Source organism: Bacillus sp. EKM501B, assembly GCF_011800505.1.
Taxonomy (GTDB): Bacteria; Bacillota; Bacilli; order Bacillales; family Bacillaceae_G; genus Bacillus_A; species Bacillus_A cereus.
The window spans coordinates 1-46,292 of sequence record NZ_JAALFZ010000032.1; the positions used below are offsets into that span (position 1 = coordinate 1).

Sequence of the window (46,292 nt, forward strand, 5' to 3'; positions counted from 1 at the left end):
AACTTCGTAACCGCTATTTAGTAATTCTACACATGTATGACTACCAATATATCCTGCTCCACCTGTTACAAGTATTGCCATAATTATAGTCCTCCATATTTCATTCATTATAAACTTCTCAAAGTATATCACATATTTCTTATCCTATGTTTAACATGCGAACACAGAAACTTACATTTTATCCCATAATAATTTTATAACATATACGATTCTAATCAGGTAATAAAAAAATGCCACATAATAAAAATTATGTGACGTTTTTTTATTAAATTACGTAACAATATACACTTAGAAAATGCGCAAGACTACCTAATAATACAAAAACATGAAAAATTTCATGATGCCCCATGTATTTAAACTCTAACCATTTTGGCTTTGTTCCATAAATAAATCCACCAATTGTATAAAAAATGCCCCCAAGTACTAAGAAAATAATGCCTCCTGTACTTAAATTCTCAGCTAACGGTGCAAAGAATAAAACAATTAACCAACCCATCGTAATATAAATTGCTGTCGATAACCACCTTGGACAATTAAACCAAAACATTTTAAATACAATGCCACAAATCGCAGTTGCATAGACTAAACAAAATAATAGCAAACCACTTGCTGAATTTAATGTAATTAAGCAAAAGGGTGCATATGTACCTGCAATTAATATAAAAATCATAGAATGATCTAGCTTCCTAAAGAAGTATATAACACGTTCATTGGCCACAACACTATGATATACAGCTGACGCCGTATAAAGGACCATCATTCCAATACCAAACAAAATAACAGCTGTAATTGCAGCAAATGATGGCATCTTGATAGAAACTTTCACAAGCATAGCTAATAACGCAATAAATGATAATATCGCTCCACCTAAGTGAGTAAATGCATTAACTGGTTCCCTTACATAAGCATTCATAATAACACCCCTCATATAATTACATGTAGTTTTGATAACTACATGTAATTATATACACATTTCTTTTTAAGGTCAACATTTACAATTCATTTGTTTCGTAATACCATATTTAAAGATATATTAAACATTAAGTTCCACTAAGTTATAAAAGTGAGGGATTCTACGTGGAAAATATAAATGAATTACTTAAGACATTACATTTAGAAAAAAACATTAAACTTGAGGATATTCCAAATGTTGACTTATATGTAGACCAAGTTGTCCAACTATTTGAGAATACTTATGCAGATACAACGAGAACTGATGATGAAAAAGTATTAACAAAAACGATGATTAATAATTACGCAAAAGGGAAACTATTCATCCCTATCAAAAATAAAAAGTATTCAAAAGAGCATATGATTTTAATTAGCCTAATTTATCAATTAAAGGGAGCTCTCTCCATTAATGACATAAAAAGTTCATTAGAAACTATAAATGACTCCTTATTAAATGATGATTCATTCGAATTAAATACGTTATACAAAAATTATCTTGCTCTTACTGAAAGCAATGTCGAAAGCTTTAAACAAGACGTAAATAACCGTGTTACAGAAGTAAATGAGATTTCTTCCTTAGAAGATACAAAGCTAGAAAAATTTCTACTACTAACATCCTTCGTGACTATGAGTAATATGTATAGACGTTTAGCTGAGCAACTAGTGGATGATTTAAAAGAATCATAAATAAAAAACTATCCACCTATTAAAGTGGATAGTTTTTTATTTACTTAATTGCTTCATGAACTTTTAGTTGTTTCCCTTTAATCGTTGTAGTCTTCATGACTTTCAAGACAAGTGGTCCTTTTCCATTTAATATTTCAACGTAAGAAACATTATCTTGTATCGTAATAATACCTATATCTTCTGCTGTAACACCTTTAATTTTAGCAATTGTACCGACGAAATCTACCGCCCTAATTTTCTTTTTCTTCCCGCCATTAAAGTACAGCTTCATAATGCCTTTGTTGATATCTGCATTTTTATCTTTCTTTATAATTGGTTTAGCATGTATCTTTTCTTCAAATGCAGCTTTCTCTTTCATAACTTCTTCTTTTGAAGGTCCAATTGCCTTTGGAATTTCAAATCCAATATACTCCTCAATCTCTTCTAAAAATCTATTTTCATATGGTGTTATAAATGTAATAGCTTTTCCACTATTTCCAGCTCGTCCCGTTCTTCCAGTACGATGTACATAGCTTTCTTTTTCAAGTGGAATATCATAATTAATAACATGTGTAATATTATCAATATCAATTCCTCTCGCAGCTACATCTGTGGCTACTAAATAACGGAATTTTCCTTTTCTAAAATCATCCATGACTTCAAAACGATCTTCTTGTACCATACCACCATGTATTTTGTCACAAGGATAGTTAGCTCGTTTTAATTGTCTATATACATGATCTACATTTTCTTGTGTACGACAGAAAATAATACAGCTATCAGGATTCTCAATCGTTGTTACATCTTTAAGTAGTGAAAGCTTCTCGTCTTCTATCACCTCAAAAAGAGTATGTTCAATTTTATCCGTCGTAATCCCAGCTGCTTTAATTTCAATATGAATTGGTGAATTCATATATGTACGAGACAATTTCTCAACATCTTCTGGAAGTGTTGCTGAAAATAACATCGTCATTCTTTTTGTAGGTAATTCATCAATAATTGCCTCTACTTGATCGATAAAGCCCATATTTAGCATCTCATCTGCTTCATCAATAACTAAATACTTCAAACACTCTAAAGAAAGGGTACCCTTCTCAATATGATCCAACACACGACCAGGAGTACCAACTACAATATGTGTCTTTTGCTTTAATTCTAATTTTTGACGTGCAAATGGAGATTTCCCATAAACTGCCGCAGCCTTAATCCTTTTGAATCGACCTATATTTGTAATATCTTCTTTTACCTGTACCGCAAGCTCTCTCGTTGGTGTTAAAACTAATGCTTGTGGTTTATTCTCTTCCCACTCCACCATTTCACAAAGTGGAATACCAAATGAAGCTGTTTTTCCACTTCCAGTCTGGGACTTCACAACAAGATCCTTCTTTTGTAATGCAACTGGAATAACCTCACCTTGTACTTCTGTTGGATGATCATACCCTAACCCAGTAAGTGCCCTTACAATTTCCTTACTTAATTTATAATCAGAAAAACTTTTTTTACTCATATATTAACCTCATTTTATTCTGTATTATTTTCTTTTTTATCTTTTGTATACGTTACTATCACCCTACTTATTATACTTGAAACCTCACATAAAAAGGTGAATCATGCCAGATTCATCTTTTTATATAGAAACAAACCTTTTCATTTCATATATTGTTCAACTACTTGATAACATCTTTTGCTTGCATTGTTAGCATTAACCTTTTCATAGTATCCTACATCCACTCCAAAAAAATAAAAAGAATACATACAACCTTGTGTAATTATCTTAATTTTTCAACCTTTTTCATAAACGAACAATAAAAATAAAAAAACGTTTTAAATTCGTTTTTAACGTTGTTTTTCAGGTATAAAATCTACTTTTTCAAAAAATGTTAAGAAATTCTTTGACTTCTTAATAAAAATAATGTAAATTATCCTATGGACGAACATTTTTAATTAATAAAAATAAAATATTCGTATTTTAGGGGTGTAAATGATGGAAAACGTATTCGACTATGAAGATATTCAATTAATTCCTGCAAAATGTATTGTAAATAGCCGCTCTGAATGTGATACAACTGTCACTTTAGGAAAACATAAATTTAAATTACCTGTCGTACCTGCAAATATGCAAACGATTATTGATGAAAGAATTGCAACTTATTTAGCTGAGAATAACTACTTTTATATCATGCATCGTTTCCAACCAGAGAAACGAATCTCATTCATTAGAGATATGCAATCACGTGGATTAATCGCTTCTATCAGCGTTGGTGTAAAAGAGGACGAATATGAATTCGTACAACAATTAGCTGCTGAGCAACTGACACCTGAATATATCACGATTGATATCGCACACGGTCATTCTAATGCTGTGATCAACATGATTCAACATATTAAAAAACATTTACCAGAGAGCTTCGTTATCGCTGGAAACGTTGGAACTCCAGAAGCGGTAAGAGAATTAGAAAATGCTGGTGCCGATGCAACAAAAGTTGGTATTGGACCTGGTAAAGTTTGTATTACTAAAATTAAAACAGGCTTCGGAACTGGTGGTTGGCAGCTAGCTGCACTTCGCTGGTGTGCAAAAGCTGCAAGTAAGCCAATTATCGCTGATGGTGGTATTCGTACACACGGCGACGTAGCTAAATCTATTCGATTTGGGGCAACTATGGTCATGATCGGTTCTCTATTCGCTGGTCACGAAGAGTCTCCAGGGGAAACAATTGAAAGAGATGGCAAACTTTATAAAGAATACTTCGGTTCTGCTTCTGAATTCCAAAAGGGTGAGAAGAAAAACGTTGAAGGTAAGAAAATGTTCGTTGAGCATAAAGGTTCTTTAGAAGATACGTTAATCGAAATGGAACAAGATCTTCAATCTTCTATCTCTTACGCTGGTGGAACAAAATTAGATGCTATTCGTACTGTAGATTATGTTGTCGTGAAAAACTCGATTTTCAATGGTGACAAAGTATATTAATTCTTAAATTAACTTGAAGGACAAGTATTTTCATGCTTGTCCTTCTTTTTTGTATATAAAAATGAAAAAAATTTTAATTTAACTGAATTTTTTATCATTATATTTTTAGATAGTCTTAAGAAGGAGTATATACGACTTGAAAAATGTAATAGAAAATCGTCTTAATTGCGCAGAGGTACCTGCTGAACTAACATGGGATTTATCCGATTTGTATAATTCTGATGCCGAATAGCATACTGCATTAAACGCATTGGAAAATGATATACAGAAACTTGATTCATTTAAAGGGCATTTACATACTAGCTCCCACACTTTATTAAATTGCCTACTTTTAGAAGAAGAACTTTTAATGACGTTAACAAAACTGTACTCATATGCAAATTTAAAAGAATCTACTGATCGTACAAATCCAAGTATTCAAGCGAACTCTTCCAAAATTGCTGCTTTATGGACGAAAGTACATACTGCACTATCCTTTATTCATAATGAAATCCTCTCATTCGGCGAAGGAACAATTGAAAAATATTTAACTGAAGAAACAAAACTTGAACCTTTCCGTAAATCGTTACTAGAAATACTACAAAAAAGGCAGCACACACTGCATCCACTGCAGTAGCTCAAATGATTAAAGAGGAAGGACAACCTGCTATTGATCGCTGGTAGTACAATGAAACATGCCTGAGTAGATATGTCAAAACCAGATGCAATCCGTAAAGCTGTTTCTTACGTTGGTTCATTAATTGATAAATTAGAGCATTCTTATCAAGTATAAAAAATAAACCCTCGCTTTATGAGGGCTTATTTCATATTTACTTCCCAAACCGTTTGCGATATCCACATTTCCTGCAAAGTTCTTCAACCGCAACTCTTTTCGAAAATCCATCGACAATGTTTGTTGCTCTTTCACCTTCGATAATGTTAGAAAATGAATCATTATTAATATTCCCAAGGTTAATAATCCCTTCACCATCTAAACAACAAGGAATAACTGTTCCATTCGCTAAAATACCCGCTTGATTACGAAGTCCATGACAGAACCCTTTCCCATCATCCTCTTCTTCATGTAATGCTGGCCACTGGAATTCATAGTCTTGATTAATAAAGACACGTTCTGCAATTTTTATACCTTTTCCTGGTGTAAGCTTCTCTTCAATTTGATAAGATAGATCAAATTCATTTTCAATTATAGATAATAACTCTCTATTTTTCTGGATTTCAGCATTCGTTTTATTATCCTGAGTTAAATTCCATAACCTTAACGATACAATTAAATCTGATTGACTTGTCGCTTCCCTAATGAAGGAAAGTATACTCCTTACATAGCCCTCTTTATCTTGCGAACCTGGATGTCCATCAAAACTATGCAGTGAAAAATTCATTTGTCTTAACGCAGGCTTATTTAACAGCCTATGTCTTCTCTTATTAATTAACGTTCCGTTCGTTGTAATATTAACTTTAAACCCTTTTTCATGACTTAAGTCTAATAGTTGATCTATTTTCGGGTGGAGCAACGGCTCACCCTTCACGTGCAAATAAATGTAGTCTGTGTGAGGTTTAATTTGGTCTAATCTTTTAGCAAAATCCTCCACAGAAATGAATTGCTTCTGCCTTTCCGTCGGCGGACAAAAGCTACACGCAAGATTACATACACTCGTAATCTCCAAGTAAAACTTCTTAAACTTCTTCACCTTTAATTCCTCACTTCTCTAACTACTTATACTTTTTCCTCTTCATATTACAGCATATTTTTATGGAAATAGAAACATACTTATTTTAGGAAATCTACATACCATCTAATAATATTTAAAAGACCATCGGTAATTTTTGTCCAATGGTCTTTTTATCCTTTTATATGCAAAGAATAAATTTATTTATGATACGGTTCATCGTAACTATTCTAAATAAGGTTATTTTTTATTATTTTCATAATTAAATTTAACAAAAAAGGTAGTGCCTTCCGATCCTGTTTGAATTTCTATTTTTGCATTATGGCGGGCAGCAATGGCATAACATACACCTAACCCCAATCCAGTTCCATTATCTTTGGTCGTGTAAAACGGCGTACCCAGTTTCTCTAATACTTCAGGCCTGATACCTTTTCCTTGATCCCGCACTGCAAGCACCACACAATTTTGACCTTCCTTGTAAGTGCTAATGGTTAGAACTTTCCCTGTATTCATCGCTTCTAAGCCATTACGATATAGATTCATTAATAATTGCCGTATTTCATTACGATTTAAAAGTAATTCTGGAATGTCATTTGTATCGACTTGAATATATTTATTTTGATTGTACGTATCAATCTTTATTAAAGGAATAATATCGCGGATAATTGAATTTAAATCTAACATCTGCAAATCCGATTTCCTTGTATTACCCATTGAGAGAAATTCAGTAATAATAGAATTGGCACGGTTAAGTTCTTCAATCATTAAATGAAAGTACTTATTATGTTTCTCATAGGTATTCTCTTCTTTTAATAACTGTAAAAATCCTAGTACTGTTGTCATTGGATTTCTAATTTCATGGCTGATACCTGCTGCCATTTGCCCTATTAAATCTATGTTGGATAATCTTTTCAATTCCTGTTCATATTTCTTTTTTTCCGTTATGTTTTTAAAAATACAACAAATACCATCATCATACGGGTATGCAATAACTTCGTGCCAATATTCATCTGCAGTAGAAAAAAATTCGAAATGAACTGTAGTTCGCTCTGACATCGCACGATGAAATTCCTTATACATAACTGTGTCGATTTCACTCGGGAAAACATCCCATATATTCTTTCCTAATACATCTTTTGCTGTTTTTCTTTGCGGAAAATATTGGTGCTTATTTACGTACGTAAATTCCCATTTATTATTTAAAATAAAAAATCCATCCGTAATACATTCAATCACACTTGTAACTTTTTCATTAGCAGCAGCTAGCTCTCTCGTTCGCTCTTCCACTATGCTTTCTAGTTGATCCATATATGACAAATTCGAAAACGTAGGGGCTGTGGCATCAACGATAGATTTTGCTAGTTGAAGTTGAGAATGATCAAAATTGTGAGCTTTTCCTTCTTTGCCAACGACGATTACCCCTAATACTTCTCCAATTGAAACCAATGGAATCATCAATAGACCCTTACTATCTATATTTTTTGTTTGAATAACTTCTTGAATCTTGGCTTCATAGCTTTTCTCTGTCCAATCCGCTTCTGTCCAATGACAGCCCTTACTTAATTTCGTTGTTTTAATTGTTGTTTTATCTAGCGGATCTAGAAGATGGGCAGTCATATTTTTACTCTCTAAAATCTGTTCTAGGTAAAAAAAGCATTTATCAAAACTCTCCTGTATCGAGGAACACATTGATAAATCACGTGTAACATTTAGTAACAGCTGCTTCTCAGCAATAAGGTTTTCCTTTTGTTTTAAATTATTTGTGTTTTGAATTGCAACCGCAGCCATATTTACATAAGCTTCAACACTTTGAATTTCTGAATCTGTTAAGTTCATCGGAATTCCATAATCAAATAAAAAAACTAGACCAAATAACTCTTGCCCAAATGAGATAGGCAAAGCTAATAAGGACTTAATTTTGAATGCATTAACCGGTCTCGGATCTGGTCGATGATCCTTTGAGGTATCAGGAATATAGATGGTTTTTTTCGTTTCAATAACCTCTTTTGCCAGTAAGTCTATTTCAGGATCAATTACTTGAGTATCGAGCGTTACGCCATTTATAGTCTCTGGTTTTCCTGCAAACCCTCTAAATGTTCCATCTTCCTGGGGTAAATAAATTCCAACAGCATCGCACCTAACAATTTCCTCTGATATCGCCATTGTCACACGCTGCAATACGTCACGTAGTTCTAATTTCGTATTTATTATTTTTGTTATATTTGCGAGTCTAGAATATCTCGTCTGATCACTTACCATTCACATAGCCTCCAATTATAGGCATAATAAAATAAATATGATAATATCAGTGTTTTACATAGAATACATTACTTATGATACGGTTCTCCACGATTAATCCGAAACGCTCTATACACTTGCTCAAGCAACACTAATCGCATTAATTGGTGTGGTAATGTCATCTTTGAAAAAGAAAGTGATTCATTTGAACGCTTCATCACTTCTGAGCTTAGTCCAAGTGATCCACCAATTACAAATGCGACTTTACTCTTTCCGTATGTAGCAAGGCGATCTAGACTTACCGCAAATTCTTCTGATGACTTTTGCTTTCCTTCTATAGCTAATGCAATCACATGCGTGTCATCAGAAATTTTATCGAGTATACGTATACCTTCTTTTTCCTTTACAATTAACATTTCTGCTTCACTTAAATTTTCTGGCGCCTTTTCATCAGGTAATTCAATTACTTCTACTTTTGCGTATGCAGATAATCGTTTTAAGTATTCTGCTATACCTTGTTTCAAATATTTTTCTTTTAATTTCCCAATTGAAATAATCGAGATATTCACACGTATCCTCCACCTTACAAACATGTTATCCACAAAACTTATCCACATATCCACAAATACTACCCACATATTGTGTGAGAATCTGTGTTCGATACAACATATGTCGCCTCATTTTGACAAAATTCACATGTTTTTTTCTCTTTTCCCGAGTTATCCACATTGTTGATAACTGGTGCAACTTCACACTCATCCACAATAATATCTAACGCTAATTCAACATGTTCTAAACAACAAGGTAAATTCATTTTCTACACCTCACTTTTCTACAATAGAAAACAGGAGGTAGGCCCTCCTGTTTTTAATACTTTTGAATGCCTAATTTCACTGTTGTTGTTACTCTTTTTGTACCACGATAAAACGTAAGAGTCATTTTATCATTAATTTCCTTATCATATAAGGCCGTACGGAATCCAATAATATCGCGAATCGGTTTTCCATCTACTGCCACAATAACATCATGTTCTCTTAAACCAGCATCCGCACCTGGCGAAGGACTTTTCACATCCAAAATACAAACGCCCTCTGTTACAGTACCTGGTAAATGTAATGTTTTTGACCAATAATAGTTTGGGATTTCATTTAATGACCTAAGTTCAATCCCAACATACGGTCTTCTTACTTTTCCATACTTCTCAAGTTCATTCATAATCGGAACAGCTCTAGTCACCGGAATAGCAAGGCCGATTCCTTCTACTTCTTTTGCAGCAATTTTCATTGAATTAATACCAATTAATTGTCCTGCTGCATTTACAAGCGCACCACCACTATTCCCCGGATTAATCGCTGCATCTGTTTGTAACACTTCTACTTGCCAATCATAATGTCCATCTTGATCTAAATCTACAGGGACAATACGTTCATTAGCTGAAATAATACCTTGTGTAACTGTTCCAGAAAATTGCAGTCCAAGTGGGTTTCCAATCGCAATGACTGGTTCTCCTCTGCGAACAGTATTAGAATCGCCAATTTCAATTATTTTTTTCACATGTTTTGCATCTATTTCTAATACAGCTAAATCTGTGACTACATCGGTTCCTAATACTTTTCCAGGAACCTTCTTACCATCACTTAGACTTACTTCAATACGATTCGCTCCAGCTACAACATGATTATTCGTTACAATATAAGCTTGACCATCTGTCTTTTTATAAATTACTCCTGATCCTGTACCGGCCTCTGAATCTGCCTCTGAAAAATTATCTCGTTGAATGTTAATAACACCCACAACAGCTTCAGATGCACGATCAACAGCATCTACAAAGCTAATCTGTTTAATCCCTTGAGCTTCAGCCATATTACTTCCGCTTGCTTCAGCTTGCGGAAGCGTATCAGCAGAATTCGAAAATAAAGGCGCTCCAAACGCAAATAAAGAAGCTCCTACAATTGTTCCCGCTATACTCGAAAGAACTATACCTTTGTGCTTCTTTTTTCCTGCACGTTTCATACGATAACTTTCTTCATCAATAAAGGACATATTTGTTCACCTATCTTCCTGAAAACAACTATATTCACCTTTATTGTTTACTAAAATGAAGAATTATACGTATTGAATTTTTGTAGGCATTTTTGGATCTGTATCGTGAATTTCAAAGGATTCACCCACTCCAAATCCTTTTTCCTCTAGTACTTGTGATACTGACATACGTGCTAGTTCTTTCATGTTATTATCTAAGCTTAAATGGGCTAAATAAATATGCTTTGTCTCATCTGTAATTACATCTGCCATCGCTAATGCAGCATCCTCATTACAAACATGCCCAACGTCACTTAAAATACGTCGTTTAATGCTCCATGGATAACGTCCCATACGAAGCATTTCTACATCATGATTACTTTCAAATACAAAAGCATTAGCTCCCTTAATAACGCCCTTCATACGGTCACTTACGTATCCCGTATCTGTAATAAGCGCTAATTTCCTATTATTGTTATGGAAAGCATAAAACATCGGTTCTGCCGCATCATGAGAAACTCCAAATGACTCGACTTCAATATCACCAAATGTTTTCACATCACCAACTGAGAAAATAAACTTTTGTTCAGTTGGGATATTTCCTATTAAATGTTCCATTGCATTCCATGTTTTCTCATTCGCATAAACAGGTAAATCATATTTACGTGCCAATACACCTAATCCTTTAATATGATCACTATGCTCATGCGTTACAAGAATACCTGATACATCATTTATATTTAGTTCTGCTTGTTTAAATAAAGCCTCTGTTGCTTTACCACTTAAACCTGCGTCGACTAGTAATTTTTTTTCATCGGTTCCTACGTATAGCATATTTCCTGTACTTCCACTTGCAAGTACGCTAAAATGCAACCCCATTCTTTCTCACTCCAGTATGTTCATCAACCACTTGATTTTCCTTTTCTCCTAATTCCATAACTTGTCCTTCAATTGCATTCACAAAGAAGTCCTGCTTCTGCTCCGTTTTTAAATTCCACGTTGGAGCAAGTACTTGGTTATTAGAAGTAGATGCGGTAAGAGTGGCATAACCAATTTGCGCTTCTTTAACATGCGTATTTCCATGAATTTTATTTTTTAAATACAAATTTTCTAAAGCTGTTTGAGCCGTAATAATTTCTTGCTCTTTCGTTTTTTCACCTTCGCCCATTTCTTTTAAATCAGTTAGCATTGTCTGCGTATATGAAACAAGTTCATTTTTTTCATTTAATTCCACAACAATCATCGCCTGATTATTATAGAAAATAGGCTTATCTTTATATTTTTGGAAGAAATAAATTTTAGAGTCTTTCACCGCTCCAAATTCATACTTTTGTCCATCCAATACATAGTTCTTCAAAAATTCATTATACTTATCTTTTGATAATGATTTCGTATTTAAAAAAGGCTCTTTTAGCTTACTTTCTATCTTGTACATATTTTGTATATGCACCGTTTGATTTTTCAAAGACTGTATATCTTCTTCTTTAAAGGCTTTATTTTCCGCTCTAATAAATGACTCTTTTTTCGGTTCTTTAGGGATATTTCCCATCGTAATTTTATTTGCTTTTAATTCTTGATCTATCTTTGTTTCTGCAATAAGCTCCAATTGATTACTATCTTGCTTTTGAATGAATTGGAAAATGAGAAAGAGGTCCAAAACAAAAAAGGTCACAATAAATATGGTTTTAATCCGATCCCAATCCATTTAGTCCTCCCTCACTCCACTCATAGATTTTCTGTTTACCTGTTTCATCTTCAACAAGCTTTACATACCAAATTGGTTGTAGTCGAACCACTTGCCCATCTAGTGATAACTTGTATCCAATGCCAATATCCTTAATTAATTGTTTCTTTATCTCTGGGTTATTTTCTAGGGATGCTATTACAACATGCCCTGACGGAAGAGTAACCTTCTGTTCTATACCTTTAGTATTTAAAGACAGCAACGGTCTTTCATATTCCATTACTTCTTCTGATCCCCATACTTGTCTTAATTCCGCTAATCCATCTGCATTGAATACTGGATATCCATCTTCATTTAAGCGAAATACTGTCTCTCCTTTATTCATATAGTCCAAACGATATGAATCCAAACTCCCACTGTGACCACTTACAAATTCAAAGCTTTTTTGTAAAAGCATTAAATTATCTATCGTTTTCTCAGTTAAAACAGAAGAGTTTTTATACTTTAGCATGTGACGATCGTTTTCAATTTCCATGGATCTAATACCATCTGTAAATGTTTCTTTCGACATCTCGTTAATCGGACTTAAATAACGAGGATCACTAAACAGAGTATTCTTAAACGTATCAACTGCTAAATTAGATGAAATATATGTTATATTGCTTAACTCTGTCGTTCCATCTGGTAAAAATAATTTTTTCATATCATTAAGTTGATAATCAAAATAAGGTTTTGCTGATACTATAAATTGATTTTGGGCATTTACAATATCTTTTAAATACAAGCCACTTAATTTTGCCTCGTATATTTTAAAGTTATCACCATCAGAAACAAAGTTAATTTTAATTTCTTGATCCTTACTTCTAGAAGGATCAAGGAGAATACGATTAAAATGTTTAGGCTTATCTGTACTTTTCTCTTTCATGTTGAACATGGATTTAACTGCATCAAATGGGATATCGGTAGGGAAAACAAGTTCAACTTTCCCTTCACCATGCACATATGAAAGGAAATCCCCCTTAGTGATTGATATCTCTCTAAAACCATGTAGTTCCCCTACTTCTAGAGGCTTATAGATTGATTCTATATCTGCCTCTCTTCTGCTCCCATAATGATTTTTATCTTTATGCACGATGATAGAAGTAGGACGGACAACATCGGAAATTTTAGTTTGGTTCATTCCTTCATTCCCCTGTACAAATTTCGCGTTTTGCATGGATGTAGAATCTGGCACATACGTCCATAGATTAAAAGTAAGAAATAGGCTAATTACAACTAGGTTAATTAAAACTATTGTTTTAAAGTTTTCCATACTCATTCCCAATCGTCCTCTTCATCTGCTGCCATTGGTAACGTGAAATAAATAGTTGTCCCTTTTCCTTCTTCACTCTTCGCCCAAATAGAGCCACCATGTGCCTCAATCATTTCTTTTGCAATTGCTAATCCAAGTCCCGTACCACCCATTTGTCTTGAACGAGCTTTATCTACGCGATAAAAACGTTCAAAGATTTTATCAACGTTTTCTTTTGGAATACCCATTCCTTGGTCACTTACACTAATTTCTAATAAATCACCGCGATCACGTAAACGATATGTTACTGTTCCACCTTCTGGTGAATACTTTAATGCGTTAGAAATAATGTTATACAGCACCTGAGTAATTTTGTCAGTATCCATATCAATAAATCTAGATTTCTTAGAGAAAGATCGTTTGAAACTTACATTTTGCTCTTTAGACATTTCAAAGCGATCAATAATATTATTAAAGAAATCAGTAAAGTCGACCCATTCTTTCATTAAACGATGCTCTGTACTATCCAGTTTAGATAGCTGTAACAACGCATTTACAAGTCTAATCATTCTTTCTGTTTCTTCTTGTGTAACCGTTAAAAATTGTGGTGCAATATTTGGATCCTGCCATGCTCCATCTGTAAGTGCCTCTAAATAACTGCGCATCGTCGTTAATGGCGTCCTTAATTCATGAGAGACATTTGCCACAAACTCACGGCGTTCCCGTTCTATACGTTCCTGCTCTGTTACATCATATAGTACAGCAATTAAGCCGTTTGCCTTCCCTGTTTCTTTTTGAATAACAGAGAAACTAGCACGTAAAATATATGGTTCATTTCTCGTACTAAAATCTAATAAAACAGAATCTGGCTCTTCATATAAATGATCGAGCGTAAATTCTTCCTGTATCCCTAATACCTCTAAAACAGATTGATCGAGCGCTGTTTCACGAGAAACATTTAACATCTTTTCCGCAGGGTCATTTAGTAAAATAATATCCCCTTTTCGATCAGTAGCAATTACTCCATCTGTCATATGTGATAAAACAGATGATAATTTACGCCTTTCACTTTCTGTAGAAGAACGAGCTTGTTGTAATTTTTTCGATAAATTATTGAAGGATAATGCCAGTTGTCCAATTTCATCATGGCTATGCACTTTTACTTTTCTGGAATAATTTCCTTTTGCCATTTCAATTGCTTGTCTCCGCATATCTGAAATTGGTCTTGTAATTGTTTGAGCCAATAAAATCCCAAGTACGGCCGTTACTAATAAAGCAATTACTGTTCCCGTAGCAAAAATTTGATTTATATCCTTCATTTGTTTATATACATCTTCCATAGATGCCACAATGTAAATAACACCAAGCGCATCCTTACCGTTATCATCTAGAATCGGAGTAAGCATAACTTGAACACGATGACCTGTACTACCATCCTTCTCAATTTTCACTTCTGGCTTTTTTTGTACTAACACTCGCTGAACAGCTATATCAGTTGATGTTCGATTCACCTTATTCTGCTTTGATTCATCTGAAATAGCCAGTAACTTTCTGTGCGAATCAAATACACTTACCTCTTGTATAACTTTCTTCTGATCAGAGGCAAATTTTCGAATTGACGTTTTAATCGTTTCATCTGTTGACTCTGTTTCTGCTTTTGTATAACTTTTTTTAAACTCTTGCTTCAAATTATATGATAATAAGTTTGTTTGCTGCGTTAAAGAATCCCTAAAACCTTGTACTAAGCTCTTCTCTAATTCCCTTACGAAATATACTCCAATAACTTGCATCGCTATTAATATTAATAGCATATATATAAGCACAAATTTTAAATGAATAGATTGAAAAAAACCAACTTTCTTCATATACTATTCCTGCTCTGGGTCACGCAAGTAATACCCTACTCCACGTCTAGTTACAATTAAAGTAGGATGGCTTGGATTATCTTCAATTTTTTCACGCAAACGACGTACTGTAACGTCTACTGTGCGCACATCTCCAAAATAGTCATAACCCCAAACTGTTTGTAATAAATGTTCGCGTGTCATAACTTGTCCTAAATGTTTCGCTAAATAATGTAGCAACTCAAATTCACGATGTGTAAGCTCGATATTTTCCTCGCGCTTCGTTACACTATATGCATTTGGATTAATCACAATTGGTCCAATAACCATTTCTGTATTTTCTTCTTTTTCCGCAGCACCACCTTGTTGATGGCGGCGTAAATTCGCCTTCACACGAGCAAGTAATTCCCTTGTACTAAATGGCTTCGTTACATAATCATCTGCCCCAAGCTCAAGCCCTAATACTTTATCAATCTCAGAGTCCTTTGCTGTAAGCATAATAATCGGCATTTCTGAGCTTTTACGTATTTCACGGCAAACCTCTAAGCCGTCTTTACCTGGTAGCATAATATCTAATAAAACCATATCTGGTTGCTCTTCATTAGCCTTTTCAATTGCTTCATCACCATCATGTGCCATTACTATTTCAAAACCTTCTTTTTCTAAGTTAAACTTCAAAATATCTGCAATCGGCTTTTCATCATCAACTACTAAAATTTTCTTTCCCATCATCGTCTATTTCCTCCTTATAAAAATATGGTCAATAATCCCTAAACATATTGATGTTTACATAGTATGTCCTATATGATCGCATCCTTTGTTTAAGTATTTTCTCCTCTATTCTCATAGACTCATGTATGATCCACTTTTACACGGCATCTTATACGATCTATAGAAAAACCTCTAGCTTCAACTGCTAGAGGCTCCTCGTTCTATTTTAAAATAACTACTCAGTTTTGTAAAATTACATAAATAAAAAGGATATTAAGTGGGCCCACTTAATATCCTGAGAGTGGCTCGGGACGGAATCGAACCGCCGACACGAGGATTTTCAGTCCTCTGCTCTACCGACTGAGCTACCGAGCCAAAACTATATATAAAACCACTAATGGTGGTATAAACAAAAGTGGCGGTCCCGACCGGGGTCGAACCGGCGATCTCCTGCGTGACAGGCAGGCATGTTAACCACTACACCACGGGACCAAAAATAAGCAAAAAAAAACATGACCCGTACGGGATTCGAACCCGTGTTACCGCCGTGAAAGGGCGGTGTCTTAACCACTTGACCAACGGGCCACGAAAAATAAAATGGTGAGCCATGAAGGACTCGAACCTTCGACCCTCTGATTAAAAGTCAGATGCTCTACCAACTGAGCTAATGGCTCATACTCACCAACGTCATATTTTCGTGACGACAAGATGTATCATAACATGTATTCTGTATTTATTGCAATACTTTTTTTGTTTTTTTATAAAAGAATAAGAAAAAACTCATGCGGACATGAGTTTTTTCTAAATACTATTAATTAAGCTTCGTATACGTTACGAACAATATTTGTTTGGTTACGATCTGGTCCAACTGAGAACATAGATATTTGAATTCCTGTTAACTCAGAAACACGTTCTACGTATTTTCGTGCATTTTCAGGAAGTTCATCTAATGATTTTACACCAGTAATATCTTCTTCCCAACCTGGAAGCTCTTCATATACAGGCTCACATTTTGCTAAAATGTTTAAGTTAGCTGGAACTTCATCAATAACTTCACCATTGTATTTGTAAGCAACACAAATTTTAAGAGTTGGAATACCTGTTAAAACGTCGATAGAATTTAATGATAGATCCGTTAAACCACTAACACGACGTGCATGTCTTACAACAACGCTATCGAACCAACCTACGCGGCGTGGACGACCAGTTGTCGTTCCATACTCGCGACCAACTTCACGAATTTGATGACCAATTTCATCATGAAGCTCAGTAGGGAATGGACCATCACCAACGCGGCTTGTATATGCTTTACATACACCTACAACGCGAGTAACTTTCGCAGGACCAACTCCAGTTCCAACTGTTACACCACCAGCAATTGGGTTAGAAGATGTAACGAACGGGTACGTACCGTGGTCAATATCAAGCATAACACCTTGCGCACCTTCAAATAATACACGGTGATTATTATCTAATGCATCATTTAATACAACAGATGTATCACATACATATTGCGCGATTTGTTGCCCGTACTCGAAGTACTCTTCGAAAATTTCTTCTACAGTGAAACCTTCTGTATCGTACATTTTTTCAAATAAACGATTTTTTTCTACTAAATTGCGCTCAAGCTTCTCTTTAAATGCTTCACGGTCTAAAAGATCAGCCATACGAATACCAATACGAGCAGCTTTATCCATATATGCAGGACCGATACCTTTTTTCGTTGTACCGATTTTGTTATCACCTTTACTTGCTTCTTCTAACTCATCTTGCTTTAAGTGGTAAGGTAAAATAACATGTGCACGGTTACTTACACGTAAATTATCAGTACTTACACCACGATCGTGTAAGTATTTTAACTCTTCAAGTAATGCTTTTGGATCTACTACTAATCCGTTTCCGATTACACAAATTTTCTCTTTATAGAAAATACCAGATGGAATTAAGTGTAATTTATATTTAACTCCGCCGAAAACAATTGTATGTCCCGCGTTATTTCCACCTTGATATCTTGCAACTACTTCCGCATGCTCAGAAAGAAAATCAGTGATTTTACCTTTTCCTTCATCGCCCCATTGTGTTCCTACAACTACTACTGAAGACATTATTAAAGCACCTCCGCAATTTTCAAACGATCTATTCAAACAATATAATTGTACCAAAACCGAAAGAGAAGTCAACCGAAAAGCGAACATTTTTTCACAAAAAAACATTTTCGTTCGTAAGAATTATATATTTAACTTATGAAAGCCTTATCTTTCTTATAAAAAAAAAGAAACACATCTTATTATAAGAAATGTGTTTCTTTTTTATACTGCCTTTATGCCGGTGGAGCATGTCCATCCTCAAAACGACGTTCTAAGTTAACGAACTTATTGAACTCTTTGACGAATGCAAGTTCCACTGAACCTACTGGACCGTTACGTTGTTTTGCAATAATAATTTCAATTGTATTTTTGTTTTCCGTTTCTCGATCATAGTAGTCTTCACGATATAGGAAAGCTACAATATCAGCATCCTGCTCAATACTTCCAGATTCACGAATATCAGACATCATCGGGCGTTTATCTTGACGAGATTCTACACCACGAGATAACTGTGATAAAGCAATAACAGGCACTTGCAATTCACGTGCAATCCCTTTTAAGGTACGAGAAATCTCAGATACTTCCTGCTGACGGTTTTCTCCTGATTTCCCACTTCCTTGAATAAGCTGCAAATAGTCAATCAAAATCATACCAAGACCTTGTTCTTGCTTTAATCTACGACATTTTGCTCGAATCTCATTTACTTTAATACCTGGCGTATCATCAATATATATACCAGCATTTGAGAGACTCCCCATTGCCATTGTTAATTTTGCCCAATCATCGGAAGTTAATGAACCAGTACGAAGTCTTTGTGCATCAATATTCCCTTCTGCACAAAGCATACGCATAACAAGCTGATCAGCACCCATCTCCAAACTAAAAATCGCTACATTTTCATCCGTTTTCGTCGCTACGTTTTGTGCAATATTTAATGAAAATGCCGTTTTCCCTACTGATGGACGTGCTGCCACGATAATTAAATCATTTCGTTGGAAACCTGCTGTCATCTTATCTAATTCAGTAAACCCAGTTGGTATCCCAGTAACTTCACCCTTTTGATTATGCAAAAGTTCAATTTTGTCATAAGCATCTACAAGAACATCTTTAATGTTTTGGAATGCTTTTGCATTCGTTTGATGGGATACTTCTAATATTTTTTTCTCAGCCTCATTTAAAAGACCATCCACATCATCTTCTCTCTCGTATCCATCCGATACAATATGAGTCGCCGTGCGAATTAAACGACGTAAAAGCGCCTTTTCAGCGATGATGCGTGCGTAATATTCTACGTTAGCTGCAGTTGGCACAACTTCTGCTAACTCTGCTAAGTAAGAAACCCCACCAACTTCTTCTAGTAATCCTTGATCAGCCATTGCTGATGTCATCATTACTAAGTCGATCGGCTCTCCCTTATCAGATAGCCCAAGCATGACTTCAAAAATCTTTTGATGTTTCGTTCGATAGAACGAATCAGGTACCAATAACTCTGATGCTGAAGTTAACGCATCTTGATCAATCAATATGGCCCCTAAAACCGCCTGCTCAGCCTCTATATTATGCGGAGGGGTACGATCAGCAAGTACATCACTCATACGCAATCCTCCTTGCTTAATTTATTTTTATTGTTCACTAACATGAACTTTTACTGTTGCTGTTACTTGTGGATGCAATTTCACAGTAACGTTTGTATAACCTAACGCGCGGATTGCATCGTCCATTTCAAATTTACGTTTATCAAGCTTAATCTTGTGTGATTTTTGCATTGCATCTACGATTTGTTTGCTTGTGATAGAACCAAATAAACGGCCACCTTCTCCAGATTTCGCCTTTAATTCTACAGTTAATTTCTCTAAAGTCTCTTTTAACTCTTTTGCATTTTCAAGCTCTGCTGCTGCATCTTTTTCTTCTTTACGCTTTTGAGCTTCTAAAGTTTTCATACTGCTATTTGTTGCTTCAGCAGCTAATCCTTGTTTTAATAAGAAGTTATTTGCATAGCCATCTGGTACGTTTTTTACTTCTCCTTTTTTACCTTTACCTTTTACGTCTTTTAGAAAAATTACTTTCATGATTGTGTGCCTCCCTGTAAATAGTCATCAATAACAAATCGAAGCTTCTCCTCAGCTTCATCTACTGTAACATTTTTCATCTGTGTGGCTGCATTCGTCAAATGCCCGCCACCGCCTAAGTTTTCCATAATTAGCTGCACATTCACTTCACCTAAAGACCTGCTGCTAATTCCAATGAGATTCTCGCCACGTTTCGCAACAACAAATGATGCAATAATCCCTGTCATCGTTAATAACGTGTCTGCCGATTGCGCAATAAGCACTTGATCGTAGTAATCATCACTATCAACTTTAGCAATCGCAATTCCATTTTTATAAATGTACGCATTTTTTATAGCTTTTGCAACCCGTAAATACTGATCCATATCTTCCTTTAAAAGTTCTTGTACAAGTACAGTATCTGCACCATGTGAGCGTAAATAAGAAGCAGCATCAAATGTACGAGCCCCTGTCCGGAATGTGAAACTTTTCGTGTCGACAATAATACCCGCTAACAATGCCGTCGCTTCTAACATTGTCATCTTTAAATTTTTAGGTTGATACTCAAGTAATTCTGTAACCAATTCTGCTGTTGAAGAAGCATATGGTTCCATATAAACTAGCAATGGATCTTCAATAAAATCTTCTCCACGGCGATGATGATCAATAACTACTACATTTTCAATTTTATGTAACAGTTTTTGCTCCATCACCATAGAAGGTTTATGCGTATCGACAACAACAAGTAACGACTCATCATTTGCAAATTCCATCGCTTGCTCTGGAGTAATAAAACGAGACCATAACTCCTCATTTTGTTTCACTTTGTCCATCAAACGCTTAATTCCTTTATCGGAATCATTTTCATCTAACACAATATATCCTTTACGCTCATTTAATTGAGCCACTTTTAAAATACCAATCGCAGCACCAATTGCGTCCATATCGGGAGCCCTATGCCCCATAATAATGACATTACTACTTTCTAATACTAAATCCTTTAACGCATGCGAAATGACCCTAGCGCGTACACGGGTACGTTTTTCAACCGGATTTGTCTTACCTCCATAGAACTTAACTTTACCTGTCGCTTGTTTAATAGCTACTTGGTCTCCCCCACGCCCAAGCGCAAGATCTAAACCAGATTGAGCCATTGCTCCAAGCTCTGATAAAGGTAAATCACCTGATCCGACACCCACACTTAATGTAAGTGGTATATTCCTTTTAGATGTTTCTTCACGCACCTGATCTAAAATGCTAAATTTCCCTTTTTCCATCTGCGTCAAAATACTTTCATTTAGCACAACGAAGAATCTTTCTGAAGATGCACGTTTTAAATACGCCCCATACTTAAGTGCCCATTCATTTAGTCGCGATGTCACAAGACTTGTTATATTCGTACGTAATTGATCATCTAATCCTTGTGTAACTTCATCATAATTATCCAAATAGATGACAGCTAAAACAGTCCTTTGATCCTCGTACATCTTTTCGATTTCTGTTTGTTCCGTTACATCAAAGAAATAAATTAACTTTTCTTCTTTCCTTACAAAAACGCGAAACTTTCGATTATTTAAAGAGACTATATCATCAGAAGTTTCTCCTTTAATGAAAAGAAGTAATGTTTCTGATACATCGTAAAGGTGCCATCCAGCTAATGCATGCTGTCCCAGACATGAAGATAAATAAGGATTTGCCCAATCAATCCCATAATCCTTATTGTATAACAAAATACCAATCGGCATTTGGTTAAATGCTTCATTACTTACTTTCTTTACTCTTGTAATCATATCTGTCGTATGCTTTTCGAAATTCCTTTGAAAATTAAGTTCAAATCGTATAACGATAAAGAATACGATACAAAAAATGACAAAAGCAGCTATCCCCATAATTAAATGAAAATAACAGAGAATTGAAATGAGCACAAACACAAAAAATGCCAATACATAAACAGGATATAAAAACCACTGTTTCTTATCAAATTCAGGCATGTATACAACTCCTATAAAGTAAAACTAACTCACCTTCCAGTTAGTTAAACAGATTAAAATAGTATAAGGAATATTATTTTATCCCCCTATTTTAGAACGCAATGAAATCCCTAAGTCAATTATACCTAAGATTGTCACAAGAGGAAACAGCATCGGAATAAACATGCATGCAATAAAACTAATAATAGGAACCCCTTTAGTAAAACCTTTTCTATACGCTAAAAAGGCGATAAATGTCAGACCTTGCAGTACAAGCAATAGTGCAAATATGACATTTAGGTTAGAAAATACCATATGTAAATATGATGTTGGTTCTACTTTTATAAAAGTTGCTAACAAAATAAATATAACGTAATACCAAATGATCCTCTTTGGTAATTGTATATCTTTAAATTTAGGCCAAGATATAACGTCATGTTTTAAATTTTTCAAAACACTACCTGATATTATCACTGTAATCCAAGAAAAACATACTGAAACTAGCACAAGTATACTCGGAAGTAACGATTGTAATATATCGTTCATTTGTGCAAGTAACTCTTTTTGTTCCTTACTAATCGGCATACCTGTAGCACTTACTATCTTTTCGCTTTTCGCCATACTTTCACTAAATATACTTTGCATTTGCTTCATTATATCTATGTTGAAAAACTTTATACTCGCAACATAAATAAGTACAAAACCAATTAAGTATGCAAGCGTCCCAGCTATTAAGATTTCCACTGGCTTTTTTCTTGTTTTATACATATATCCTAAAACAATCCCTATCAATCCAAACATAATTGTCTTCACTAAATTCATCGGTTGACTCACAATAACAGTAACAAAAAGTGCCGCTACAAAAACCACGAGCACATTAGATAGTTTATGTCTTATCATTAATAGTATAAATGGTAACGGCAACGCAAAAGTTACAACTGTACCCAAAATCGGAACATACATAGATATAAGCAATAACATTGCATATATAGCCAACAACGCGGCACCTTCAGTAATAAATCTTGCTTGTTTCACATTTTAACCTCTCTTTCAAAAAAGAAAAGCATAGCAAAATGCACAGTAGAGTCCGACTCTACTGTGCATTTCATACGCTATTATTCACCAACATATGGTAAAAGTGCCATTTGACGAGCACGTTTAATTGCAACTGTAAGTTTGCGTTGGTATTTCGCGCTTGTTCCTGTTACACGACGAGGTAAAATTTTACCACGCTCAGAAACGAAACGTTTTAATAAATCAACATCTTTATAGTCAATGCGAGTGATGCCGTTAGCTGTGAAGAAACACACCTTACGACGTTTCGCACGTCCACCTTTGCGTCCTGCCATGTCTATTTCCCTCCATTCTTTGTTAAAACTAACAAATTTACTGTATTAGAACGGTAAATCGTCGTCGGAAATGTCGATCGGTTGACCTACATTTGAAAATGGATCGTCATTCTTCGTAAATCCAGAGTTACCTTGGTTACCTGAATTACTAGATTGACCAAATGGGTTAGAGCCTTGGTTACCGAAACCAGCTCCTGATGGTTGCTGATTAAATGAACCACGTTGCTCCCCACCGCCATTACGCGGCTCTAAAAATTGCACGCTTTCCGCAAGAACTTCTGTTACGTATACACGTTTACCATCTTGTCCCTCGTAATTACGAGTTTGAAGACGTCCATCTATGCCTGCTAAGCTACCTTTTTTCAAATAATTTGCTACGTTTTCTGCTTGTTTACGCCATATTACACAATTAATAAAGTCAGCTTCACGCTCACCTTGTTGATTGGCAAATGCGCGATTCACAGCTAACGTAAAAGTAGCTACTGCAACACCATTGGGCGTGTAACGTAAGTCAGGGTCCTTAGTTAAACGACCAACGAGGATAACACGATTCATCAATCGAACCACTCTCCCTTATATATCAATTATTTTTCTTCTTCTTTAACAACGATATGACGAAGGATGTCTTCGTTGATCTTAGCTAAACGGTCGAATTCGTTAATCGCTTCTGCGTTAGATTTCACGTTTAAGATCATGTAGAAACCTTCACGTAAGTCGTTGATTTCGTAAGCTAAACGACGCTTACCCCACTCTTTCGTGTTAATGATTTCTGCACCATTGTTTGTTAAAACACCTGCAAAACGTTCAACTAAAGCTTTTTGAGCTTCTTCTTCAACGCCAGGACGAATGATGTACATAATTTCGTACTTTCTCATTACACTTTCACCTCCTTTTGGTCTAAACGGCCCGTAATGGGCAAGGAGCAATTAATTTATAGTAATTACTCACGAGTTTAGATTATATCATAGTAAGTTATATGAATCAACTCACCAATACATAAAAAACTTGGCAAACATATAATATATTTGCCAAGCTCATATCTTTATTTTTCCTAGGAAATATTAAATTAAACGTTAAAACGGAAGTGCATAACATCTCCGTCTTTTACGATATATTCTTTTCCTTCTAAACGTACTTTTCCAGCTTCTTTTGCAGCTGTCATAGAACCGTTTGTCATTAAGTCATCGTAAGAAACTGTTTCTGCACGAATAAATCCACGCTCAAAGTCTGTATGAATAACACCAGCACATTGCGGTGCCTTCATTCCTTGTTTAAATGTCCAAGCACGTACTTCTTGAACGCCAGCTGTAAAGTAAGTAGCAAGTCCTAATAGGTCATATGCTGCACGAATTAATTGATCTAAACCAGACTCTTCAATTCCTAATTCTTCAAGGAATACTTTTTTCTCTTCTTCGTCTAATTCAGCGATTTCTGATTCGATTTTTGCACATACAACGATTACTTGAGAATTTTCATTTGCTGCAAATTCTTTTACCATTTGTACGTATTTATTTTCCGAAGGATCGATAACATCGTCTTCACTTACATTCGCTACGTATAACATTTCTTTTGTTGTAAGTAAATGAAGGCCTTTAACAACCTTCATCTGCTCTTCTGTAAATTCAACAGTACGAGCTGGTTTTCCCTCTTCAAAAGCTTCTTTTAAACGAACTAAAATTTCATGCTCATATACCGCTTCCTTATCTTTTTGTCTTGCTAATTTCGCAACACGCTCGATACGCTTATCAACAGACTCTAAGTCCGCTAAAATTAGCTCTAAATTGATTGTTTCAATATCATCAATTGGATCTACTTTCCCTGAAACGTGCGTAATATTTTCGTCTTCAAAACAACGAACAACTTGGCAAATTGCATCTACTTGACGAATGTGAGATAAGAATTTATTTCCTAAACCTTCACCTTTACTAGCACCTTTTACAATACCTGCAATATCAGTAAACTCGAATACAGTCGGAACAGTCTTTTTCGGTTCTACTAATTCCGTTAATTTATTTAAACGCTCATCTGGTACTTCTACAATCCCTACGTTTGGATCAATTGTACAGAATGGATAGTTCGCAGATTCTGCTCCTGCTTGTGTAATTGCATTAAATAAAGTGGACTTCCCTACGTTAGGTAATCCAACAATCCCAGCCGTTAATCCCATATTTTTCACTCCTATGTCTCAATCTTTCATCATTATAGATAGTAACGAAAAAAATGACAAGTTTCCGCCAAACGAAAAAAAGTAACAGTTACCTACTGTAACTGTTACTCTCCCTCTATTCTTCGTGCTTCACAAGTATTTTTTTCACCTTACGATCAAACTCTCTTCGAGGAATCATTACTGAATGGTCACACCCCTCGCACTTAATGCGGATATCCATTCCCATACGAATAATTTTCCAACGATTCTCGCCACATGGATGGGCTTTCTTCATTTCCACAACATCATACAAGTTATATTCCTTTTGCTCCACTCTCCAAACTCCTCTCCATACTAAATTGCTTTTCCACTAACTAATTCTTCACGATTATATAAAACCATACGTGGATATGGAATTTCAATTCCATGTAAATCAAGACGATTTTTAATCTCTTTACGAAGTGCCCTTGCAATAACTGCATGTTGCATCGGTTCTACTTCAGCAATAACACGTAATATAACTTCTGATGCAGCTAATGTTTGCACACCTAATAATTGAGGTGTTGTTACCATTTTTTCGTACTTTGAAGGTAATTCTACTAATAAATCTTCAATAACTTGCTCTGCTTTCGCAATATCAGCCTCATATGAAATAGATACATCAACAAACGCTACACTATTACTAACTGAGTAGTTAGTAACTTGAACAATACTTCCATTTGGTAAAGTATGAATTTCACCTGTCCAACTCTTTACTTTCGTTGTACGAAGTCCAATTTCTAAAACGACTCCTTCAAATTGACCGATTTTAACATAATCGCCAACCGAAAACTGATCTTCTAACAAAATAAATAAACCTGTAATAACATCTTTCACTAAACTTTGAGCACCAAATCCGACTGCTAAACCAATTACCCCAGCACCCGCTAATAAACCTGATGCATTAATATCAAACACACCTAAAATCGCAATTAGCATAATGAACATAACAACGTACGCTACAATATTTTCAAGTAATTTCGCTACTGTAACTGTACGACGTTCTGAAATTTGAATTGGAGAACGACTTCCCATGCGAAACGCATTTCGTACAACCGCTCTTGCAATTCGCACAACAACTGCACCAATTGTTAAAATAATACATATTTTTAATGTCGCAACTCCAATATGAGCCCAACGATCAGCATCTAATAAATACTGTTTCATAGAATTAAACCACTTCGCTAATAAATCCATGTACCTCTACCTCTCTAGCTAAAATTTCTTTTTAGTTACCCTTATTATTGTATCAGAAGTCCCCTAATTGCTGAAAAAATTTTATGATTTTAATCCTATTTTATCCCCGACATCCAGGTATAAAATGGAACAAATATATATATACTAGTACTATTATTTCCGTTTTCATTCACATTTTGCAAAAATTACGCACTTATAACTTTCCATTTTCCTCACCATATAACATATATTGAAAATTTATTAAAAGGATGGGTGCTTCATGAATATTGGAAGTTTTCGCTTACCATTTTTTGAGAAAGAAACTCAAAACGTTATGCACCAAGATCTAGAAGCCTCCGAGATAATCAGTAATTTCTTACTTACCCATATTCCTATTAAAACTAATATACCACTCATTCTCGTTTGTATCGGCACAGATCGCTCTACAGGTGACGCACTCGGCCCATTAGTTGGTACAAAACTTGAACAAATAGACATCCAAAACCTCCAAGTATTCGGTACACTAGATGAGCCAGTACATGCGCTAAATTTAGAGGAGAAAATTCAGAATATACAGAAAGAATATCCTACTGCATTTATAATTGCTGTTGATGCATGTTTAGGAAAGTCCCAAAATATCGGATCAATCACTACTGGAAAGGGACCTAGTAAACCTGGAGCTGCTATGAATAAGAAATTACCTGCAGTTGGTGATTTGCACATACACGGTATCGTCAATCTAAATGGGTTTATGGAGTTTTTCGTTCTTCAAAATACAAGATTAAGTTTAGTCATGAAAATGGCTGATGTAATCGCACAAAGTATAAAAGAGACGGATCAAAAATTATCCGCATTAAAAAAAGCAAACCATCTATAAATAATAAGATGGTTTGCTTTTTAATTTTTCTGTGCTAATAGTTCTAAAATACGATTTAAATCTTCTTTATTAAAAAATTCAATTTCGATTTTACCTTTTTCTTTTTTCGTCTCTTTAATTTTCACATCTGTGCCAAACTTTTCTCTTAAGAACGTTTCACGTTCTACGAAAAATATATTTCGCTCTTTTTTCACTTTTTTTGTTTCACGTGAAACGTGTTGATTAATCTCTTGGACGATTTTCTCTAATTGACGAACATTTAATCCTTCTTTTTCAATGCGTTTCAATAAGGACTTCAATTGTTCTTCATCTTTTATCGTAAGTAAAGTTCTCCCATGAGCCATTGAAAGTTGACCATTTGCAATCATATCTTGTACGAAAGAAGGTAGGCTTAATAACCTAGTATAATTTGCAATGTAAGGTCTGCTTTTACCAAGACGTTTCGCTAATTGTTCTTGCGTTACATTTAGCTCATTCATTAACATCTGGTATGCCATTGCCTCTTCCATAGGATTTAAATCTTCTCGTTGTAAGTTTTCTAACAAAGCAAATTCCATCATTTGCTGTTCATTTAATTGTCTTACAACCGCAGGTACTTTTTCTAAACCAGCCTCTTTCGCAGCACGAAATCGTCTTTCACCTGCAACAATTTCATATCCTTTAATGCTCTTCCTAGCAATTAATGGTTGTAGAATACCGTGTTCCTTAATCGAAATTGCTAATTCCTGAATCGCCTCTTTATTAAAGTGTTTACGCGGTTGATATGGATTCGGCCTTAATTCAGTTACAAGAATCTCCTGAATTGTTTCCTCTTCTTTCACATCTAAATCAGGAAAAAACACATTAATTCCTCTTCCTAATCCTTTAGCCACCTGCAATCACTTCCTCTGCTAAATCTATATATACTTCTGCTCCTCTTGATTTAGCGTCATACTGCATAATAGGTTTCCCATGACTTGGAGCCTCGCTCAAGCGTACATTACGCGGAATAATCGAGCGATATACTTTATCCCTAAAATACTTTTTCACTTCATCTATAACTTGAATTCCTAAATTTGTACGGGCATCCAACATTGTTAACAATACACCTTGAATTGCTAAATTTTTATTTAAATGTTTTTGTACAAGTCGAACTGTATTTAATAGCTGACTTAACCCTTCTAGTGCGTAATATTCACACTGTACAGGAATAATAACAGAATCTGCTGCTGTTAATGCATTAATCGTTAATAACCCTAAAGATGGGGGACAGTCGATAATAATATAGTCATATTCATCACGAACTGGCTGTAATGCTCTTTGCAAACGTACTTCCCGGGAAATAGTCGGTACCAATTCAATTTCAGCACCAGCTAATTGAATTGTAGCGGGTAGAACATCTAAGTTTTCAGTTGCGGTTTTCTGTATAACCCCTTGAACATCTGCATCTTCCACAAGAACGTTGTAAATACATTGATCTAATTCAGATTTTTCAATTCCCACACCAGTCGTTGCATTTCCTTGAGCATCAATATCTACAAGAAGGACTTTTTTACCTACTTGCGCCAATCCAGCCCCTAAATTAACAGATGTTGTTGTTTTTCCAACACCGCCTTTTTGATTAGCAATAGCAATGATTTTTCCCATGATGTCACCTACTTTCAACCTTTCTATCTTATTCTAGTAACAATTACGTTTATTGTAACATGAAATAAAACTTTTTCTTTTACGTCCTTTATTAAACTTCAAAATTTATTTCTAAACTCCTTCTTCATTTAACAAGAAAATATAGTAAAAGAGACCTCTCCAATAGGATAAGGTCTCTAGCACGTCATTATTATTTTTTCTTTGGAATTTTAATTGTAATTTGATAGTACTCATCAAATTCTTCTTCCTCAGAATTAACATTCAAACCACTTTCAGTAACCATTTGTAAAGATTGTCTAATTGTATTCATAGCAATCCTCGTATCTCGACTTACTGCTTTTTGCTTTGCCTTACGCTTCGGTTTCGCTTCCTCTAGTAACTTCGCAATTCGTTCTTCTGTTTGCTTTACATTTAGTTGTTTCTCCACAATTTCCTGTAAAACTTTCAGTTGTAATTCCTCATTTTTTAAAGGAATGAGAGCGCGGGCATGACGTTCTGTAATGCTTTTTTCTAATAATGCACTTTTTATTTCTTCAGGCAACTTTAACAATCGCAACTTATTTGCGATTGTAGATTGTCCTTTTCCAAGTCGTTGTGCCAATGCTTCTTGTGTTAAATTATGTAACTCAATCAGCTTTTGATATGCCACAGCTTCCTCGATTGCCGTTAGTTCCTCACGTTGCAAGTTTTCAATTAAAGCTACAGAAGCTGTCTCTGTATCATTTAAGTTCTTTATAATTGCAGGAACCTTTTCCCAACCTAACTTTGTTGCCGCGCGAAAACGTCTTTCTCCAGCAATAATCTCGTACTTATCATCCTCATATTGCCTTACAACAATCGGCTGAATAAGTCCATGTGTACGAATTGTTAATGCTAGCTCATCAATACGCGCATCATCAAAAACTGTTCTTGGTTGATAACGGTTAGGGGTAATATTTACTATCGGAATTTCTTGTATTTCTTCATATACCTTTTTATCTATCTCTTCATGGCTTTCGTCTTGTAATTCGAATTCGCTCTCTTTATCTCCAAAGCCAAATAAACGAGAAAACGTATTTTTCATACATATTCCACCACCTTTTAGGCCTATTGACTATTCTCCATAAAATGTTTCCTATGAAACATTTACGTTTTCATTTATATAATTTAATCTTACGTCTAATAAGATTTATTTTTCAATAGGTAATTTATTGGGTGTTCCCGGTTTGCGTGGATATTTCTTTGGTGTCTTGCGCTTTTTCTCGATTAATAAAATATTACGTTCACTCTCTTCAAACGGTAATTGGAACGTAGACATCTCTTTTAACTCTCCGCCTAGCACCTCTAAAGCATACTTGCCATTTTCAATTTCTTCGTTTGCTGCTGCACCTTTCATTGCAATGAATGTTCCTCCAACTTTTACAAGCGGTAAACATAGCTCACTTAATACAGAAAGACGCGCAACTGCACGTGCCATTACAATATCGTATGATTCACGTACACCTTCTTTTTTCCCAAACGTTTCAGCACGATCGTGACAAAATGCAACATCACTTAATTCTAACTTTTGTGCTAAGTGATTTAAGAAATTAATACGTTTTTGCAACGAATCTACAATTGTTACTTTTAAATGCGGGAAACAAATTTTTAAAGGAATACTTGGGAATCCAGCCCCTGCACCAACATCGCAAATTGAGAATGGTTTTGAAAAATCATAATAAAAAGCAGCTGTAATGGAATCAAAAAAGTGTTTTAAATATACTTCTTCTTTTTCTGTAATAGCCGTTAAGTTCATTTTTTCATTCCACTCTACTAATGTTTCAAAGTAGATTTTGAACTGCTCTAACTGTCTAGAAGAGAGGGTGATTCCCTTCTCTTCTAGCATAGATTGAAATTGTTCTATGTTCATCTAGCAATATCTCCTTACTATTTATTGGTTCGATACGCGTGCAATTTTTCCTTGTTCTATATACACAAGTAAAATGGAAATATCCGCTGGATTTACGCCAGAAATACGTGAAGCCTGCCCCATTGAAAGTGGACGAACATCTTTCAATTTCTGTCTAGCTTCTGAAGCAATGCTAGAAATCGCATCATAATCAATATCTACAGGGATTTTTTTATTCTCCATTTTCTTCATACGCTCTACTTGCTGTAAAGATTTTTCAATATATCCTTCATACTTAATCTGAATTTCAACTTGTTCTTTAACTTCATCACTTAATTCTACTTCACTTGGTACTAAAAGATGAATATGCTCATATGTCATCTCTGGACGACGTAATAAGTCACTTGCACGTATTCCATCTTTCAATTCACTTCCGCCAATATTGCGAATTAATTCTTGAACTTCAGGACGTGGTTTAATAATAATGCTGCTTAAACGTTCCTTTTCCTGTTCAATTTGTAATTTTTTATTTGTAAATCGCTCATAGCGCTCTTCTTTAATTAATCCAATTTTACGACCAACTTCAGTTAAACGAAGATCAGCATTATCGTGGCGTAATAATAGACGGTATTCTGCACGAGACGTTAATAAACGATATGGTTCATTTGTACCTTTCGTTACAAGATCATCAATTAAGACGCCAATATAAGCATCCTCGCGACCTAAAACAACTTCTTCTTTACCTAAAGAACGGCATGCTGCATTAATTCCAGCCATAAGCCCTTGTCCGGCCGCCTCTTCGTAACCAGAAGTTCCATTAATTTGTCCTGCTGTATATAAATTTTTAATCTTTTTCGTTTCAAGTGTTGGCCATAGTTGTGTTGGCACAATTGCATCATATTCAATTGCATAACCTGTACGCATCATTTCAACATTTTCTAGGCCTGGAATTGTTCTAAGCATGTCACGTTGTACATCTTCTGGTAAGCTTGTGGATAAACCTTGTACATATACTTCTTGTGTATTACGCCCTTCTGGCTCTAAGAAAATTTGATGACGTGGTTTATCATTAAATCTTACTACTTTGTCTTCAATAGAAGGACAGTATCTAGGACCTGTTCCTTTAATCATACCAGAATACATAGCTGAACGATGTAAATTTTCATCTATTAAACGGTGTGTTTCTGTACTTGTATATGTCAACCAACATGGAATTTGATCCATAATAAATTTCGTTGTTTCAAAAGAGAATGCACGTGGCTTATCATCACCTGGTTGAATTTCTGTTTTACTGTAGTCAATTGTATTACTGTTTACACGAGGAGGTGTCCCTGTTTTAAATCTCACAAGATCAAATCCAAGCTCCTCTAAATGCTCAGATAATGTAATAGACGGTTGCTGGTTATTTGGACCACTTGAATATTTTAAGTCGCCCATGATAATCTCGCCGCGTAAAAATGTTCCAGTTGTAATTACAACTGTTTTTGCTGTATATTCTGCACCAGCTTGTGTAACTACCCCTTTACATACACCTTCTTCAACGATTAAACGCTCTACCATTCCTTGGAACAACGTTAAGTTTGGTGTTTCTTCAATTGTTTTCTTTAATTCATGTTGGTAAGAGAATTTATCAGCTTGCGCTCGAAGTGCACGTACGGCTGGTCCCTTACCTGTATTTAGCATACGCATTTGAATATGAGTTTTATCAATATTACGTCCCATTTCTCCGCCTAATGCATCAATTTCACGAACAACAATCCCTTTTGCTGGTCCACCAACAGAAGGGTTACATGGCATGAATGCTACCATATCCAAGTTAATTGTTAACATTAATGTTTTTGAGCCCATTCGTGCTGCCGCAAGACCAGCTTCACATCCTGCATGACCTGCACCGATTACTATGACATCGTATGAACCGGCATTGTATCCCATTGTTTATTCCTCCTAATAATCTCTATCTTTCTACAACTTCACTATATTATTTTCCTAAACAAAATTGAGAGAACAACTGGTCAATTAAGCTTTCATGCACTGTGTCCCCAGTAATTTCACCAAGTATTTCCCACGTTCTTGTTAAATCAATTTGTACCATATCAATTGGTACACCATTTTCAATCGCCTCAACTGCATCACCGATTGTTTTTCCTGCTTGTGTTAATAATCCAATATGTCTCGCATTAGAAACATATGTCATATCTGCAGAATCGATTGTTCCTTCAAAGAATAAATCAGCTATTGCCTTTTCGAGTTCATCTATTCCTTGTTCCTCAATTAAGGATGTTGTAATAACACGATTTCCCGCGGCTAACTCTGTAACACGTTCCATATCAATCGCTTGCGGTAAATCAGTCTTATTCACAATAACAATAAAGTCTTTTCCTTGTACCGCACGGAATAGATCTTCATCCTCATTTGTTAAAGCCTCGCTATAGTTGACAACAACTAATACTAAATCCGCTTGGCTCATCATTTCTTTTGAACGTTCCACACCAATTCGTTCAACAACATCTTCTGTCTCCCGAATACCGGCTGTATCTATAAGTTTAAGAGGTACACCACGCACGTTAACGTACTCTTCAATAACATCACGAGTTGTTCCTGCAATATCAGTTACAATTGCCTTTTTCTCCTGAACAAGACTATTTAATAACGATGATTTCCCAACGTTGGGTCTACCGATAATTGCTGTAGCAATACCCTCACGTAAAATTTTCCCTTGTTTTGATGTTTCTAATATTTTTTCGATTTCCGAACGAACATGCGTCGCTTTCTCAATTAAAATATTATGTGTCATCTCTTCTACATCATCGTATTCTGGATAATCTATATTTACCTCAACATGAGCTAATGTTTCTAATATTTCTTGACGCAAAAGACCAATTAATTTAGATAATCGCCCTTCCATTTGATTAATTGCTACATTCATCGCACGATCTGTTTTTGCTCGAATCAAATCCATAACAGCTTCTGCTTGTGATAAATCGATACGTCCATTTAAAAAAGCACGTTTTGTAAATTCGCCCGGTTCTGCCAATCGTACTCCTTGTGCTAGAATAAGTTGCAATACTTTATTTACTGAAACAAGTCCACCGTGACAGTTAATTTCCACTATATTTTCACGTGTAAAAGTCCTTGGTGCGCGCATAATAGACACCATAACTTCTTCAATAACTTGATTTGTATCTAAATCAACAATATGACCATAATGAATAGTGTGAGAAGGAACCTCTGTTAAATCCTTCCCCTTAAAAATACGATTAACTTTCTCAACCGCATCATCCCCACTTACTCGAACAATGGCAATTGCACCCTCTCCAAGCGCTGTGGAAATCGCAGCAATTGTATCAAATTCCATGTCCTTTCACCTCACTTGCTTATTTATCTCTATTTCAACATGATTATTTCTTTCACTAAATTATTAGGATACCATAACGAACCTATCTACAAAAGAAGAATAACTCATTTTATTATATCCCCATGTAAAAAACACTAAACTTATTCACAGTGGATAAGTTTAGTGTTTTTTAGTTATCCACATCTATTTTCCGCTCAAAAAAACCGGCACTCATTTGAGCAACCGGTCATTTAGGAGATATTACAACATGCCGATGTGGTTCATTTCCTTCAGAAGTTGTATTGATACCTTGATGATTTGATAATGCCTGATGAATAATTTTTCGTTCAAAAGATGGCATCGGTTCTAAAATAACTCTTTTTTTCGTATTAAATACTTGTTTCGCTAATCGATAAGAAAGTGATTCTAACGTACTTTTTCTTTTACTACGATAATTTTCAGCATCTAGTGTAATACCGATATACTGCTTCGTGTTACGATTCGCGACAAGTTTTGTTAAATACTGTAAAGAGTTCAATGTATTACCTCTTTTCCCAATTAAAACACCTACATTATCACCAGAAATTGTAAATTCAATTTCGCGTCCTTTTACAATTTTACTAATCTCAACTTCCACACCCATATCGTGAATAACATTTCTTAAATATTCTTCACATTCTTGAATTGGATCTTTCTTCAATACAACTTCTACTACTGCAGGACGATTCCCAAATAAACCTAAGAATCCTCTTTTACCCTCATCGACAATATTTATATCTACTCGATCTTTTGATGTATTTAATTGCCTTAAAGCATCCTCTACTGCCAGCTCGACTGTTTGTCCTTTAGCAGTAATTACACTCACTTGCTTGAGCCTCCAGCTTTGCTAGCCTTAATTTCTGGCCCTTTGATAAAGTACATTTGAGCAATACCAAAGATATTACCAACAACCCAGTAAAGTGATAATGCGGCTGGGAAGTTAATTGCAAAGATTAAAATCATAATCGGCATAAGCCAAAGCATCATTGCCATTTGCGGATTTTGACCAGCTGTTCCTGCCATTGCAAGCTTTTGCTGAATAAATGTCGTAATTGCTGCAACGACCGGTAAGATATAGAACGGGTCTGCATGTCCTAAATCGAACCATAAGAAACTATGTTGTTTAATTTCAGCTGTTCTCATAATTGCATGATAAAAAGCGAACAGAATTGGCATTTGAATAAAGATTGGTAAACAACCAGCTAATGGATTTACACCATTTTTTTGATATAACTGCATCATTTCTTGCTGCAGTTTTTGCTGTGTCGCTTGATCTTTAGAGCTATATTTCTCTTTTAACTTCACCATTTCCGGTTGTAACGCTTGCATCGCTTTCGTACTCTTCGTTTGTTTAATCATTAGTGGTAATAATGCAAAACGAATGATAAGAGTTGTAATAACAATTGCTAAACCGTAATTACTGTTAAATAAGTCGGCAAAATACGTGATTAACTGAGAAAGCGGATATACGAAATATTCATTCCAAATCCCAGTACTTTTCGATGTAATCGGCTGACCCGTTTCACTACAACCGGTGGCAATCGCCATTAATGCAACGACCATGGCTAGTAAACCTAATTTCTTTTTCAAAGCCTACTCCTCCTTGTATCGGTATGTATATAGTGTAATTCATTTCCTTACGCTACTTTTTTATTCTTTTCATACCAGAGCGTTTAAAGACATGAATTAAGCTTTTCTTTACTTCTTCATATGTCATCTCTGCACAAGGCTTCCTTGCTATTATAACAAAATCTTTCCCAGAATCTATCTCATCTTTTAACTCTGTAATAGCCTGACGGACCATGCGCTTAATTCGATTACGAACTACTGCATTTCCAATTTTCTTGCTAACAGAAAGGCCGATGCGAAAGTTTGGCTGTTCTTCTTTATCTAATTGGTATACAACAAACTGACGATTCGCATTTGATTTTCCTTTTTGAAAAACCGCCTGGAATTCATCATTCTTCTTTATACGATGTTTTTTCTTCATATCAATTGACACTCCTGTATTTCATCAGCGGAAATTCACTATTATTAGAAAAAAAGACCACTGAACGATCAGTGGTCTACGCAGATAATACTTTTCTTCCTTTACGACGACGAGCTGCTAGCACTTTACGTCCGTTCGCTGTGCTCATACGGCTGCGGAAACCATGTACTTTGCTGCGCTTACGTTTATTTGGTTGGTAAGTTCTTTTCATTATATGACACCTCCCTGAGGAATATCTGTTAAAGACAGTCCTATAAATTATAGTTAATCAACTAGGAAAATGTCAATGGTTCTAGAAATTTTCATCAAATATTCATTTTGAACCTATTCACATACTTTTACACAGCACCTATATTTCCTTGTGGATAAATGTTTTTTCACGTTTTTTATATCCACAAACTTTTTTCGCACTTTTACACAGTATATCGTGTTGTGGACAAGTTTATTCCACAAGGTATTGATTTTGTGGATAACTTTCTTAAATTCATTGCTATAGCCACTTTTTTTTGATATTATAGTTGTGTTTTCACTTTGAATAAGTTTTCCACACCTTTATTTTATCCACAGTTTGTGTATAACATGTGGACAGTTTTAATCACATGTGGGTAAATAGTTGTCCACATTTGCTTTTTTTGTCGAAAACCCTATCTCATATACAAACGACGTTTTTAGGTTTTAAAATACGTTTCGTATAAATATACATTTTATATTTATTGGGTTGTACATTTGTTGCGCAACCTTATTCTTTTACCATCTTAGTAAAGGAGGGACACCTTTGGAAAATATCTCTGATTTATGGAATAGTGCCTTAAAAGAATTAGAAAAAAAGGTAAGCAAGCCTAGTTATGAGACATGGTTAAAATCAACAACGGCTCATAACTTGAAGAAAGACGTATTAACGATTACAGCTCCAAATGAATTTGCTCGTGACTGGCTAGAATCTCATTACTCCGAACTAATTTCAGAAACACTATACGATTTAACAGGGGCAAAATTAGCAATTCGCTTTATTATTCCTCAAAGTCAAGCTGAAGAGGATATTGATCTGCCTCCAGTTAAGCCGAATCCAGCACAAGATGATTCAGCTCATTTACCACAGAGCATGTTAAATCCAAAATATACATTTGATACATTTGTTATCGGCTCTGGTAACCGTTTTGCCCATGCAGCTTCATTAGCTGTAGCCGAGGCGCCAGCTAAAGCGTATAACCCACTCTTTATTTACGGGGGAGTTGGGCTTGGAAAGACGCATTTAATGCACGCAATTGGTCATTATGTAATTGAACATAATCCAAATGCAAAAGTTGTATATTTATCATCAGAAAAATTTACAAATGAATTTATTAACTCTATTCGTGATAATAAGGCTGTTGATTTTCGTAATAAATATCGCAACGTAGATGTTTTATTGATAGATGATATTCAATTTCTTGCTGGAAAAGAACAAACTCAAGAAGAGTTTTTCCATACATTTAATGCATTACACGAAGAAAGTAAACAAATTGTAATTTCTAGTGATCGACCACCAAAAGAAATTCCGACTTTAGAAGATCGTCTTCGTTCCCGCTTTGAATGGGGGCTTATTACAGATATTACGCCGCCAGATTTAGAGACACGAATTGCGATTTTACGCAAAAAAGCAAAAGCTGAAGGGCTTGATATACCAAATGAAGTTATGCTTTATATCGCAAATCAAATTGATTCAAATATTCGTGAATTAGAAGGTGCACTTATCCGAGTTGTAGCTTATTCATCTTTAATTAATAAAGATATTAATGCTGATTTAGCAGCTGAAGCACTTAAAGATATTATTCCAAATTCTAAGCCAAAAATTATCTCTATTTATGATATTCAAAAAGCTGTCGGGGATGTTTATCAAGTGAAATTAGAAGATTTTAAAGCGAAAAAACGTACCAAATCAGTTGCGTTTCCTCGCCAAATTGCAATGTATTTATCGCGCGAGCTTACAGATTCCTCTTTACCAAAAATAGGTGAAGAATTTGGTGGACGTGATCATACAACAGTTATCCATGCCCATGAAAAAATCTCTAAACTACTAAAAACCGATACGCAATTACAAAAGCAAGTTGAAGAAATTAATGGTATTTTAAAGTAGTAGCTGAATAGTGTGAATAACTTACCTTGTTTTACGCACAGTCTATCCACATGTAGATAGACTGTTTTTACATCCTTTATAGGGGTTATCCACATATCCACAAGCCCTATTACTATTACTACTATTTTTTTATCTTTATTAATTAAATAAAATCTTATACTTACCGGAGGTTTTTCTTTATGCGTTTTACAATACAAAAAGACTATCTTGTAAGAGGTGTACAAGATGTAATGAAGGCAGTTTCTTCTCGTACAACAATCCCCATCCTTACGGGAATTAAAGTTGTAGCTACTGAAGAAGGGGTTACATTAACAGGAAGCGATGCTGATATTTCTATTGAATCGTTTATTCCAGTCGAAGAAGATGGAAAAGAAATCGTAGAAATTGCTCAATCAGGAAGCATTGTTTTACAGGCAAAATATTTTAGTGAGATTGTAAAAAAACTACCTAAAGACACTGTCGAAATTTCTGTAGAAAATCATTTTATGACAAAAATAAAATCTGGAAAATCAGAGTTTAACTTAAATGGTTTAGATTCTGCAGAATATCCGTTATTGCCACAGATTGAAGAACATCATGTATTTAAGATACCAACAGATTTACTTAAGCATATGATCAGACAAACTGTATTTGCAGTTTCTACTTCTGAAACAAGACCGATCTTGACAGGTGTAAACTGGAAGGTATATAACAGCGAGTTAACTTGTATTGCAACAGATAGTCATAGACTGGCACTTCGAAAAGCAAAAATTGAAGGACATAACATTGCAGATGAATTCCAAGCTAATGTTGTTATTCCAGGTAAGAGCTTAAATGAATTAAGTAAAATTTTAGATGAGTCTGAAGAAATGGTAGATATCGTTATTACGGAGTATCAAGTATTATTCCGTACAAAACATTTATTATTCTTCTCAAGATTGTTAGAAGGAAATTATCCTGATACGACACGTTTAATTCCAGCAGAGAGTAAAACGGATATTTTTGTAAATACAAAAGAATTCCTACAAGCAATTGATCGTGCTTCACTATTAGCAAGAGATGGCCGCAATAACGTTGTTAAATTATCAACTTTAGAGCAAGAAATGCTAGAGATTTCTTCGAATTCACCAGAAATCGGAAAAGTTGTCGAAGAAGTACAATGCGAAAAAGTAGATGGAGAAGAGTTAAAAATATCTTTTAGTGCAAAATATATGATGGATGCATTAAAAGCTTTGGATAGTACAGAGATTAAAGTTAGCTTTACTGGGGCAATGAGACCGTTCTTAATTCGTACAGTAAATGATGATTCAATTATTCAATTAATTTTACCGGTTCGTACTTACTAGGTAAGGAATAAGGGTTGCTAGTTTAAAGATGCTAGTGGCCCTTATTTGATTTTTGGGTATTACTTTCCTAATGCTAGTTTATTTAGTACAATGAAAGAATGAACACTTTCAGAAAGTGAGCGATTTTATGAAACGTATTAAAATTTCAACAGAGTATATTACACTAGGACAATTTTTAAAGTTAGCTGATGTAATTGATACAGGTGGCGCTGTAAAATGGTTTTTACAAGAATATGAAGTGTACGTGAACAACGAACTTGAAAATAGAAGAGGTCGCAAACTATATGCGAATGATGTTATTGAAATTCCAGGAAGCGGAACTTTCCAAGTTCAGGCATAAAGGGGGAGCCCTTTGTTTATTTCAGAAATACAATTAAAAAACTATCGCAATTATGAAAAATTAGAGCTTTCCTTTGAAGATAAGGTAAATGTAATTATCGGCGAAAATGCACAAGGGAAAACAAATTTGATGGAAGCTATTTATGTTTTAGCGATGGCGAAATCTCATAGAACCTCTAATGATCGCGAACTTATCCGCTGGGATGAAGATTTTGGTCAAATAAAGGGGAAATTACAAAAAAGAAACAGTTCTTTGTCTTTGGAATTAAATATTTCGAAAAAAGGTAAAAAGGCAAAATTAAATCAACTTGAACAACAAAAGTTAAGTCAATATATTGGCGTGATGAACGTTGTCATGTTTGCCCCAGAAGATTTAAATCTTGTAAAAGGAAGCCCTCAAGTAAGAAGACGCTTTTTAGATATGGAATTAGGACAAATAGCTCCTGTATATTTGTATGAATTAAGTCAATATCAAAAGGTGCTCACGCAACGAAATCACTTGTTGAAAAAAATGCAAGGGAATAGTAAGAATGAGGAAACGATGTTGGATGTATTTACACTTCAACTAATTGAGCATGGTGCGAAAATACTGCAAAAACGTTTTGAATTTTTGCATTTGCTACAGGAATGGGCAGCTCCAATTCATCGAGGTATAAGCCGTGGATTAGAAGAGTTAGAAATTGTCTATAAACCAAGTGTAGATGTATCAGAATCAATGGATTTGTCGAAAATAAAAGAAGTATACTATGAAAGTTTTCAATCTGTGAAACAACGTGAAATTTTCCGTGGTACGACTTTAATTGGTCCTCATCGTGACGATTTACAATTCTTCGTTAATAGTAAAAATGTTCAAGTCTTTGGTTCGCAAGGACAACAACGAACGACCGCACTATCCCTAAAATTAGCTGAAATTGAATTGATTTATTCAGAGGTTAAAGAATATCCAATCCTTTTGTTGGATGATGTTTTATCAGAATTAGATGATTATCGTCAATCACATCTTTTAAATACAATTCAAGGAAAAGTGCAAACATTTGTTACAACGACGAGTGTCGACGGAATTGAACACGAAACATTAAAAGAAGCGAAAACAATTCATGTAACGAACGGCACTGTAGATTGTGAAATAGATAGGGAATAACCCCTGTTTAAATGGAAAAGTAGGTGATCTTTGTGTCAATGGAACAAAAGCAAATGCAAGAAAATGCATATGATGAAAGTCAGATACAGGTGCTTGAAGGACTAGAGGCAGTTCGGAAACGCCCTGGTATGTATATTGGATCTACAAGTGGAAAAGGGCTTCACCATCTTGTGTGGGAAATCGTAGATAATAGTATTGATGAAGCACTTGCAGGTTATTGTGATGAAATTAATGTTAGTATCGAAGAAGATAATAGTATTCGTGTAACGGATAATGGGCGTGGTATTCCGGTTGGTATACAAGAAAAAATGGGACGTCCAGCTGTAGAAGTTATTATGACTGTTCTCCACGCCGGTGGTAAATTTGGCGGTGGCGGTTATAAAGTTTCTGGTGGTTTACATGGTGTTGGGGCATCGGTTGTAAATGCTCTATCAACAGAATTAGAAGTATTTGTACATCGTGAAGGTAAAATCCATTACCAAAAATACGAAAGAGGTATTCCGGTTGCGGATTTAAAAGTCATTGGTGACACAGATCAAACAGGAACAATAACTCGATTTAAACCAGATCCGGAAATTTTCCAAGAAACAACAGTATACGATTTTGATACGCTAGCAACTCGTATGCGTGAATTAGCGTTTTTAAATCGTAATATTAAATTAACAATTGAAGATAAACGTGAACATAAGCAAAAGAAAGAATTCCATTACGAAGGTGGAATTAAATCATACGTTGAGCATTTAAATCGCTCAAAACAACCGATTCATGAAGAGCCTGTGTACGTAGAAGGTTCAAAAGATGGTATTCAGGTTGAGGTTTCTCTTCAATATAACGAGGGATACACAAATAATATTTACTCATTTACGAATAACATCCATACGTATGAAGGTGGTACACATGAGGTAGGTTTTAAAACAGCTTTAACTCGTGTAATCAACGACTATGGTCGTAAAAATAGCATTTTAAAAGATGCGGACAGTAATTTAACTGGTGAGGATGTTCGTGAAGGTTTAACAGCAATTGTATCAATCAAGCATCCAAATCCACAATTTGAAGGACAAACGAAGACAAAACTTGGGAATAGTGAAGCGAGAACAATTACAGAGTCTGTATTCTCAGAGGCGTTTGAAAAGTTCTTACTAGAAAATCCTAATGTAGCGCGAAAAATTGTAGAAAAAGGTACGATGGCTGCACGTGCACGTGTAGCTGCGAAAAAAGCGCGTGAATTGACACGTCGAAAGAGTGCGTTAGAAGTTTCAAGTTTACCTGGTAAATTAGCTGATTGCTCTTCGAAAGATCCAGCAATTAGTGAAATTTACATCGTAGAGGGTGACTCTGCGGGTGGATCTGCAAAACAAGGACGCGATCGTCATTTCCAAGCAATTTTACCGCTGAAGGGTAAAATTATTAATGTGGAAAAGGCACGCTTAGATAAGATTTTATCAAATGATGAAGTTCGTACAATTATTACGGCGATTGGTACAAATATTGGTGGAGACTTCGATATTGAAAAAGCACGCTATCATAAGGTTATTATTATGACCGATGCCGATGTTGATGGTGCACATATTCGTACCCTATTATTAACGTTCTTCTATCGTTATATGCGTCAAATAATTGAGTGTGGTTATATCTATATTGCACAGCCGCCGTTGTTTAAAATACAACAAGGTAAAAAAATTCAATATGCTTACAACGATAAGGAACTTGAAAAAATCTTAGCAGAATTACCGGCCCAACCTAAGCCAGGGATTCAGCGTTATAAAGGTCTAGGGGAAATGAATCCAACTCAGCTATGGGAGACGACAATGGATCCAGAAGTACGTTCATTACTTCAAGTTTCCCTTCAAGATGCAATTGAAGCAGACGAAACATTTGAAATTTTAATGGGAGATAAAGTAGAGCCACGTCGTAACTTTATCCAAGAGAATGCAAAATACGTGAAGAACCTTGATATTTAAATGAGTAATGACAGGAATCTAAGTATTCCTGTCTTCTACATATAAATCAATGTATGTGTAACGGAAATGTAAGAGGAGGTGCTCGTTGATGTCAGACAATCAACAACAAGCACGAATTCGAGAAATTAATATTAGTCATGAAATGCGTACCTCATTTTTAGATTACGCAATGAGTGTTATCGTATCTCGTGCATTACCAGATGTTCGTGATGGATTAAAACCTGTGCATCGTAGGGTTTTATATGCGATGAATGATTTAGGAATTACAGCTGATAAAGCGTATAAGAAATCAGCACGTATTGTCGGTGAAGTAATCGGTAAGTATCACCCTCATGGTGATTCAGCCGTTTATGAAACAATGGTACGTATGGCGCAAGATTTTAGTCAACGTTATATGCTTGTAGATGGGCATGGTAACTTCGGTTCTGTAGATGGAGATTCAGCAGCTGCAATGCGTTATACAGAGGCAAGAATGTCTAAGATTTCTATGGAATTAATACGTGATATTTCAAAAAATACAATTGATTATCAAGATAACTATGATGGTTCCGAAAGAGAACCGATAGTACTACCAGCGCGTTTCCCTAATTTATTAGTAAACGGTACAACAGGTATTGCTGTTGGTATGGCAACAAATATACCGCCGCATCAGCTTGGCGAAGTAATTGATGGTGTGCTGGCATTAAGTCATAATCCTGATATTACTATCGCGGAATTAATGGAATACATTCCCGGTCCAGACTTTCCGACGGCAGGTTTAATTTTAGGAAGAAGTGGAATTCGAAGAGCTTATGAAACAGGTCGCGGTTCCATTATGCTTCGTGCTAAGGTTGAAATTGAAGAGAAGTCAAACGGTAAACAATCTATTATCGTAACTGAACTACCTTATCAAGTTAATAAGGCACGATTAATTGAAAAAATCGCAGAATTAGTTCGCGATAAGAAAATTGAAGGTATTACAGATTTACGTGATGAATCAGATCGTAATGGTATGCGTATTGTCATGGAAGTACGTCGTGATGCTAATGCAAACGTACTATTAAACAATCTATATAAACATACAGCGCTTCAAACAAGTTTCGGTATTAATATGTTGTCTCTTGTAAATGGGGAGCCACAAGTACTAAATTTAAAACAAAATCTATATCATTATTTAGAGCATCAGAAGGTAGTAATTCGTAGACGTACTGCTTATGAATTAGAAAAAGCAGAAGCACGTGCTCATATTTTAGAAGGATTACGAATTGCTTTAGATCATCTTGATGAAGTTATTACGTTAATTCGTAGTTCAAAAACGGCAGATATTGCCAAGCAAGGTTTAATGGAACGTTTTGGTTTAAGTGAGAAACAAGCGCAAGCGATTTTAGATATGCGTCTGCAACGCTTAACTGGATTAGAACGTGAAAAAATTGAGCAAGAATATCAAGACTTAATGAAGTTAATTGCTGAATTAAAAGCGATTTTAGCAGATGAAGAAAAAGTTCTTGAGATTATTCGTGAAGAATTAACAGAAGTAAAAGAGCGTTTCAATGATAAGAGACGAACAGAAATTACAATTGGCGGTATGGAATTTATTGAAGATGAAGATTTAATTCCTGAACAAAACATTGCGATTACGTTAACTCATAACGGTTATATTAAGAGGTTACCAGCTTCTACGTACAAAACACAGAACCGTGGGGGACGTGGTGTGCAAGGAATGGGTACGAATGATGATGACTTTGTTGAACATTTATTAACAACGTCTACTCATGATCATATTTTATTCTTTACAAACAAGGGTAAAGTATACCGTACGAAAGGATATGAAATTCCAGAGTATAGTCGTACTGCAAAAGGACTACCAATTATTAACCTATTAGGGGTAGATAAGGGTGAGTGGATTAACGCTATTATTCCGATTCGTGAATTTGGTGACGATCAGTTCTTATTCTTTACGACAAAACAAGGGGTTTCTAAGAGAACGCCACTTTCATCATTTGCAAATATACGTACAAATGGTTTAATTGCAATTTCTCTTCGTGAAGAGGATGAGGTAATATCTGTACGTTTAACATCGGGTGATAAGGATATTATTGTCGGGACAAGTAACGGTATGCTAATTCGTTTCAATGAACAAGATGTTCGTTCTATGGGACGTAATGCTGCAGGTGTTAAAGCTATTACGTTGGGCGATGAAGACCAAGTTGTAGGTATGGAAATTGTCGAAGAGGATGTAAATGTTCTAATTGTAACGAAAAATGGTTACGGAAAGCGTACACCGATTGATGAATACCGTCTGCAAAGCCGCGGTGGTAAAGGTCTGAAAACTTGTAACATTACAGATAAGAACGGTAAATTAGTAGCTGTTAAATCTGTTACAGGTGAAGAAGATATTATGTTAATTACAGCGGCAGGCGTTATTATTCGTATGCCAGTTGATCAAATCTCCCAAATGGGACGTAATACACAAGGTGTTCGTCTAATTCGATTAGAGGAAGACCAAGAGGTAGCGACGGTAGCAAAAGCACAAAAAGATGAAGAGGAAGAAACGAGTGAAGAGGTTTCTTCAGAAGAATAAGAGAGGGATTTTCCCTCTCTTTATTTTTTTATAATAATACTTGCATAGGGAAGAGAAAGCCTATATAATAGGCAGAGTCAGCAAATGAGAGATACAACTTATCGAAAAAACTTGTTGACGAAAATAATATACTATGATATATTATAAAAGTCGCTGAAACGCGATGTTGAACTTTGAAAACTAAACGAAACAAACAACGTGAAACGTCAATTTTTATTTTAGATGCTAGACAAACTAACTTTATTGGAGAGTTTGATCCT

The 46,292-nt window shown here is 35.2% G+C and carries 43 protein-coding genes, 4 tRNA genes and 1 pseudogene; 10 read left to right on the forward strand and 38 right to left on the reverse strand.

The window, feature by feature from the left end; translation table 11 throughout:
- A partial coding sequence (locus tag HFD78_RS27885; RefSeq protein ID WP_142387554.1) for an NAD-dependent epimerase/dehydratase family protein occupies positions 1-81 on the reverse strand: 81 nt, incomplete at its 3' end.
- Positions 82-265: 184 nt separating this feature from the next.
- Complete coding sequence (gene trhA / locus HFD78_RS27890; protein WP_000995363.1) at positions 266-913, reverse strand: PAQR family membrane homeostasis protein TrhA; 648 nt, start codon at positions 911-913, stop codon at positions 266-268.
- Between the two features lie 164 nt (positions 914-1,077).
- On the opposite strand from trhA, the gene HFD78_RS27895 reads away from it, so the two are divergent.
- Complete coding sequence (locus HFD78_RS27895) at positions 1,078-1,638, forward strand: DUF1836 domain-containing protein (protein WP_000427884.1); 561 nt, start codon at positions 1,078-1,080, stop codon at positions 1,636-1,638.
- 40 nt (positions 1,639-1,678) lie between these two features.
- Here HFD78_RS27895 and HFD78_RS27900 read toward each other — a convergent pair whose 3' ends face one another.
- On the reverse strand, positions 1,679-3,124 hold the full coding sequence (locus tag HFD78_RS27900; RefSeq protein ID WP_000039343.1) for a DEAD/DEAH box helicase: 1,446 nt from the start codon (positions 3,122-3,124) through the stop codon (positions 1,679-1,681).
- A 477-nt stretch (positions 3,125-3,601) separates the two neighbouring features.
- On the opposite strand from HFD78_RS27900, the gene guaC reads away from it, so the two are divergent.
- Both guaC and HFD78_RS27910 read left to right on the forward strand, forming a co-directional pair.
- Positions 3,602-4,585, forward strand: coding sequence for a GMP reductase (gene guaC / locus HFD78_RS27905; protein ID WP_000432447.1), 984 nt, complete (start codon positions 3,602-3,604; stop codon positions 4,583-4,585).
- Positions 4,586-4,721: 136 nt separating this feature from the next.
- Positions 4,722-5,192, forward strand: a pseudogene (locus HFD78_RS27910) (oligoendopeptidase F); the annotation flags it as partial.
- A 202-nt stretch (positions 5,193-5,394) separates the two neighbouring features.
- Here HFD78_RS27910 and HFD78_RS27915 read toward each other — a convergent pair.
- The 25 genes from HFD78_RS27915 to HFD78_RS28035 all read right to left on the reverse strand — a co-directional run bounded on the left by HFD78_RS27915 (position 5,395) and on the right by HFD78_RS28035 (position 26,878).
- Complete coding sequence (locus tag HFD78_RS27915) at positions 5,395-6,273, reverse strand: radical SAM/SPASM domain-containing protein (RefSeq protein WP_000713633.1); 879 nt, start codon at positions 6,271-6,273, stop codon at positions 5,395-5,397.
- Positions 6,274-6,492: 219 nt separating this feature from the next.
- Complete coding sequence (locus HFD78_RS27920) at positions 6,493-8,511, reverse strand: GAF domain-containing sensor histidine kinase (protein WP_097863192.1); 2,019 nt, start codon at positions 8,509-8,511, stop codon at positions 6,493-6,495.
- A 68-nt stretch (positions 8,512-8,579) separates the two neighbouring features.
- On the reverse strand, positions 8,580-9,059 hold the full coding sequence (rlmH, locus tag HFD78_RS27925; RefSeq protein ID WP_001027003.1) for a 23S rRNA (pseudouridine(1915)-N(3))-methyltransferase RlmH: 480 nt from the start codon (positions 9,057-9,059) through the stop codon (positions 8,580-8,582).
- Positions 9,060-9,118: 59 nt separating this feature from the next.
- Entirely contained in the window at positions 9,119-9,304 is a 186-nt protein-coding gene (locus tag HFD78_RS27930; protein ID WP_001052831.1) for a CxxH/CxxC protein, read from the reverse strand.
- Positions 9,305-9,357: 53 nt separating this feature from the next.
- Positions 9,358-10,533 carry a S1C family serine protease gene (locus HFD78_RS27935; RefSeq protein ID WP_000008042.1) on the reverse strand — a complete coding sequence of 392 codons (1,176 nt, stop codon included), beginning with the start codon at positions 10,531-10,533 and terminating at the stop codon, positions 9,358-9,360.
- 63 nt (positions 10,534-10,596) lie between these two features.
- Positions 10,597-11,391 (reverse strand): MBL fold metallo-hydrolase, encoded by a 795-nt coding sequence (locus HFD78_RS27940; protein WP_000522837.1) that lies wholly within the window; start codon positions 11,389-11,391, stop codon positions 10,597-10,599.
- The gene (locus tag HFD78_RS27945) at positions 11,375-12,217 is read right to left on the reverse strand and encodes a two-component system regulatory protein YycI (RefSeq protein WP_000383740.1); all 843 of its coding nucleotides are present in this window, start codon (positions 12,215-12,217) and stop codon (positions 11,375-11,377) included. Before HFD78_RS27945 ends, HFD78_RS27940 begins: the two co-directional genes overlap by 17 nt.
- Positions 12,198-13,514, reverse strand: coding sequence for a YycH family regulatory protein (locus HFD78_RS27950; RefSeq protein WP_000061564.1), 1,317 nt, complete (start codon positions 13,512-13,514; stop codon positions 12,198-12,200). Before HFD78_RS27950 ends, HFD78_RS27945 begins: the two co-directional genes overlap by 20 nt.
- Positions 13,511-15,352 carry a cell wall metabolism sensor histidine kinase WalK gene (gene walK, locus HFD78_RS27955; protein ID WP_000755367.1) on the reverse strand — a complete coding sequence of 614 codons (1,842 nt, stop codon included), beginning with the start codon at positions 15,350-15,352 and terminating at the stop codon, positions 13,511-13,513. Before walK ends, HFD78_RS27950 begins: the two co-directional genes overlap by 4 nt.
- A 3-nt stretch (positions 15,353-15,355) precedes the next feature.
- Positions 15,356-16,063, reverse strand: coding sequence for a cell wall metabolism DNA-binding response regulator WalR (walR, locus tag HFD78_RS27960; RefSeq protein WP_000971865.1), 708 nt, complete (start codon positions 16,061-16,063; stop codon positions 15,356-15,358).
- 281 nt (positions 16,064-16,344) lie between these two features.
- Positions 16,345-16,417 (reverse strand) — tRNA-Phe (locus HFD78_RS27965).
- Between the two features lie 41 nt (positions 16,418-16,458).
- Positions 16,459-16,534, reverse strand: a tRNA-Asp gene (locus tag HFD78_RS27970).
- A gap of 21 nt (positions 16,535-16,555) precedes the next feature.
- Positions 16,556-16,627 (reverse strand) — tRNA-Glu (locus HFD78_RS27975).
- A 13-nt stretch (positions 16,628-16,640) separates the two neighbouring features.
- Positions 16,641-16,716: transfer RNA gene (locus HFD78_RS27980), tRNA-Lys, on the reverse strand.
- A 141-nt stretch (positions 16,717-16,857) separates the two neighbouring features.
- Positions 16,858-18,147, reverse strand: coding sequence for an adenylosuccinate synthase (locus tag HFD78_RS27985; RefSeq protein ID WP_000100238.1), 1,290 nt, complete (start codon positions 18,145-18,147; stop codon positions 16,858-16,860).
- Between the two features lie 215 nt (positions 18,148-18,362).
- The gene (gene dnaB, locus HFD78_RS27990; RefSeq protein ID WP_001286148.1) at positions 18,363-19,724 is read right to left on the reverse strand and encodes a replicative DNA helicase; all 1,362 of its coding nucleotides are present in this window, start codon (positions 19,722-19,724) and stop codon (positions 18,363-18,365) included.
- Positions 19,725-19,751: 27 nt separating this feature from the next.
- A complete protein-coding gene (gene rplI / locus HFD78_RS27995) occupies positions 19,752-20,198 on the reverse strand; it encodes a 50S ribosomal protein L9 (protein WP_000864228.1) in 447 nt (148 codons plus the stop codon).
- Positions 20,195-22,168: a DHH family phosphoesterase gene (locus tag HFD78_RS28000; protein WP_001113788.1), complete on the reverse strand. Its 1,974-nt coding sequence runs from the start codon at positions 22,166-22,168 to the stop codon at positions 20,195-20,197. Before HFD78_RS28000 ends, rplI begins: the two co-directional genes overlap by 4 nt.
- Before the next feature lie 78 nt (positions 22,169-22,246).
- Positions 22,247-23,182, reverse strand: a complete 936-nt coding sequence (locus HFD78_RS28005) for a YybS family protein (protein ID WP_000806423.1) — start codon at positions 23,180-23,182, stop codon at positions 22,247-22,249.
- Positions 23,183-23,262: 80 nt separating this feature from the next.
- On the reverse strand, positions 23,263-23,496 hold the full coding sequence (rpsR, locus tag HFD78_RS28010; RefSeq protein ID WP_000918873.1) for a 30S ribosomal protein S18: 234 nt from the start codon (positions 23,494-23,496) through the stop codon (positions 23,263-23,265).
- A 45-nt stretch (positions 23,497-23,541) separates the two neighbouring features.
- A complete protein-coding gene (gene ssb, locus HFD78_RS28015; RefSeq protein ID WP_000981961.1) occupies positions 23,542-24,054 on the reverse strand; it encodes a single-stranded DNA-binding protein in 513 nt (170 codons plus the stop codon).
- 26 nt (positions 24,055-24,080) lie between these two features.
- Positions 24,081-24,371 carry a 30S ribosomal protein S6 gene (rpsF, locus tag HFD78_RS28020; protein ID WP_001233778.1) on the reverse strand — a complete coding sequence of 97 codons (291 nt, stop codon included), beginning with the start codon at positions 24,369-24,371 and terminating at the stop codon, positions 24,081-24,083.
- A gap of 191 nt (positions 24,372-24,562) precedes the next feature.
- Positions 24,563-25,663, reverse strand: a complete 1,101-nt coding sequence (gene ychF, locus HFD78_RS28025) for a redox-regulated ATPase YchF (protein ID WP_000524672.1) — start codon at positions 25,661-25,663, stop codon at positions 24,563-24,565.
- A gap of 115 nt (positions 25,664-25,778) precedes the next feature.
- Positions 25,779-25,976, reverse strand: coding sequence for a DUF951 domain-containing protein (locus HFD78_RS28030; RefSeq protein WP_000435485.1), 198 nt, complete (start codon positions 25,974-25,976; stop codon positions 25,779-25,781).
- A 20-nt stretch (positions 25,977-25,996) separates the two neighbouring features.
- The gene (locus tag HFD78_RS28035; protein WP_000364815.1) at positions 25,997-26,878 is read right to left on the reverse strand and encodes a mechanosensitive ion channel family protein; all 882 of its coding nucleotides are present in this window, start codon (positions 26,876-26,878) and stop codon (positions 25,997-25,999) included.
- Positions 26,879-27,137: 259 nt separating this feature from the next.
- Here HFD78_RS28035 and yyaC point away from each other — a divergent pair, with 259 nt between their 5' ends.
- Positions 27,138-27,734, forward strand: coding sequence for a spore protease YyaC (gene yyaC, locus HFD78_RS28040; protein WP_001020715.1), 597 nt, complete (start codon positions 27,138-27,140; stop codon positions 27,732-27,734).
- A 20-nt stretch (positions 27,735-27,754) separates the two neighbouring features.
- On the opposite strand, the gene spo0J is transcribed toward yyaC, so the two are convergent.
- From spo0J to rpmH, 10 genes are all read right to left on the reverse strand, one after another.
- Positions 27,755-28,606, reverse strand: a complete 852-nt coding sequence (gene spo0J / locus HFD78_RS28045) for a stage 0 sporulation protein Spo0J (RefSeq protein ID WP_001051829.1) — start codon at positions 28,604-28,606, stop codon at positions 27,755-27,757.
- Positions 28,599-29,360: a sporulation initiation inhibitor protein Soj gene (soj, locus tag HFD78_RS28050; protein ID WP_000516114.1), complete on the reverse strand. Its 762-nt coding sequence runs from the start codon at positions 29,358-29,360 to the stop codon at positions 28,599-28,601. The genes spo0J and soj overlap by 8 nt, the downstream gene beginning before the upstream one ends.
- A 190-nt stretch (positions 29,361-29,550) precedes the next feature.
- On the reverse strand, positions 29,551-30,423 hold the full coding sequence (gene noc / locus HFD78_RS28055) for a nucleoid occlusion protein (RefSeq protein WP_000799016.1): 873 nt from the start codon (positions 30,421-30,423) through the stop codon (positions 29,551-29,553).
- Positions 30,424-30,528: 105 nt separating this feature from the next.
- Complete coding sequence (gene rsmG / locus HFD78_RS28060) at positions 30,529-31,248, reverse strand: 16S rRNA (guanine(527)-N(7))-methyltransferase RsmG (RefSeq protein WP_001019628.1); 720 nt, start codon at positions 31,246-31,248, stop codon at positions 30,529-30,531.
- 21 nt (positions 31,249-31,269) lie between these two features.
- Complete coding sequence (gene mnmG / locus HFD78_RS28065) at positions 31,270-33,159, reverse strand: tRNA uridine-5-carboxymethylaminomethyl(34) synthesis enzyme MnmG (protein ID WP_000541055.1); 1,890 nt, start codon at positions 33,157-33,159, stop codon at positions 31,270-31,272.
- Positions 33,160-33,205: 46 nt separating this feature from the next.
- Positions 33,206-34,582 carry a tRNA uridine-5-carboxymethylaminomethyl(34) synthesis GTPase MnmE gene (gene mnmE, locus HFD78_RS28070; RefSeq protein WP_000393769.1) on the reverse strand — a complete coding sequence of 459 codons (1,377 nt, stop codon included), beginning with the start codon at positions 34,580-34,582 and terminating at the stop codon, positions 33,206-33,208.
- A gap of 226 nt (positions 34,583-34,808) precedes the next feature.
- Positions 34,809-35,426: an RNA-binding cell elongation regulator Jag/EloR gene (jag, locus tag HFD78_RS28075; RefSeq protein ID WP_000111516.1), complete on the reverse strand. Its 618-nt coding sequence runs from the start codon at positions 35,424-35,426 to the stop codon at positions 34,809-34,811.
- On the reverse strand, positions 35,423-36,190 hold the full coding sequence (gene spoIIIJ, locus HFD78_RS28080) for a YidC family membrane integrase SpoIIIJ (RefSeq protein WP_000727737.1): 768 nt from the start codon (positions 36,188-36,190) through the stop codon (positions 35,423-35,425). The genes jag and spoIIIJ overlap by 4 nt, the downstream gene beginning before the upstream one ends.
- A 52-nt stretch (positions 36,191-36,242) precedes the next feature.
- Positions 36,243-36,590, reverse strand: a complete 348-nt coding sequence (gene rnpA, locus HFD78_RS28085; protein WP_000726621.1) for a ribonuclease P protein component — start codon at positions 36,588-36,590, stop codon at positions 36,243-36,245.
- Between the two features lie 76 nt (positions 36,591-36,666).
- Positions 36,667-36,801, reverse strand: coding sequence for a 50S ribosomal protein L34 (gene rpmH, locus HFD78_RS28090; protein ID WP_000831901.1), 135 nt, complete (start codon positions 36,799-36,801; stop codon positions 36,667-36,669).
- Between the two features lie 564 nt (positions 36,802-37,365).
- On the opposite strand from rpmH, the gene dnaA reads away from it, so the two are divergent.
- The 6 genes from dnaA (at position 37,366) to gyrA (ending at position 46,032) form a co-directional block, all read left to right on the forward strand.
- On the forward strand, positions 37,366-38,706 hold the full coding sequence (gene dnaA, locus HFD78_RS28095) for a chromosomal replication initiator protein DnaA (protein ID WP_000428017.1): 1,341 nt from the start codon (positions 37,366-37,368) through the stop codon (positions 38,704-38,706).
- A 179-nt stretch (positions 38,707-38,885) separates the two neighbouring features.
- Positions 38,886-40,031: a DNA polymerase III subunit beta gene (gene dnaN, locus HFD78_RS28100; RefSeq protein WP_001212884.1), complete on the forward strand. Its 1,146-nt coding sequence runs from the start codon at positions 38,886-38,888 to the stop codon at positions 40,029-40,031.
- Positions 40,032-40,158: 127 nt separating this feature from the next.
- Entirely contained in the window at positions 40,159-40,371 is a 213-nt protein-coding gene (yaaA, locus tag HFD78_RS28105; protein ID WP_000821364.1) for a S4 domain-containing protein YaaA, read from the forward strand.
- Positions 40,372-40,383: 12 nt separating this feature from the next.
- A complete protein-coding gene (gene recF / locus HFD78_RS28110) occupies positions 40,384-41,511 on the forward strand; it encodes a DNA replication/repair protein RecF (protein ID WP_000470745.1) in 1,128 nt (375 codons plus the stop codon).
- A gap of 38 nt (positions 41,512-41,549) precedes the next feature.
- Positions 41,550-43,472, forward strand: coding sequence for a DNA topoisomerase (ATP-hydrolyzing) subunit B (gene gyrB, locus HFD78_RS28115; protein ID WP_000435982.1), 1,923 nt, complete (start codon positions 41,550-41,552; stop codon positions 43,470-43,472).
- An 88-nt stretch (positions 43,473-43,560) separates the two neighbouring features.
- Positions 43,561-46,032: a DNA gyrase subunit A gene (gene gyrA / locus HFD78_RS28120; RefSeq protein ID WP_001282864.1), complete on the forward strand. Its 2,472-nt coding sequence runs from the start codon at positions 43,561-43,563 to the stop codon at positions 46,030-46,032.
- Positions 46,033-46,292: the final 260 nt, after the last annotated feature.

What these genes read in the sequence shown, in the direction of transcription:
- rsmG (WP_001019628.1), bottom strand. Translation starts at nt 31,248, where the DNA reads ATGAACATAGAACAATTTCAATCTATGCTAGAAGAGAAGGGAATCACC.
- walR (WP_000971865.1), bottom strand. Translation starts at nt 16,063, where the DNA reads ATGATGGGAAAGAAAATTTTAGTAGTTGATGATGAAAAGCCGATTGCA.
- walK (WP_000755367.1), bottom strand. Translation starts at nt 15,352, where the DNA reads ATGAAGAAAGTTGGTTTTTTTCAATCTATTCATTTAAAATTTGTGCTT.
- yyaC (WP_001020715.1), top strand. Translation starts at nt 27,138, where the DNA reads ATGAATATTGGAAGTTTTCGCTTACCATTTTTTGAGAAAGAAACTCAA.
- rnpA (WP_000726621.1), bottom strand. Translation starts at nt 36,590, where the DNA reads ATGAAGAAAAAACATCGTATAAAGAAGAATGATGAATTCCAGGCGGTT.
- trhA (WP_000995363.1), bottom strand. Translation starts at nt 913, where the DNA reads ATGAATGCTTATGTAAGGGAACCAGTTAATGCATTTACTCACTTAGGT.
- dnaN (WP_001212884.1), top strand. Translation starts at nt 38,886, where the DNA reads ATGCGTTTTACAATACAAAAAGACTATCTTGTAAGAGGTGTACAAGAT.
- rpsF (WP_001233778.1), bottom strand. Translation starts at nt 24,371, where the DNA reads ATGAGAAAGTACGAAATTATGTACATCATTCGTCCTGGCGTTGAAGAA.
- HFD78_RS27945 (WP_000383740.1), bottom strand. Translation starts at nt 12,217, where the DNA reads ATGGATTGGGATCGGATTAAAACCATATTTATTGTGACCTTTTTTGTT.
- ychF (WP_000524672.1), bottom strand. Translation starts at nt 25,663, where the DNA reads ATGGGATTAACGGCTGGGATTGTTGGATTACCTAACGTAGGGAAGTCC.
- dnaB (WP_001286148.1), bottom strand. Translation starts at nt 19,724, where the DNA reads ATGAGTGATGTACTTGCTGATCGTACCCCTCCGCATAATATAGAGGCT.
- rplI (WP_000864228.1), bottom strand. Translation starts at nt 20,198, where the DNA reads ATGAAAGTAATTTTTCTAAAAGACGTAAAAGGTAAAGGTAAAAAAGGA.
- mnmE (WP_000393769.1), bottom strand. Translation starts at nt 34,582, where the DNA reads ATGGAATTTGATACAATTGCTGCGATTTCCACAGCGCTTGGAGAGGGT.
- gyrB (WP_000435982.1), top strand. Translation starts at nt 41,550, where the DNA reads ATGGAACAAAAGCAAATGCAAGAAAATGCATATGATGAAAGTCAGATA.
- rpmH (WP_000831901.1), bottom strand. Translation starts at nt 36,801, where the DNA reads ATGAAAAGAACTTACCAACCAAATAAACGTAAGCGCAGCAAAGTACAT.
- HFD78_RS27950 (WP_000061564.1), bottom strand. Translation starts at nt 13,514, where the DNA reads ATGAGTATGGAAAACTTTAAAACAATAGTTTTAATTAACCTAGTTGTA.
- mnmG (WP_000541055.1), bottom strand. Translation starts at nt 33,159, where the DNA reads ATGGGATACAATGCCGGTTCATACGATGTCATAGTAATCGGTGCAGGT.
- noc (WP_000799016.1), bottom strand. Translation starts at nt 30,423, where the DNA reads ATGAAAAATACGTTTTCTCGTTTATTTGGCTTTGGAGATAAAGAGAGC.
- HFD78_RS27985 (WP_000100238.1), bottom strand. Translation starts at nt 18,147, where the DNA reads ATGTCTTCAGTAGTAGTTGTAGGAACACAATGGGGCGATGAAGGAAAA.
- gyrA (WP_001282864.1), top strand. Translation starts at nt 43,561, where the DNA reads ATGTCAGACAATCAACAACAAGCACGAATTCGAGAAATTAATATTAGT.
- rpsR (WP_000918873.1), bottom strand. Translation starts at nt 23,496, where the DNA reads ATGGCAGGACGCAAAGGTGGACGTGCGAAACGTCGTAAGGTGTGTTTC.
- soj (WP_000516114.1), bottom strand. Translation starts at nt 29,360, where the DNA reads ATGGGAAAAATCATTGCTATTGCTAATCAAAAAGGCGGTGTTGGAAAA.
- yaaA (WP_000821364.1), top strand. Translation starts at nt 40,159, where the DNA reads ATGAAACGTATTAAAATTTCAACAGAGTATATTACACTAGGACAATTT.
- HFD78_RS27935 (WP_000008042.1), bottom strand. Translation starts at nt 10,533, where the DNA reads ATGTCCTTTATTGATGAAGAAAGTTATCGTATGAAACGTGCAGGAAAA.
- HFD78_RS27900 (WP_000039343.1), bottom strand. Translation starts at nt 3,124, where the DNA reads ATGAGTAAAAAAAGTTTTTCTGATTATAAATTAAGTAAGGAAATTGTA.
- HFD78_RS28000 (WP_001113788.1), bottom strand. Translation starts at nt 22,168, where the DNA reads ATGCCTGAATTTGATAAGAAACAGTGGTTTTTATATCCTGTTTATGTA.
- guaC (WP_000432447.1), top strand. Translation starts at nt 3,602, where the DNA reads ATGGAAAACGTATTCGACTATGAAGATATTCAATTAATTCCTGCAAAA.
- HFD78_RS27920 (WP_097863192.1), bottom strand. Translation starts at nt 8,511, where the DNA reads ATGGTAAGTGATCAGACGAGATATTCTAGACTCGCAAATATAACAAAA.
- HFD78_RS28035 (WP_000364815.1), bottom strand. Translation starts at nt 26,878, where the DNA reads ATGGATTTATTAGCGAAGTGGTTTAATTCTATGAAACAGTATTTATTA.
- HFD78_RS27930 (WP_001052831.1), bottom strand. Translation starts at nt 9,304, where the DNA reads ATGAATTTACCTTGTTGTTTAGAACATGTTGAATTAGCGTTAGATATT.
- HFD78_RS27940 (WP_000522837.1), bottom strand. Translation starts at nt 11,391, where the DNA reads ATGGGGTTGCATTTTAGCGTACTTGCAAGTGGAAGTACAGGAAATATG.